The 57,671-nt window shown below is 57.2% G+C and carries 52 protein-coding genes (1 of these 52 running past the window's edge); 15 read left to right on the forward strand and 37 right to left on the reverse strand.

Annotated features, from left to right (window positions below; genetic code table 11):
• Nucleotides 1-386: 386 nt before the first annotated feature.
• The 4 genes from ccoG to glmU form a co-directional block, all read right to left on the reverse strand.
• Complete coding sequence (gene ccoG, locus KUV52_RS18160; RefSeq protein ID WP_222527362.1) at nt 387-1,811, reverse strand: cytochrome c oxidase accessory protein CcoG; 1,425 nt, start codon at nt 1,809-1,811, stop codon at nt 387-389.
• Between the two features lie 167 nt (nt 1,812-1,978).
• A complete protein-coding gene (glmS, locus tag KUV52_RS18165; RefSeq protein ID WP_222527363.1) occupies nt 1,979-3,811 on the reverse strand; it encodes a glutamine--fructose-6-phosphate transaminase (isomerizing) in 1,833 nt (610 codons plus the stop codon).
• 10 nt (nt 3,812-3,821) lie between these two features.
• Nucleotides 3,822-4,595 (reverse strand): DeoR/GlpR family DNA-binding transcription regulator, encoded by a 774-nt coding sequence (locus tag KUV52_RS18170; RefSeq protein WP_222527364.1) that lies wholly within the window; start codon nt 4,593-4,595, stop codon nt 3,822-3,824.
• A gap of 110 nt (nt 4,596-4,705) precedes the next feature.
• Nucleotides 4,706-6,058 carry a bifunctional UDP-N-acetylglucosamine diphosphorylase/glucosamine-1-phosphate N-acetyltransferase GlmU gene (gene glmU, locus KUV52_RS18175; RefSeq protein ID WP_222527365.1) on the reverse strand — a complete coding sequence of 451 codons (1,353 nt, stop codon included), beginning with the start codon at nt 6,056-6,058 and terminating at the stop codon, nt 4,706-4,708.
• Between the two features lie 77 nt (nt 6,059-6,135).
• Between glmU and KUV52_RS18180 the strand changes: the two genes are divergently transcribed.
• On the forward strand, nt 6,136-7,041 hold the full coding sequence (locus KUV52_RS18180; protein ID WP_222527366.1) for a DMT family transporter: 906 nt from the start codon (nt 6,136-6,138) through the stop codon (nt 7,039-7,041).
• Between the two features lie 40 nt (nt 7,042-7,081).
• Here the strand turns inward: KUV52_RS18180 and KUV52_RS18185 are convergent, their stop codons facing one another.
• From KUV52_RS18185 to rpmH, 19 genes are all read right to left on the reverse strand, one after another.
• Complete coding sequence (locus KUV52_RS18185; RefSeq protein ID WP_222527367.1) at nt 7,082-7,507, reverse strand: F0F1 ATP synthase subunit epsilon; 426 nt, start codon at nt 7,505-7,507, stop codon at nt 7,082-7,084.
• An 18-nt stretch (nt 7,508-7,525) separates the two neighbouring features.
• On the reverse strand, nt 7,526-8,908 hold the full coding sequence (gene atpD / locus KUV52_RS18190) for a F0F1 ATP synthase subunit beta (protein WP_222527368.1): 1,383 nt from the start codon (nt 8,906-8,908) through the stop codon (nt 7,526-7,528).
• Nucleotides 8,909-8,941: 33 nt separating this feature from the next.
• Entirely contained in the window at nt 8,942-9,805 is an 864-nt protein-coding gene (gene atpG, locus KUV52_RS18195) for a F0F1 ATP synthase subunit gamma (RefSeq protein WP_222527369.1), read from the reverse strand.
• A gap of 20 nt (nt 9,806-9,825) precedes the next feature.
• A complete protein-coding gene (atpA, locus tag KUV52_RS18200) occupies nt 9,826-11,367 on the reverse strand; it encodes a F0F1 ATP synthase subunit alpha (protein ID WP_222527370.1) in 1,542 nt (513 codons plus the stop codon).
• 14 nt (nt 11,368-11,381) lie between these two features.
• Nucleotides 11,382-11,915 (reverse strand): F0F1 ATP synthase subunit delta, encoded by a 534-nt coding sequence (gene atpH, locus KUV52_RS18205; protein ID WP_222527371.1) that lies wholly within the window; start codon nt 11,913-11,915, stop codon nt 11,382-11,384.
• Nucleotides 11,916-11,933: 18 nt separating this feature from the next.
• Nucleotides 11,934-12,404, reverse strand: coding sequence for a F0F1 ATP synthase subunit B (atpF, locus tag KUV52_RS18210; protein ID WP_222527372.1), 471 nt, complete (start codon nt 12,402-12,404; stop codon nt 11,934-11,936).
• Nucleotides 12,405-12,481: 77 nt separating this feature from the next.
• Entirely contained in the window at nt 12,482-12,712 is a 231-nt protein-coding gene (gene atpE, locus KUV52_RS18215; RefSeq protein ID WP_083771263.1) for a F0F1 ATP synthase subunit C, read from the reverse strand.
• 42 nt (nt 12,713-12,754) lie between these two features.
• Nucleotides 12,755-13,576 (reverse strand): F0F1 ATP synthase subunit A, encoded by an 822-nt coding sequence (gene atpB, locus KUV52_RS18220; protein WP_222527373.1) that lies wholly within the window; start codon nt 13,574-13,576, stop codon nt 12,755-12,757.
• Nucleotides 13,577-13,594: 18 nt separating this feature from the next.
• Nucleotides 13,595-14,017: an ATP synthase subunit I gene (locus KUV52_RS18225; protein ID WP_222527374.1), complete on the reverse strand. Its 423-nt coding sequence runs from the start codon at nt 14,015-14,017 to the stop codon at nt 13,595-13,597.
• Between the two features lie 242 nt (nt 14,018-14,259).
• Complete coding sequence (locus tag KUV52_RS18230; protein ID WP_222527375.1) at nt 14,260-15,162, reverse strand: ParB/RepB/Spo0J family partition protein; 903 nt, start codon at nt 15,160-15,162, stop codon at nt 14,260-14,262.
• Nucleotides 15,163-15,172: 10 nt separating this feature from the next.
• A complete protein-coding gene (locus KUV52_RS18235) occupies nt 15,173-15,967 on the reverse strand; it encodes a ParA family protein (RefSeq protein WP_222527376.1) in 795 nt (264 codons plus the stop codon).
• Between the two features lie 10 nt (nt 15,968-15,977).
• Nucleotides 15,978-16,601, reverse strand: a complete 624-nt coding sequence (rsmG, locus tag KUV52_RS18240; RefSeq protein ID WP_222527377.1) for a 16S rRNA (guanine(527)-N(7))-methyltransferase RsmG — start codon at nt 16,599-16,601, stop codon at nt 15,978-15,980.
• A gap of 92 nt (nt 16,602-16,693) precedes the next feature.
• Nucleotides 16,694-18,583, reverse strand: a complete 1,890-nt coding sequence (gene mnmG, locus KUV52_RS18245) for a tRNA uridine-5-carboxymethylaminomethyl(34) synthesis enzyme MnmG (RefSeq protein ID WP_222527378.1) — start codon at nt 18,581-18,583, stop codon at nt 16,694-16,696.
• 426 nt (nt 18,584-19,009) lie between these two features.
• On the reverse strand, nt 19,010-19,450 hold the full coding sequence (mioC, locus tag KUV52_RS18250; protein ID WP_222527379.1) for an FMN-binding protein MioC: 441 nt from the start codon (nt 19,448-19,450) through the stop codon (nt 19,010-19,012).
• A 126-nt stretch (nt 19,451-19,576) separates the two neighbouring features.
• On the reverse strand, nt 19,577-20,944 hold the full coding sequence (gene mnmE / locus KUV52_RS18255) for a tRNA uridine-5-carboxymethylaminomethyl(34) synthesis GTPase MnmE (RefSeq protein ID WP_222527380.1): 1,368 nt from the start codon (nt 20,942-20,944) through the stop codon (nt 19,577-19,579).
• A gap of 70 nt (nt 20,945-21,014) precedes the next feature.
• A complete protein-coding gene (yidC, locus tag KUV52_RS18260; RefSeq protein WP_222527381.1) occupies nt 21,015-22,634 on the reverse strand; it encodes a membrane protein insertase YidC in 1,620 nt (539 codons plus the stop codon).
• A gap of 3 nt (nt 22,635-22,637) precedes the next feature.
• Nucleotides 22,638-22,892, reverse strand: a complete 255-nt coding sequence (gene yidD, locus KUV52_RS18265) for a membrane protein insertion efficiency factor YidD (RefSeq protein ID WP_222527382.1) — start codon at nt 22,890-22,892, stop codon at nt 22,638-22,640.
• On the reverse strand, nt 22,856-23,215 hold the full coding sequence (gene rnpA, locus KUV52_RS18270) for a ribonuclease P protein component (RefSeq protein ID WP_222527383.1): 360 nt from the start codon (nt 23,213-23,215) through the stop codon (nt 22,856-22,858). The genes yidD and rnpA overlap by 37 nt, the downstream gene beginning before the upstream one ends.
• A gap of 22 nt (nt 23,216-23,237) precedes the next feature.
• Nucleotides 23,238-23,372 carry a 50S ribosomal protein L34 gene (gene rpmH, locus KUV52_RS18275; RefSeq protein ID WP_222210176.1) on the reverse strand — a complete coding sequence of 45 codons (135 nt, stop codon included), beginning with the start codon at nt 23,370-23,372 and terminating at the stop codon, nt 23,238-23,240.
• Nucleotides 23,373-23,799: 427 nt separating this feature from the next.
• Here rpmH and dnaA point away from each other — a divergent pair, with 427 nt between their 5' ends.
• Genes dnaA through gyrB form a run of 4 tightly spaced genes read left to right on the forward strand, consistent with a single transcriptional unit; the run spans nt 23,800 to nt 29,782 of the window.
• Nucleotides 23,800-25,167, forward strand: a complete 1,368-nt coding sequence (gene dnaA, locus KUV52_RS18280) for a chromosomal replication initiator protein DnaA (protein WP_222527384.1) — start codon at nt 23,800-23,802, stop codon at nt 25,165-25,167.
• A 13-nt stretch (nt 25,168-25,180) separates the two neighbouring features.
• Nucleotides 25,181-26,281: a DNA polymerase III subunit beta gene (gene dnaN / locus KUV52_RS18285; protein WP_222527385.1), complete on the forward strand. Its 1,101-nt coding sequence runs from the start codon at nt 25,181-25,183 to the stop codon at nt 26,279-26,281.
• Complete coding sequence (recF, locus tag KUV52_RS18290; RefSeq protein ID WP_222527386.1) at nt 26,281-27,348, forward strand: DNA replication/repair protein RecF; 1,068 nt, start codon at nt 26,281-26,283, stop codon at nt 27,346-27,348. The genes dnaN and recF overlap by 1 nt, the downstream gene beginning before the upstream one ends.
• Before the next feature lie 16 nt (nt 27,349-27,364).
• A complete protein-coding gene (gene gyrB / locus KUV52_RS18295; protein ID WP_222527387.1) occupies nt 27,365-29,782 on the forward strand; it encodes a DNA topoisomerase (ATP-hydrolyzing) subunit B in 2,418 nt (805 codons plus the stop codon).
• Between the two features lie 169 nt (nt 29,783-29,951).
• Here gyrB and KUV52_RS18300 read toward each other — a convergent pair whose 3' ends face one another.
• The 3 genes from KUV52_RS18300 to glyQ all read right to left on the reverse strand — a co-directional run bounded on the left by KUV52_RS18300 (nt 29,952) and on the right by glyQ (nt 34,234).
• Nucleotides 29,952-30,989, reverse strand: coding sequence for a GMP reductase (locus KUV52_RS18300; protein WP_222527388.1), 1,038 nt, complete (start codon nt 30,987-30,989; stop codon nt 29,952-29,954).
• A 232-nt stretch (nt 30,990-31,221) separates the two neighbouring features.
• A complete protein-coding gene (gene glyS, locus KUV52_RS18305; RefSeq protein ID WP_222527389.1) occupies nt 31,222-33,315 on the reverse strand; it encodes a glycine--tRNA ligase subunit beta in 2,094 nt (697 codons plus the stop codon).
• 7 nt (nt 33,316-33,322) lie between these two features.
• Nucleotides 33,323-34,234, reverse strand: coding sequence for a glycine--tRNA ligase subunit alpha (glyQ, locus tag KUV52_RS18310; RefSeq protein WP_222527390.1), 912 nt, complete (start codon nt 34,232-34,234; stop codon nt 33,323-33,325).
• Between the two features lie 117 nt (nt 34,235-34,351).
• On the opposite strand from glyQ, the gene KUV52_RS18315 reads away from it, so the two are divergent.
• Entirely contained in the window at nt 34,352-34,942 is a 591-nt protein-coding gene (locus KUV52_RS18315) for a DNA-3-methyladenine glycosylase I (protein WP_222527391.1), read from the forward strand.
• Nucleotides 34,943-34,983: 41 nt separating this feature from the next.
• On the opposite strand, the gene KUV52_RS18320 is transcribed toward KUV52_RS18315, so the two are convergent.
• From KUV52_RS18320 to fadB, 4 genes are all read right to left on the reverse strand, one after another.
• Complete coding sequence (locus KUV52_RS18320; protein ID WP_222527392.1) at nt 34,984-38,178, reverse strand: amidohydrolase family protein; 3,195 nt, start codon at nt 38,176-38,178, stop codon at nt 34,984-34,986.
• A gap of 117 nt (nt 38,179-38,295) precedes the next feature.
• Nucleotides 38,296-38,541 (reverse strand): sulfurtransferase TusA, encoded by a 246-nt coding sequence (gene tusA, locus KUV52_RS18325; protein WP_222527393.1) that lies wholly within the window; start codon nt 38,539-38,541, stop codon nt 38,296-38,298.
• Nucleotides 38,542-38,687: 146 nt separating this feature from the next.
• Nucleotides 38,688-39,851, reverse strand: coding sequence for an acetyl-CoA C-acyltransferase FadA (gene fadA, locus KUV52_RS18330; protein WP_222527394.1), 1,164 nt, complete (start codon nt 39,849-39,851; stop codon nt 38,688-38,690).
• An 11-nt stretch (nt 39,852-39,862) separates the two neighbouring features.
• Nucleotides 39,863-42,016, reverse strand: a complete 2,154-nt coding sequence (gene fadB, locus KUV52_RS18335) for a fatty acid oxidation complex subunit alpha FadB (protein WP_222527395.1) — start codon at nt 42,014-42,016, stop codon at nt 39,863-39,865.
• 174 nt (nt 42,017-42,190) lie between these two features.
• On the opposite strand from fadB, the gene pepQ reads away from it, so the two are divergent.
• Genes pepQ through hemG (KUV52_RS18355) form a run of 4 tightly spaced genes read left to right on the forward strand, consistent with a single transcriptional unit; the run spans nt 42,191 to nt 46,179 of the window.
• A complete protein-coding gene (gene pepQ, locus KUV52_RS18340) occupies nt 42,191-43,510 on the forward strand; it encodes a Xaa-Pro dipeptidase (RefSeq protein WP_222527396.1) in 1,320 nt (439 codons plus the stop codon).
• Nucleotides 43,510-44,130, forward strand: a complete 621-nt coding sequence (locus KUV52_RS18345; RefSeq protein WP_222527397.1) for a YigZ family protein — start codon at nt 43,510-43,512, stop codon at nt 44,128-44,130. The genes pepQ and KUV52_RS18345 overlap by 1 nt, the downstream gene beginning before the upstream one ends.
• A gap of 53 nt (nt 44,131-44,183) precedes the next feature.
• Nucleotides 44,184-45,641, forward strand: a complete 1,458-nt coding sequence (locus KUV52_RS18350) for a TrkH family potassium uptake protein (RefSeq protein WP_222527398.1) — start codon at nt 44,184-44,186, stop codon at nt 45,639-45,641.
• Between the two features lie 13 nt (nt 45,642-45,654).
• Nucleotides 45,655-46,179, forward strand: coding sequence for a menaquinone-dependent protoporphyrinogen IX dehydrogenase (gene hemG, locus KUV52_RS18355; RefSeq protein ID WP_222527399.1), 525 nt, complete (start codon nt 45,655-45,657; stop codon nt 46,177-46,179).
• On the opposite strand, the gene KUV52_RS18360 is transcribed toward hemG (KUV52_RS18355), so the two are convergent.
• Entirely contained in the window at nt 46,174-46,491 is a 318-nt protein-coding gene (locus KUV52_RS18360) for an ArsR/SmtB family transcription factor (protein WP_222527400.1), read from the reverse strand. The genes hemG (KUV52_RS18355) and KUV52_RS18360 overlap by 6 nt on opposite strands.
• A 192-nt stretch (nt 46,492-46,683) precedes the next feature.
• Between KUV52_RS18360 and hemG (KUV52_RS18365) the strand changes: the two genes are divergently transcribed.
• Complete coding sequence (gene hemG / locus KUV52_RS18365; RefSeq protein WP_222527401.1) at nt 46,684-47,220, forward strand: menaquinone-dependent protoporphyrinogen IX dehydrogenase; 537 nt, start codon at nt 46,684-46,686, stop codon at nt 47,218-47,220.
• A 1-nt stretch (nt 47,221) separates the two neighbouring features.
• Here the strand turns inward: hemG (KUV52_RS18365) and KUV52_RS18370 are convergent, their stop codons facing one another.
• From KUV52_RS18370 to def, 5 genes are read right to left on the reverse strand one after another with little or no spacing between them, the layout of a single operon-like run.
• Nucleotides 47,222-48,664: a TrkH family potassium uptake protein gene (locus KUV52_RS18370; RefSeq protein ID WP_222527402.1), complete on the reverse strand. Its 1,443-nt coding sequence runs from the start codon at nt 48,662-48,664 to the stop codon at nt 47,222-47,224.
• A 27-nt stretch (nt 48,665-48,691) separates the two neighbouring features.
• A complete protein-coding gene (trkA, locus tag KUV52_RS18375) occupies nt 48,692-50,092 on the reverse strand; it encodes a Trk system potassium transporter TrkA (RefSeq protein ID WP_222527403.1) in 1,401 nt (466 codons plus the stop codon).
• Complete coding sequence (rsmB, locus tag KUV52_RS18380) at nt 50,089-51,414, reverse strand: 16S rRNA (cytosine(967)-C(5))-methyltransferase RsmB (RefSeq protein WP_222527404.1); 1,326 nt, start codon at nt 51,412-51,414, stop codon at nt 50,089-50,091. The genes trkA and rsmB overlap by 4 nt, the downstream gene beginning before the upstream one ends.
• The gene (fmt, locus tag KUV52_RS18385) at nt 51,411-52,355 is read right to left on the reverse strand and encodes a methionyl-tRNA formyltransferase (protein ID WP_222527405.1); all 945 of its coding nucleotides are present in this window, start codon (nt 52,353-52,355) and stop codon (nt 51,411-51,413) included. Before fmt ends, rsmB begins: the two co-directional genes overlap by 4 nt.
• 9 nt (nt 52,356-52,364) lie before the next feature.
• Nucleotides 52,365-52,880 carry a peptide deformylase gene (def, locus tag KUV52_RS18390; RefSeq protein ID WP_222527406.1) on the reverse strand — a complete coding sequence of 172 codons (516 nt, stop codon included), beginning with the start codon at nt 52,878-52,880 and terminating at the stop codon, nt 52,365-52,367.
• Between the two features lie 137 nt (nt 52,881-53,017).
• On the opposite strand from def, the gene KUV52_RS18395 reads away from it, so the two are divergent.
• Genes KUV52_RS18395 through KUV52_RS18405 form a run of 3 tightly spaced genes read left to right on the forward strand, consistent with a single transcriptional unit; the run spans nt 53,018 to nt 55,675 of the window.
• Nucleotides 53,018-54,115: a LysM peptidoglycan-binding domain-containing protein gene (locus KUV52_RS18395; protein WP_222527407.1), complete on the forward strand. Its 1,098-nt coding sequence runs from the start codon at nt 53,018-53,020 to the stop codon at nt 54,113-54,115.
• Nucleotides 54,102-55,199, forward strand: a complete 1,098-nt coding sequence (gene dprA / locus KUV52_RS18400; RefSeq protein ID WP_222527408.1) for a DNA-processing protein DprA — start codon at nt 54,102-54,104, stop codon at nt 55,197-55,199. Before KUV52_RS18395 ends, dprA begins: the two co-directional genes overlap by 14 nt.
• A 2-nt stretch (nt 55,200-55,201) precedes the next feature.
• Nucleotides 55,202-55,675: a DUF494 family protein gene (locus KUV52_RS18405; protein ID WP_222527409.1), complete on the forward strand. Its 474-nt coding sequence runs from the start codon at nt 55,202-55,204 to the stop codon at nt 55,673-55,675.
• Between the two features lie 36 nt (nt 55,676-55,711).
• Here the strand turns inward: KUV52_RS18405 and KUV52_RS18410 are convergent, their stop codons facing one another.
• A complete protein-coding gene (locus tag KUV52_RS18410) occupies nt 55,712-57,400 on the reverse strand; it encodes a collagenase (protein ID WP_222527410.1) in 1,689 nt (562 codons plus the stop codon).
• Nucleotides 57,401-57,513: 113 nt separating this feature from the next.
• Between KUV52_RS18410 and KUV52_RS18415 the strand changes: the two genes are divergently transcribed.
• Nucleotides 57,514-57,671 carry the 5' end (the start) of a type I DNA topoisomerase gene (locus KUV52_RS18415; RefSeq protein WP_222527411.1) on the forward strand. 409 nt of this gene lie beyond the right edge of the window, so only the first 158 of its 567 coding nucleotides appear in the window; the start codon lies at nt 57,514-57,516; its stop codon lies off the right edge, out of view.

A 57,671-nucleotide genomic window follows, 5' to 3' on the forward strand; every position in this document is an offset into this window, starting at 1 on the left:
GCTACTCAATGAATACTGAATTAACTTGGTGTCACTCAGTAGCATCGAGAAAATGATGATTTCTCAACACTGCGTGAGTGCCCACACAGATTGTCTGACTAATTGTTAAAGAGCGTTGCCTCATCAAGGCAGGAGGCGCATTCTACGCTTTCCTCCGTCATCGTCAAGGGTGTTTTTCAACTTTCCTTTCCGACCATCGAAGTTTTAACCAAGCCCTCTTGGAGGCCTTGGTGGCTCAGCGCTTTCTGTTTCGCTTTGCCCCGTCGACAAGGAGCGCATTATAGGGCCGGGATTTTTACTCGCAATAGTTTTTTTATAAAAAAGACGCGTTAGGGTGTTTTTTGCCCTCAACGCGTCTTTTTTCCACATGTTGTCTATTTAAGGGGCTACATACTGCTTATAAATCGTGATTCCGTCTGACTTTGCAGTTGGCCATCGACACTATTTAATTCGAAGATGATCTCCGTCATCGGCTTTTTCAGATGGAAAGGGTCCACCGCCACACTGATAGGCAGGGTATAAACCTCACCCGCTGCCACACGCACGGTTTGATCACCACTCCAACGATATTCAGGAAGTCCGGTTACCGACAGGTTGAACTGCTGATCCTGATCCGTCTTGTTCAGCAACCTCAGGGTATAGACGTTCTCCACCAATCCGTCCCGGGTCTCACGGTACAGTTGGTTCCGGTCACGCAGTACATCGATCTGTACTGGCGCCAATGTCAGCAAGGTGTAGATAAAGCCCAACACCATCACGCCCAGCACAACGCCGTAACCCAAAAGCTTGGGACGGGCCACTTTGGACTCCCCTCCCGCCAGCTGTCGTTCAGTGGTGTAACTGATCAGCCCTTTGTCGTACCCCATCTTGGCCATCACGTCGTCACAGGTATCAATGCAGGCGCCACAGTTGATGCACTCATATTGAAGACCGTTGCGAATATCGATGCCCGTTGGGCACACCTGGACGCAGAGGCTGCAATCGATGCAGTCACCCAGTCCCATCGCTTTCGGATCCTGTTTGCGTCCCCGTGGGCCCCGAGTTTCGCCGCGCTTGGTGTCATAACCCACGATAAAGGTATCGCTATCAAACATGGCCGACTGGAAGCGGGCATAGGGGCACATATGGAGACACATGATCTCCCGCATCCAGCCCGCATTCCCGTAGGTACAGAAGGTGAAGAACAGTGCCCAGAAGTAGATGACGCCCGGCGCCTGCCCGGTAAAGAAGTCCAGGTACAGCTCGCGACTGGGATAGAAGTAGGAGAGGAAGGTGAGGGCGGTCACCAAGGCTATCAGTATCCAGGCACTGTGTTTGGCGGTTTTTCGCCACAGCTTGTTCCAGTCCCAGGGGGCCTGATCAAGCTTCATCCGTTTGTTTCGGGGCCCCTCTATCTTCTCTTCAAACCAGATGTAGATAAAGGTCCAGACGGACTGGGGACACATGTAGCCACACCAGACCCTGCCAAGAAAGGTAGTAAAGAAGAACAGGGCAAAAGCCGCAATCATGAACAGCAACGCCAGCAGGATCAGATCCTGAGGCCAGATGGTCAGTCCGAACACGTAGAATTTGCGCTGGGCCAGATCGAACAGTACCGCCTGCCGGTCACCCCAGGGAAGCCAGGGTAAAAGCAGGAAAAGTCCCATCATCACCCAGCCCATTCGGCGGCGCAGCTGGGACCAGACCCCGTCGGTTTTCCGAACGTAGATCCTATTGCGTGGATTGCCCCGTGTGGCCGCGCCTTGCCTGGCTGGCTGTACAGTAATGGGTTGACCCTCGCGGCCGAGGGACTTTTTGGACTGCTGATCCATAGGACTGCCTGACTCCTCACGTCTTTGGGGCACACCCTAACAAGATCGCAACACCGCAAGGGTGACCCTGATCACGGATGATACTAAAAAGTCGATCAAGAAGGGTATGGCTATCGATTAAGCACAAAAAAGGACGCCCGAAGGCGCCCTTTCTCTGGTGCTGTGACTTACTCCACCGTGACGGATTTGGCCAGGTTTCTCGGCTGGTCCACGTCGGTACCCTTAATCAGTGCCACATAGTAGGAGAGCAACTGCAGCGGCAGGGTGTAGATAATGGGTGCGATGAACTCGTCGCAATGAGGCACCGGGATCACCTTCATTGTCTCGTCGCTCTCAAAGCGGGCATCCACATCCGCAAAGACGTACATCAGACCACCGCGAGCACGCACCTCTTCGACGTTGGACTTCAGCTTTTCCAGCAGTTCGTTATTAGGTGCGACAACAATCACTGGCATATCCGCATCGATCAGGGCCAGCGGACCATGCTTTAGTTCACCGGAGGCGTACGCTTCGGCGTGAATGTAGGAGATCTCTTTCAGCTTGAGCGCCCCCTCCATCGCGATGGGGTACTGCTCACCACGCCCCAGGAACAGAGCATGGTGTTTATCCGCGAAATCTTCCGCCAGCGCTTCGATGGCATCATTCAGGCTAAGTGCCTGCTCCACCTTACTCGGCAGAGCCTGCAGCGCAGACACCAGGTGACCAACCGTTTCCTCATTCATGCCGTTGTGGATGCCAATGGCACCAGTCAGCATCAGCAAGGCCGCCAGTTGCACGGTAAACGCTTTGGTGGAGGCCACGCCAATCTCTGCGCCAGCCTTCATCATGTACGCCATGTCGGACTCGCGTACCAGGGAGGAGCCGGGCACGTTGCAGATGGTCAGACTGGCCATGTAACCCATCTCCTTGGCCAGACGCAGGGCAGCCAGGGTATCGGCTGTTTCACCGGACTGGGAGATGGTCACCAGCAAGCTGTTGGGGAACACATGAGATTTGCGATAGCGGAACTCAGAAGCGATCTCTACGTTACAGGAGACCCCGGCATGCTGCTCCAGCCAGTAACGTGCCACCATGCCCGCATGATAGCTGGTGCCACAAGCGATGATCTGGACATGCTTCACCTGAGCCAGTAGCTCCGCAGAATTGTCACCAAAGGCATCCAGGGCCACCTTACCCGCACTTAGACGCCCTTCCAGGGTACGCTGCAGAGCCGTCGGCTGCTCGTAGATCTCCTTCATCATGTAGTGACGGTAGGGACCTTTATCACCGGCATCATGGCTGACTTCAGATTCCTTGATTTCACGCTCAACCTGCTCGCCATTGATGTCGTAGATCGCCACTTCACGACGGGTGATTTCGGCCACGTCCCCCTCTTCAAGGAAGGCAAAACGACGGGTTACCGGCAGCAGAGCCAACTGGTCTGAAGCGATAAAGTGTTCACCCAGGCCATAACCCACCACCAGCGGGCTGCCAGAGCGGGCGACAACCAGACGCTCCGGGTCACGGCAATCCATCACAACGGTGCCATAAGCCCCTTCCAGTTGCTTAACGGTGGCCTGTACCGCCGCCAGCAGAGAGTCGGTGCGCTTACGCTCATGATGCACCAGGTGGGCGATTACCTCAGTGTCAGTATCGGAGCTGAACACGTAGCCCAGCCCCTGCAACATGGTCCGCAGGTCAACATGGTTCTCGATGATGCCGTTATGCACTACGGCGATCTCGTCACTGGAGACATGGGGGTGCGCATTCCGCTCGGACGGTTCACCGTGGGTGGCCCAACGGGTATGCGCAATACCGGTGCCGCCCGCCAGCGGTGTCTCGTCCAGGGCAGAGGCCAGCTCCTGCACTTTACCCAGACGACGCAAACGGCCCAGATCGCCGGCACCATTCAGTACGGCAACACCGGCGGAGTCGTAACCGCGGTACTCCAGACGTTTCAGGCCTTCGACCAGAATCTCAGCCACATCACGTTGTGCTACTGCACCAACAATCCCACACATAGGGTGTCTCCTAATTTTCCAAGGAGGCGCAGATCACCAGCACCCCCTGCGATTCAATCTGTTGTCGGGCCTCGTTATCGAGGCGCTCATCGGTGATCAAACGAGTCACCTTGTCCCAGGGCAGTTCGAGGTTGGGGATGCGACGGCCTATCTTGTCCGACTCCACCATCACATTGACCTCCCGCGCTACCTCGGCCATCACCCGGGACAGGCCAATCAGCTCGTTAAAGGTGGTGGTGCCGCGGGCAATGTCGATGCCATCGGCACCGATAAACAGCTGATCAAAGTCGTACGCCCGCAATACCTGTTCGGCCACCTGGCCCTGGAATGACTCGGAGTGAGGGTCCCAGGTGCCCCCGGTCATCAGAAGGGTAGGTTCGTTCTCCAACTCTCGCAGCGCATTGGCACTGTTGAGGGAGTTGGTCATCACCACCAGGCCCCGCTTCTCTCCAAGCTCCCCAATCAGTGCCGCTGTAGTGCGGCCACTGTCGATGACGATTCGTTGATGGTCCCGGATCTGCGCCGCCGCCATCCGGCCAATAGCCGCCTTGTAGCGTGAAGGGCTGTGGATGGGGTCGTCCTGAAGGATTTCGGAGGGCATGGCGATGGCACCACCATAGCGACGCAGCAGCAACCCACTGGACTCCAGAGTGGCCAGGTCCTTACGGATGGTGACCTCGGAGGTTTCCAGTTCACGCGCCAGTTCATCAACGCTGACCTCACCCTGTTCGCTGAGCTTGGCCATGATTTTGTGGCGCCGTTGTTGGGTATTGCGTTTCGACATGCTCTCAATAAGTTTCGTTTCGAAAGTTCGTAAGTATAAAAACAAAACAAAACAGATCAAGTCGAGATAAAAAAAGCGGCCATACAGGCCGCCTTTTTCGGTGATGCTGTTCAGCGCTTTTTCTGCGGACGCTGCCAGTTGCTGATGTGTTTCTGCTTGGTTCGGGTCAGTACCAATTCCCCTTCGCCCACATCTTTGGTGATGGTGGAGCCCGCCGCAATGGTGGCGCCTCTGGCGATGCGCACCGGCGCAACCAGTTGGCTGTCAGAACCCACAAACACCTCATCTTCGATGACGGTCAGGTGTTTGTTGGCGCCATCGTAGTTGCAGGTGATGGTGCCTGCACCGATGTTCACCTTATCCCCCACCTCGGCATCGCCGATGTAGGCCAGGTGATTCGCTTTGGAGCCTTTACCCAAACGGGCCTTTTTCATCTCCACAAAGTTACCGATGTGGCTGTCCTGAACCAGTTCAGCACCGGGGCGCAGGCGGGCAAATGGGCCCGCGGTGCACACTTCGCCGACGGTGGCCCCTTCAACAATGGTGTAGGGCTTAATCACACTGCCCTTACCGATATGGCAATCCTTCAACAGACAGCCAGCGCCGATCACCACGTCATCCTCAATGGTGACATTGCCTTCAATCACCACGTTAATGTCGATGGTGATGTCCGAGCCGTTGGTCAGTGTGCCGCGCAGGTCGAAGCGGGCAGGGTCGATCAGTGTGACGCCGGACAGCATCAGTTGCTCTGCTGCTCGAGCCTGGTAAGCGCGCTCAAGTGCCGCCAGTTGAAGGCGGTTATTGGCCCCCTCAACCTCAATGGCACTGTCGGGCTGGGCGGTTTCGACTCCCCCTTCGGCAGCCGCCATGGCGATCACATCCGTCAGGTAATATTCACCCTGAGCATTGTTGTTGGAAAGATTGGCCAGCCAACCTTTCAGCGCTTTACCCGGTGCCACCAGAATGCCGGTGTTCACCTCGGTAATGGCCAGTTGCGCCTCATTGGCGTCCTTCTGTTCCACGATGGCGGTAACAACCCCGTTATCGCGAACAATGCGACCATAACCCGTGGGATTGTCCAAAATGACCGTCAGCAAACCGATGCCGTTCTTCGGCTGAACCGCCAGCAGTCGCTCCAGTGTCTGAGTCTGGATAAGCGGCACATCGCCGTAGAGCACGAGAACCGTACTGTCGTCATCCCAGTCCGCCATGTTCACCGCATGACCTGTGCCCAGCTGTTCCGCCTGCAGCGCCCATTCAACCTGGTTGTGTCCCAGTGCCGCCTTGAGCTGGTCAGCACCGTGGCCATACACCAGGTGAGTCCGGTGGGGGTTAAGGGGGGCAACGGCATCAATGGCATGCTGAACCATGGGTTTGCCAGCCACCGGGTGAAGCACCTTTGGCAGCTTGGACTTCATCCGGGTGCCCATCCCTGCGGCGAGGATGACAACTTCCAACTTCATTTTCCGGGTCTCGATGATTTGATCTAGGGGCATATTATACGCAGAGTGATGAGTAAAATAAGGGTCTCCTTAGCGCCATGCCGATGCTGTCTTCCGTCTCCAAAGCGCATATCCAGCTGCTGATCTACGCCTTACTGATCAGCACCTCTTTCCCACTGGCTAACTTTCTTGGCAGCCAGTACTCGCCGCTGCTGACAACCTGGCTGCGTTTCGCTCTCGCGGCGCTGGGGTTTGTATGCCTGCTCAGGTGGCAAGGGCTGCTTCAGTGGCCAGGCTGGCAGGCGATTGGCCGTTACAGCTTGATAAGCCTGCCCCTGACAGGCTTTTTCCTGCTGATGTTTATCGCCGGTAAGAGCGCTTCAGCCCTGGCGATGGGCAGCCTGGCCACCCTGGTGCCGCTGTTCAGTGCACTGTTAGCCTGGATGTTCTGGCGGCAATCACCTCAGCCATCACGGTTACTGGCTCTGGTAGCCGGAGCACTTGGTGCACTATGGGTTCTGACCGGTGGAAAACTGAGTCAACTGGGGCAGGGGGGCTGGCCACCGGGCAATACCCATTTTCTGATGGCCTGTCTGCTGATGGGGATCTACCCCCTGGTACTCAAAGTACTGCACCGGGGCGAATCGATGCTGAAGGTGACGGGCTGGTCGCTGATCACCGGAACCGGCTGGCTGACTCTGGCAGCACTGCTGTGGCAGCCACCGTTGGCGCTACCCAATTCCGCGCAATGGATGGCCATCATCTGGTTGGCCGTCGCCACCACCATGGTGACTTTCTTCCTATTTCAAAGCGCAGCACTGGTGGTCGGAGGCAGCAGTGCCAATGCCTACAGTCTGTTGACTCCCGCATTCGTACTGTTGCTGAACTTAGCGATGGGCGGGCATTCTCCCGGCTGGGGTGTTTTACCGGGACTGGTGCTGACCGTCCTGGCACTGATTTGGCTATTGCTGCAGGACCGCGCGATCAGGGAAGAACAGGCATAAAAAAAGCGCCGCGATTGCGGCGCTTTTTCTCATGGGAATGTTACTTACCCAGGTTCTTACGGATGGTTTCCACCACTCGCAGCTGAGCCAGGGCTTTCGCCAGCTCAATCTGGGCCGCGTCGTAATCGAAGTCCACACCGGCGTTAGCGATGCGCTCTTCCGCGTTGCGCTTGGCTTCGCGGGCCGCTTCCACGTCGATGTCTTCGGCCCGTACGGCCACATCAGCCAATACGGTCACGTAATCCGGTTGAACCTCGAGGATACCACCAGACAGGTAGATAACCTCGACTTCACCGTATTGCTTAACGATGCGAACCATACCGGGCTTGATGGCAGTCAGCAGCGGCACGTGACCGGGCAGGATCCCCAGTTCACCCTCAGTACCGGTGACTTGCAGAGTTTCTACAAGACCGGAGAAGAGGCGCTTTTCAGCGCTGACGACATCCAAGTGAACAGTCATTGCCATCTCATCCTCCCGGATAGATTAAACGTTCTTGCCTTTCTCAATGGCTTCGTCGATAGAACCAACCATGTAGAAGGCCTGCTCCGGCAGGTGATCGAACTCACCGTCCAGAATCCCTTTAAAACCACGGATGGTTTCTTTCAGCGGGACGTACTTACCCGGAGAACCGGTGAATACTTCCGCTACGAAGAAGGGCTGAGACAGGAAACGCTCGATCTTACGGGCGCGGGCTACGGTCTGCTTGTCCTCTTCGGACAGTTCGTCCATACCCAGGATGGCAATGATGTCTTTCAGCTCTTTGTAGCGCTGCAGTACAGACTGCACACCACGAGCCACATCATAGTGCTCCTGACCGATGACCAGCGGATCCAGCTGACGAGAGGTGGAATCCAGCGGGTCGATCGCCGGGTAGATACCGCGAGCGGCGATATCACGGCTCAGTACCACGGTCGCATCCAAGTGGGCGAAGGTGGTAGCCGGAGACGGGTCAGTCAAGTCATCCGCAGGTACGTAAACGGCCTGTACGGAGGTAATGGAGCCAGTTCGGGTAGAAGCAATACGCTCCTGCAGAACGCCCATCTCTTCCGCCAGAGTCGGCTGGTAACCTACTGCAGAGGGCATACGACCCAGCAGTGCGGATACTTCAGTACCGGCCAGGGTGTAACGGTAGATGTTGTCAACGAACAACAGTACGTCACGACCTTCGTCACGGAACTTCTCAGCCATGGTCAGACCGGTCAGTGCAACGCGCAGACGGTTACCCGGCGGCTCGTTCATCTGGCCATATACCAGAGATACTTTGTCCAGTACGTTGGACTCTTTCATCTCGTGGTAGAAGTCGTTACCTTCACGGGTCCGCTCACCTACACCGGCGAATACGGAGTAACCGGAGTGCTCGATGGCGATGTTACGGATAAGCTCCATCATGTTAACGGTCTTACCCACACCCGCGCCGCCGAACAGACCTACTTTACCGCCCTTAGCGAACGGACATACCAGGTCGATTACCTTTACGCCGGTTTCCAGCAGCTCGGTGGCGCTGGATTGGTCTTCGTAGCTGGGGGCTTCGCGGTGGATGGACCAACGCTCTTCTTCGCCGATCGGGCCCGCTTCATCGATGGGCTCGCCCAGTACGTTCATGATACGACCCAGGGTCGCAGTACCAACCGGCACCTGGATGGTGTTACCGGTGTTGGTTGCTTTCAGGCCGCGACGCAGACCTTCGGACGCACCCATTGCGATGGTACGGACTACGCCGCCGCCCAGCTGCTGCTGAACTTCCAGCACCAGGCTGGCACCATCATTGGATACGGTCAGGGCGTCATAGACCTGAGGTACGGCGTCTTGTGGAAACTCCACGTCGACTACCGCACCGATCACCTGAACAACAGTACCTGTGCTCATGATAAATCCTCTGATTCTGTCTAAACCGTTGCCTTAAACCGCTGCGGCACCGGCACAAATCTCGCTAAGCTCCTGAGTAATAGCAGCCTGACGAGCCTTGTTGTACACCAGTTGCAGATCGTCGATCAGGTTGCCAGCATTGTCGGTTGCGGCTTTCATCGCAACCATACGGGCAGCCTGCTCTGACGCGGCATTTTCCACCACACCCTGATACACGACGGACTCAACGTAGCGAACCAGAAGCTTATCCAGCATCGGTTTCGGCTCGTCGGGCTCGTACAGGTAATCCCAGGCGTGGGGTTTTTCAGTCGCGTCCATCTTGGGCAACGGCAGCAGTTGATCGATCACCGGATCCTGTTTCATGGTGTTCACGAATTGGTTGAACACCAGGTACAGACGATCCAGCTTGCCCTCATCGAAGGCATCCAGCATCACTTTCACGGAGCCGATCAGGTCGGTCAGACTCGGCTCATCACCGAGACCGCTAACCTGGGCGACCACATCACCGCCAAAGGTTTGGAAGAACTGGGCGCCTTTGGAGCCCACTGCAGCGAACTGCACTTGGGCCCCTTGGGCTTGCCAGTCTTTGGCGGACTTCAGCACCTGCTTGAACAGGTTGACGTTCAGACCACCGCAGAGGCCACGATCAGTGGAAACTACGATGTAGCCCACGTTCTTGACCTCGCGTTCTTCCAGGTAAGGATGCTTGTACTCGAGAGAGCCTTGCGCGATGTGACCGATAACCTTACGCATGCTTTCTGCGTAGGGACGGCTGGAGTTCATGCGCTCTTGCGCACGACGCATCTTGGATGCGGCCACCATCTCCATCGCAGAAGTGATCTTCTGAGTGTTTTTAACACTCGCGATCTTGGTTCGGATCTCTTTAGCGCCGGACATCTCTTACTCTCCTTGACCTGTTACCAGGTTTGAGTGGCAACGAACTTGTCCAGAGCTGCCTGCAGCTGACCTTCGATGTCACCGTTGTAATCACCGGTGTCGTTGATCAGTTTCATCAGCTCAGCGTGTTCGCTGTTCATGTAGGAAAGCAGAGCGGCTTCGAAGGCACCGATCTTGGCAACTTCGATGGACTTCAGGAAGCCCTTCTCAGCGGAGAAGATCACCACAGCCTGGTCTGCCACGCTCATCGGAGCGTACTGCTTCTGCTTCATCAGCTCGGTAACGCGCTCACCATGCTCCAGCTGGGCACGGGTGGCGTCATCCAAGTCAGAGGAGAACTGAGCAAAGGCCGCCAGTTCGCGGTACTGAGCCAGAGCGGTACGGATACCACCGGACAGCTTCTTGATGATCTTGGTCTGGGCAGCACCACCTACACGGGATACAGAGATACCCGGGTTCACAGCAGGACGCAGGCCGGCGTTGAACAGGTTGGTTTCCAGGAAGATCTGACCATCGGTAATGGAGATTACGTTGGTCGGTACGAATGCAGATACGTCACCAGCTTGGGTTTCGATGATCGGCAGAGCGGTCAGAGAACCGGTCTGGCCTTTCACTTCACCGTTGGTGAAACGCTCAACGTACTCCGCGTTTACACGGGAAGCACGCTCCAGCAGACGGGAGTGGAGGTAGAATACGTCACCCGGGAACGCTTCACGGCCCGGCGGACGACGCAGCAGCAGAGAGATCTGACGGTAAGCAACGGCCTGCTTGGACAGGTCATCGTACACGATCAGAGAATCTTCACCGCGGTCACGGAAGTATTCACCCATGGTACAACCGGAGTACGGAGCCAGGTACTGCAGAGCAGCCGCTTCAGAAGCGGAAGCCACAACAACGATGGTGTTCTGCAGAGCGCCGTGCTCTTCCAGCTTGCGTACTACGTTGGCGATGGTGGAGGCCTTCTGGCCAATCGCTACGTAAACACACTTAATGCCGGAATTACGCTGGTTGATGATGGCGTCGATGGCCATCGCAGTCTTACCAGTCTGACGGTCACCGATGATCAGCTCACGCTGACCGCGACCGATCGGAATCATGGAGTCGACGGACTTATAACCAGTCTGTACCGGCTGGGATACGCCTTCACGGTCAATTACGCCCGGAGCGATCACTTCAACAGGGGCAAAACCATCGTTGTCGATGGGGCCCTTGCCGTCGATCGGCTCACCCAGGGTATTCACCACGCGGCCCAGCAGGCCACGGCCAACCGGAACTTCCAGAATACGGCCAGTGGATTTAACTTTTACGCCCTCAGCCAGGTCGGCGTAGGGGCCCATTACTACCGCACCAACGGAGTCACGCTCCAGGTTCAATGCGATGGCGTAACGGTTGCCAGGCAGCTCGATCATCTCGCCCTGCATCACATCGGCCAGGCCGTGGATGCGGACAATACCGTCGCTTACAGAAACGATGGTACCTTCGTTGCGAGCTTCGCTGACAACATTGAACTGCTCAATACGGCTCTTGATCAGTTCGCTGATTTCAGTGGAATTCAGTTGCATGCTCACATCCCCAATTAGGATTGCAGCGTATCGGACAAGCGGCTGAGTTTGCCGCGTACCGATCCGTCGATAACCAGGTCACCAGCAGTGATAATCACGCCAGCAATCAGGTCCGGATTGACGCTGCAGTTCAGCTTCACTTTGCGTGCCAAACGTTGTTCCAGTGACGCTGCGATATTGGCCTGTTGCTCTTCGCTCAGCTCGACAGCGGATTGCACCTCAGCGGTGATCTCCTTCTGCCACGCTTCACGCAGTTCAACGAACTGTTGAGCAACCGCCGGCAGCGCTACCAGGCGTCCATTTTCTGCCAGAACCCTGATCAGGTTCTGACCATGCTCGTCGACTTGCTCGCCGCCGATCTGGATAAAGATCTCGGCGAGCTGCTCGGCGTTGACCTGACCGGACAGCAGATCAGCTACGGTCTCATTGACCGCAACTTCGGCCAAAAAGGCCAGCATCTGTGCCCAGTGGTCCACCGCCTGCTTTTCGACAGCAAATTCGAAAGCGGCTTTGGCGTAAGGGCGAGCAACGGTGGTCAGTTCAGACATTTAGCCCTCTCCCTTTGCTTACAGCTCCGCAGCCAGCTTTTCGACAATGTCACTGTGCGCGTCGGCATCAATGGAACGCTGAAGGATCTTCTCGGCGCCCACGACAGCCAGAGTGGCTACCTGAGCACGCAGTTGATCCCGAGCGCGGTTACGTTCGGCGTCAATTTCCGCATGGCCTTGGGCGATGATCTTGGCGCGGACAGCTTCGGCTTCTGCCTTCGCTTCTTCCACGATCTGAGCACCACGTTTGTTGGCCTGTTCGATGATCTCAGCCGCTTGTTGCTTGCCTTCCTTGATCTGATCAGTTGCTTTCTGCTGAGCCAGATCCAAGTCTTTGCTTGCGCGTTCGGCGTTGGCCAGACCGTCAGCAATCTTCTTCTGGCGCTCTTCGATGGCAGCCAGCAGCGGCGGCCATACGAACTTCATGCAGAACCAAACAAAGATGATGAAGGCGATGGCCTGACCGATAAGGGTCGCGTTGATACTCACAACGGCATCTCCTCTCTAATCCAAAGCAAGTTTCGCCAACTGGCGAAACCCTTAATTGCTATTGCGGATAGGGGGCCTTACGCGAACAGCATGTACATGGCGATACCAACACCGATCATCGGTACGGCATCCAACAGACCAGCTACGATGAACATTTTGGTCTGCAGAGCAGGGGCCATTTCAGGCTGACGAGCAGTTGCTTCCAGGAATTTGCCACCCAGGATAGCGAAACCAATGGCAGTACCCAGGGCACAAACACCAATCAGTACAGCAACAGCGATGTAGGTCAGTTCCATGATTGTCTCCAAATAAGCTTTGAACTAACGAAAAAATTATTATTTGCCAGATTCTTAGTGGTCTTCACTTGCCATGCTGAGATACACAATCGTCAGCATCATGAAGATGAAGGCCTGCAACACGATCACCAGGATGTGGAAGATCGCCCACAGAATGTGGAGAACCACACCCATGGAGCCAATCACCATGCCGCTGGTGTAAAGAATGGCAATAAGAATGAAGATCAATTCGCCGGCATACAGGTTACCGAACAGACGAAGCGACAGAGAGATAGGCTTCGCCAGCAGGGTGACTGTTTCCAGTACGAAGTTGAACGGGATCATTACCGGATGGTTGAACGGGTGGAGTGTCAGCTCCTTAACAAACCCAGATACCCCTTTCACCTTGATGCTGTATCCGATCATCAGAACGAATACGCCCAGAGCCATCGCCAGGGTGATGTTCAAGTCGGTCGTAGGAACGATCTTGAAGTACTCAACTCCGGAGAGATAGGCGGCGTGGGGAATAAAGTCCACCGGGACCAGATCCATCAGGTTCATCAGGAATACCCAGACGAAGATGGTCAGAGCCAGGGGGGCGATGAGTTTGCTGCGGCCGTGGAACGTATCCTTCACCGTACCGTCAACCCACTCCACCATCATCTCGACAAAGCATTGCAGCTTGCCAGGGACGCCAGTGGTCGCGCGTTTACCGACACGGTGGAACAGCCATAGGAAGAGGACACCGAGACCAACCGAGAACAGTAATGAATCAAAATGCCAGGTCCAGAAACCCGCATCGTCACAAGCTTTAAAGAATGAAAGACCGTCATCGGTCATACACACTTTACCGTTTGTGAGATGGTGGCGGATATATTCCTGCGGAGTGTCTGCCATCGTTCATCCCAATTGTTTTTATTTGAAAAACAAAGGTGCTGCCCAATGTGCCATCAACGCCCCGATGTAGCCGACGAACAGGGCGCCTGGGTATGCCAGATCTGTCGTGGACAACACGTAGGTGAACAGCACCATGGTTAGCATCAGTTTGATCGTCACGCCGACGTAGAACAGACCAAGCACGGAAACCGCGTCCCTTGCCCGGACCTTGTAAAACGCCAGTGTGGCGAACACGAAACTGGGAATGGTGGCGATTGAGCCGCCTTTAGCCGTCAGCATGGCCGCCTCCATTCCCCATATCAGGTAACCTGACCCACTCATCAACAACGTCATCCCCAGCTGTGCGAGTACTACTTGGTAGGCCGCACTCCGTCGCTGGCGAGCCAGTTGGCTAATCAATGAATCAAGCTCCGCTGAGTTTTTATGGAAAAAAATCGGCAATAGCCGATTTCCACCTTAAAAGCCTGCGAAAGTATACCGGGTTGGAGGTCGGATGCAACTTAGCCGATGGTGGGCAAGTGTGATCCATGGCACGGGAGAAAGACATAATTCGACCTGCGTATCACACAAAAACACAAGCGAATGAGTGGTAAGGGATTTTTAGCGATATTTTTTCGGAATCAAAGGAAATTTGACCGGAAAAGAGGAAAATTTCAGTTCCATCCCCTCCGGTCTGCGAACAATTAACGCTCAACCAACTCCGGAGCCAGTTTGACCAGGATCCCATCCAGCTGATCCAGGTCCGTGTAATTGATCACAAGTTTGCCTTTGCCCTTGTTGCCGTGATTGATGGCAACCTGCGCGCCCAGGCGCTCGGTCAGCTGCTCAGCCAACCGGACAATGTCCGGATCCGGCTGTTTAGGGGTCGCGACGGGGGCGGGCTCCAATAACTTCTGAACCAGCTTCTCCGTTTCGCGAACCGTCAGTTCTTTGCCAGCAACCTGACGGGCAGCCAGAGTTTGGGCATCACCATTCAGAGCCAGCAGAGCCCGGGCATGGCCCATATCAATATCGCCATGCTCCAGCAGGGTTTTGACCTCTTCGTTGAGGCTGTTGAGGCGCATCAGGTTGGTGACTGTCGCGCGGGATTTACCCACCGCTTCCGCCACCTGAGCATGAGTTAACTCAAACTCATCAGCCAGACGCTTCAGGGCAATCGCCTCTTCCATGGCGTTGAGGTCTTCACGCTGAATGTTTTCAATCAGGGCGATGGCGACGGCCGCGTTGTCCTCGACCTGCTTGATCAGACAGGGAACCGTATCCAGACCAGCCATCTGGGCGGCACGCCAGCGGCGCTCACCCGCGATGATCTCGTAGCGGTCGCCCGCCAGTTGCCGAACAATGATGGGCTGAATCACGCCCTGGGCTTTGATGGAGCTGGCCAGCTCCTCCAGCGCCTCGTCGGACATATCGCGGCGGGGCTGGTATACCCCGCGGCGCAGCGCCTCAACCGGCAACTGAGACAAGCCATCACGACTCTGAGGCGCCGCTGGCGCCTCAGGACCGGGTTGACGCTGGGCTACCGCCTGGCTGCCACCGAGCAGGGCATCCAGCCCTTTTCCTAATCCACGTTTTTTCGGGGACATCTGATTCCTCTTAAGCCTGTTCGGTCTCGGTCACCCGGGCAGATTCTGCCCGGCGCAGCATCTCACCGGCCAACGCCAGATAGGCCTTGGCCCCCGCGCTGCTCTTGTCGTAGTACATCGCCGGAGCGCCAAAACTTGGGGCTTCAGCCAGACGGACATTGCGCGGGATGACGGTCCGGTACACCTTGTCGCCAAAGTGCTGCTTGAGCTGGTCAGATACGTCGTTGGCCAGTCGGTTGCGAGGGTCGTACATGGTGCGCAGGATCCCCTCGATGGTGAGTCTGGGGTTCACTACCTGAGCCAGTTTGCCAATGGTGTCCATCAGCGCCGTCAGCCCTTCCAGGGCGTAATACTCGCACTGCATCGGGATCACTACGGAGTCCGCAGCACCCATCGCGTTGACGGTCAGCATGTTCAGCGAAGGTGGGCAGTCGATGAAAATGTAATCGTACTTATCCAGTATCGGTGCCAGGGCGTTGCGCAGACGAACTTCCCGGGCAAAGAACTCCATCAGTTTGATCTCTGCGGCGGTCACGTCAGCGTTGGCGGCAATCAGGTCATACTTGCCGCTGGTGTCACGAACGATCACCTCATCAGCAGGTTTGTCGTCCACCAGCAGTTCATAGGCGGTGTTCTCCACCTCGTATTTGTCCACGCCGCTGCCCATGGTGGCATTGCCCTGGGGATCCAGATCGATCAACAGCACCTTACGCCGGGTCGCGGCCATGGATGCCGCCAGGTTGATGCTGGTGGTGGTTTTACCCACGCCACCTTTCTGGTTTGCAATCGCGATCACTTTTGCCACTGCAGTTCCCTCAATCCACTTTTTTGACTTGTACCAGGTGACGCTGAGCGTCCAGCCCGGGCACCTTCAACACCACGGTATTTTGCACCTGGAACTGGGCGGGGATCGCCTTCAGTTCCTCTTCATCCAGTTGCCCCTTGAGGGCCAGGAAATGACCCTGCTCTGCCGGCAGATGGGCGCACCAGGTCAGCATATCCTGAAGCGAAGCAAACGCCCGGCTCAGAACAGCATCAAACTTCTGCTCCGGCTGATAGGCTTCCACCCGGCTTTCTACGGCAGTCACATTGGTCAGTCCCAGGGAATGGATCACCTGGCGGATAAACCGAATCCGTTTGCCCAGGCTATCAAGCAAAACGAACTCTTTGTCAGGGTTGCAGATCGCCAGAGGCAATCCGGGCAATCCTGGACCGGTTCCCACATCGATAAAACGACGGCCCTGCAGATGGGGGCCGACGACAATGCTGTCCAGAATATGCTTCTCAAGCATATCCATGGGATCCCGAACCGAGGTGAGGTTGTACGCCTTATTCCACTTGTCCAGCATCTGCACCAGCTCAACCAGCTGGGCCTGTTGCTCGGCACTGACAGTAAGACCACTTTGGTTAATCAGGGTCGACAGGCGTTTCGCCAACACGGAAGGGTTCCCCTAAGAAAAGAGTTTAAAGAGTCATTATGAAGGCCGCGGCAGAGCATGGGAAGCCCTGCCGCGAGCCTGAGACAGCGCGATTAAGCGCTCTTGCGAAGCAGACCGTGTTTTTTCAGGTAAACCAGCAGCAGAGAGATCGCCGCCGGAGTCACGCCGGAGATGCGGGAAGCACTGCCCAGGGTTTCCGGCTTGTGCTCCATCAGTTTGGCCACCACCTCGTTGGACAGGCCTTTCACCTGACGGTAATCCAGATCCAGAGGCAGAGCCGTTTGCTCATGACGGCGGGCTTTTTCGATCTCGTCTTTCTGACGCTCGATGTAGCCAGCGTACTTCACCTGGATCTCCACCTGCTCAGCAGCCTGCTCATTGTCCAGTGTCGGGCCGAGCTCCTCAACCGCCATGATCTGGCCATAGCTGAGTTCAGGACGACGCAACAGCTCTTCAAGATTGGCTTCCCGGGCCAGGGGCGACTTCAGCAGAGGGTTAAGCGCTTCAGCCGCAGCGCTGTCTTTCTGTACCCAGGTACTGCGCAGGCGTTGACGCTCCAGCTCGATCGCTTCCACCTTGGCGTTAAACTTGGCCCAACGCTCATCGTCCACCAGCCCCATCTCCCGACCGATCTCAGTCAGACGCAGATCCGCATTGTCTTCACGCAGCAGCAAACGGTGCTCAGCGCGGGAGGTGAACATGCGGTAAGGCTCCTGGGTACCGAGGGTGGAAAGATCATCCACCAGTACACCCAGATAGGCCTGGTCACGACGTGGGGCCCAGCCTGCTTCACCACGGACGCGGCGAGCGGCGTTAAGGCCAGCCAGCAGACCTTGTGCACCGGCTTCTTCATAGCCGGTAGTGCCGTTGATCTGGCCGGCAAAGAACAGCCCTTCAAGGAACTTGCTCTCCAGCGAGGCTTTCAGATCACGCGGATCAAAGAAATCGTACTCGATGGCATAACCGGGACGCAGGATCCGGGCTTGCTCAAACCCTTTGATGGAGTGCACCAGCTCCATCTGCACGTCGAAGGGCAGGGAGGTGGAGATCCCATTGGGGTAAATCTCAATGCTGTTCAGGCCTTCCGGCTCGACAAAGATCTGGTGAGAGGTTTTGTCGGCAAAACGCATCACCTTGTCTTCAACGGAGGGGCAGTAGCGAGGACCGATCCCTTCGATCACCCCGGTGTACATCGGACTGCGATCCAGACCGGCACGAATGATCTCGTGGGTACGCTCATTGGTGTGAGTGATGTAACAGGAGATCTGTCTAGGCTGTTCAGACCGGTCACCAATATAGGAAAACACCGGAGTCGGGTTATCGCCGGGTTGTTCCTGCATCACGGAGAAGTCCAGGGAGCGTGCATCAAGACGCGCTGGGGTACCGGTCTTCAGTCGATCGATTCGCAGTGGCAGTTCGCGCAGACGATGAGCCAGTCGAACCGCATTGGTGTCACCGATACGGCCACCGGCATAGTTGTCCATACCGATGTGGATCTTGCCATCCAGGAAGGTACCCACCGTGAGTACCACCGCTTCAGCGCCAAAGTGGATGCCAGCATCGGTGATAACACCAGTGACCTTATCACCATCAAGGATCAGATCGTTCACCCCCTGCTGGAAGATCTGCAGGTTGGGCTGATTAAACAGGATCTGTTGGATCGCCTGACGATAAAGGGCCCGATCCGCCTGTGCACGAGTGGCACGAACGGCAGGACCTTTAGAGGCGTTCAAAGTGCGGAACTGGATACCGGCACGATCGGTAGCGCGTGCCATAGCACCGCCAAGTGCGTCGATCTCTTTAACCAGATGGCCTTTACCAATACCCCCGATGGCGGGGTTGCAGGACATCTGGCCAAGGGTATCCAGGTTATGGGTCAGCAAAAGGGTGCGGGCCCCGGTCCGGGCACTGGCTAACGCCGCCTCGGTTCCGGCATGGCCGCCGCCGACCACGATCACATCATAATGTTCCAGCACTCGCATGCGTTGCTACCCTATCGGTTCTAAAAAAGCGCTGCATTCTATCACCGGTTCTGGCTCTAGAGAAGGTTACTTCTTAACCATTCCGAACTCCCTCGATCCCTAATATTTAAAAGATCTATTTAAAGATCCTTTATTGATCTTTCTATTAGGGATCCCGATCTCTGTGGACAACCCTCTGAAGCCTAGATATACCAAGGGATCCAGAAGGATCGTATGCTGTGATCTATAGGCGATCTAATGGGATCAAAACCTGAGGATAGATCGGCTACTTATGCACAGGGGGGGATCGCATCCATTTAGGGGTGGGAATAAAACCCAGGTTGATCACCGATTGATCCAAATCTATGCACAGATCCCTGTGGTTAGATCCTTGATCTGTGTATAAGGAGGATAGGCTTGTGGAAAGATCCGGATCGGAGAGGGGAGTTAGAGCTGTTCCTGCCAATGGCTTAACCAGCTTAGTGCTTGATCTTCAGGGATTTCTGGCGATTGGACATCGATCTTGATTTCATCCACAAGGGGGATCGCACCCAAGGATCGCAATAGGGGATCAAGCAGATCAAGTGCGCCACAAAAGGTGTCATAGCTGGAATCACCGATCCCACATAGGGCAATCCTGATCGGACTCAGATCCGGCTGTTGGGTCATGAGAGCCTCATGGAAAGCGTGCAGATTGTCCGGTAATTCGCCCGCGCCATGGGTCGAGGTCACCACCAACCAGGACGGAATCGCCTGCAGTTCCTTCAGCTCCGGCTCCTGCGTGGCGGTAACCTGATGCCCGGCTTGTTCCAACTGCGCCTGCAGTTCATCTGCCACAGCTTCTGCGCCACCCATGGTGGTGCCGATAATAAGGGCGATATGGGCCATTTAAATCTCCTTGGTGGATAGAGAGGCCTCTTGGCCTGTGGTCATTATTGTCCTGAGAGAGACGGGGAAATGCCAGGAAAGAAAAAGCCCGCCAAGGTGGCGGGCTGATAGCGCAGAGAGGTGGGCTTACTTGCCGATACAGAAGGAGGAGAAGATCCGCCCCAGCAGATCATCGGAGCTGAACTCCCCGGTGATCTCAGCAAGCGCCTGTTGAGCCAGACGCAACTCTTCGGCCAGCAGTTCACCCGCCATAAACACCTCCAGCTGCTCTTTGCCCTGCTCAAGATGCGTTGCTGCCAGCTCGAGAGCCTCCAGGTGACGCTGACGCGCCATAAAGCCCCCTTCGGTGGTGCCCTGGTAGCCCATACAGGCTTTGAGATGCTGTTTCAGTGCTTCCACCCCTTCGCCGGTTTTGGCGCTCAGGCGGAACATCGGGTGGCCAGCGGACTGCCCGTGGTCCACGTTTTCACCGGTAAGATCGGCCTTGTTGCGGATCAGCGTCAGGCCCATCTCTTTGGGCAGGCGATCCATCAACTCCGGCCAGATCGCTTGCGGATCGGTGGCATCCGTTTCAGTGCCATCCACCATCAGTAGAACGCGGTCGGCCTGGGCAATCTCGCTCCAGGCGCGCTCAATGCCGATCCGCTCGACTTCGTCTGAGGCATCACGCAAACCCGCAGTATCGATGATGTGCAGGGGCATGCCATCGATATGGATATGCTCCCGCAGAACATCGCGGGTTGTGCCCGCAATGTCGGTAACGATCGCCGATTCCCGACCCGCCAGAGCATTGAGAAGACTGGATTTGCCCGCGTTGGGGCGGCCGGCAATCACCACCTTCATCCCTTCCCGCATCAACGCGCCCTGACGGGCGCTACGGCGCACTTCAGCCAGTCGGGTTTCAATGGCGGAGAGGTCGCCGGCGATGCGTCCGTCAGAGAGGAAGTCCACCTCTTCATCCGGGAAGTCGATGGCCGCTTCTACGTAGATACGCAGATGAGTCAGCTGTTCCACCAACTGATGGATCTGGCCCGAGAACTCCCCCTGAAGGGACTGCATGGCGCTGCGAACCGCCTGCTCGGAGCTGGCTTCAATCAGGTCGGCAATCGCTTCCGCCTGGGCCAGATCCAGTTTGTCATTCAGGAAAGCGCGCTCTGAGAACTCGCCGGGTCGGGCGGTACGCAGACCGGGTACTGCAAGAATGCGGCGGATCAGCATATCCAGAACCACCGGGCCACCGTGGCCCTGGAGTTCCAGAACGTCTTCGCCAGTAAAGGAGTTTGGCCCTTTGAACATCAGGGCGATGCCCTGATCCAGAATCTGGCCGTGCTCATCTTTGAATGGCAGGTATTCGGCGTAGCGGGTTTTGGGGATTTTTCCCAGTACCTGCATTGCTACGGTTTCCGCCAATGGGCCGGAGACCCGGACAATCCCAACCCCGCCCTGACCGGGCGCGGTGGCCTGGGCCACGATGGTGTCCTGATGATCAGTCATACAATTACGTTCGGATGGTTTGTGGCAAGTGTACTAAAAAAGAAGGCGGCGCAAGCGCCGCCTCTCAGGGTTATTTCAGACCCTGTTTCTCCAGGGACCGGTAGATGAACAACTGCTGGGCAATCGCCACCAGGTTACCGACCAACCAGTACAGTACCAGACCGGACGGGAACCACAGGAAGAACACGGTGAACATGACCGGCATGTACTGCATGATCTTCTGCTGCATCGGATCCATGGTGGCCATGGTCGGCTGCATCTTCTGCATCGCGAACATGGAGATACCCATCAGGATAGGCAGTACGTAGTAGGGATCCTTCACGGAAAGGTCAGTGATCCAGCCAAAGAAGGGCGCGTGGCGCAGTTCCACACTCTCCAGCAGTACCCAGTAGAAGGCGATGAAGATCGGGAACTGAAGCAGCAGCGGCAGACAGCCGCCCATAGGGTTCACCTTCTCCTTCTGGTACAGCTCCATCATGGCCTGACTCATGCGCTGGCGATCGTCACCAAAGCGCTCTTTCAGGTCAGCCAGTTTCGGCTGCAGCTTGCGCATCTTCGCCATGGAGGTGTACTGCGCTTTGGTCAGCGGGTACATGAAACCACGGATAATCAGAGTCATCAGGATGATGGCCACACCCCAGTTGCTCACCAGGCTCTGCAGGAACATCAGCAGGCTGTGCAGCGGCTGGGCAATGAACCAGAGCCAACCGTAATCCACCACCAGGTTCAGGGTGGGGGAGAGGGCAGACAGGGCTTCCTGGTTCTTCGGACCTACGTACAGGGTTGCGCCCATGGTTTGTTCAGCACCCGCAGCGATCTGTACTGCCGGTTGCTTCACGCCGATGATGGCATCGCCACCAACCACGTTGGAGTAGATGTCGTTGCTGCTGTCAGCAGAAGGAACCCAGGCAGAAACGAAGTAGTGCTGCAGCATGGCGATCCAGCCGCCCTGAGTGCGCTCAGCCAGGTTGTTCTTCTCCATCTTGTCGAAGGCGTACTTCTCATAGCGGGTATCCGCTGTGGAGTAGGCGCCACCGCGATAGGTCGGCATCATCATGCTGCCTTCGCTCTGACCGATGGTTTGTTTCAGTTGGCTGTACATCTGCACCTGGATCGGCGCACCGCTGTCGTTCTTAACAACGTAATCCACACGGACGTCGTAATGACCGCGAGTAAAGGTGTAACGCTTCTCAAACTGAACGCCATTGGCGTCAGTGTAGATCAGCGGTACCACCAGGGTGTCCTGGCCTTCCTTCATTTGGAAATCGTTGCCCTGCACCTGGTAAACCGGGCGCTGGCCGCTGGCGTGCGGGCCATTGAGACCAATCAGACCGCTCTGGGCGATGTAGGAGAAACCGCTTTCGTTCTCCAGAATGGTCAGCGCTTCTTCGCCACCCTGCTCAACCTTGTACTCAGGCAGAGACGCAAACACCACATCGCCGCCGGTGGCGTCGATGGTCACATTCAGAGTGTCGGTTTTTACCTGGATCAGTCGATCAGAAACCGTTTCACCGGAAGGTGCCTGGGAGTTGGTCGCGGATTGCGGAACATCATTAGCCTTATCTGCGGTAGCCACGGTCTGGCTGGCCGGAGTTTCAGCTTGCGGGGCTTGATCCAGCGTCCACTGTTGCCACAGCAGGAAGCTGACAAACAGCAGTCCGATAAGGATTAAATTACGTTGAGAATCCATAGGTTATTGATCTCGGCCTCGTTTGGCGGGTGGTACCGGGTCAATGCCGCCCGGATGCAAAGGGTGACATTTTAGTATGCGGCGGATGGCTAACCAACTCCCATAAAGCACGCCATGGTGAGAAATTGCACCAATGGCGTAATGAGAGCAGCTGGGAGAGAAGCGGCAACTGGGACCCAGAAGGGGACTTATCCCTTTCTGGTAACCCTTGACCAGTAGGATCAGGACTCGTTGCAGCGGCGAGAGAGCTTGCGCCATAACTTATCCACCAGCTTGTGCAGGGCGGCGTTATCCAGTAGCTCAACCCCCTTTTTACCAATCACAACGATGTCCACGGCGGGAATGTCGTGTTGATGGAGGCGAAAACTGTCTCTGACGATCCGCTTGATGCGGTTGCGTTGACACGCTTTTTTGACCTGTTTCTTAGCGATGGTCAATCCAATACGGGGATGACCCAGCTCGTTAGGAACGGCCAAAAGTGTCAGTTGGGGGGAAGCTGCCCGGACCGGGTTAGCAAAGACGGGTTTGAAGTCGCCGGGAGTCAGCAGACGCTGCTCCCGGCTATAGGTGTATCGCACCATTGAGGCGCTCCGAGTAATGAACTTACGCGGACAGGCGAGCACGGCCTTTGGCACGACGACGGGCCAGTACCTGACGACCTTTTTTAGTGGCCATACGGGCACGGAAACCGTGGTTACGCTTGCGCTTCAGTACGCTCGGTTGAAAAGTACGTTTCATGGCTTTTACCGTTCAGTTAACTGTACAGATTAACTTTCGACGCCAGAGCTAAGCGCCTTGGCGGGTCAAAAAAGAGGCCGAATTCTAATAAAAGACAGCCCATGCCGTCAATGCTGATTACAACATCGGCGACAATTAGGTGTGAAGTACTAGTTATTGTGGATAACCTTGTGTATTCACCCCAAGATATAGACAGGCCGATCCAGATCAGATCGGCGCTGGTGGAATTATAGGGATCATTGCGATCCCTTTCCAGCCCTTTAAGATCGCGGATTTACAGGGATCTTACTTGCGATCCCTGGATCGGATCTCTGACGAAAGATCAAGGATCTTTTCTGGGGATAACCTTTGTTAAGGCTATAGCGATCGGTCGTTAAGGTGGGTAAAATTGATCCTCTTTTGGACTGATTACCTTGGGGCTTTCGCGGTGAGTTTACCGGTATGGCAGCAGTGCGTTGAGCGACTTCGTGATGAGTTGCCCGCACAGCAATTCAGCATGTGGATCCGGCCGTTACAGGCGGAACTCATGGGCGACACTCTGGTCCTCTATGCACCGAATCGTTTTGTGCTGGACTGGGTGCGGGACAAGTACCTGAACTCCATCACTGCGTTCCTGGCTGAAACTCTGGGCGACCAGGCTCCAGCCCTTCAGTTTGATATTGGCAGCAAGCCTGAAGCCCGCCCCAAGGTGGACATCGGCATGCCTCGTCCCGCCGCTGTCGCGCCTGCCAGCCCGGCCCGACCGGAACCGCCGGCCAGCAGTAATCAGGCGGTGCGTAGCAATATCAATCCCAACTATCAGTTCGACAACTTCGTTGAGGGTAAGTCCAACCAGTTGGCCCGTGCTGCGGCCAGCCAGGTCGCGGATAACCCTGGTGGCGCCTATAACCCGCTCTTCCTGTATGGCGGAACCGGTTTGGGTAAGACTCACCTTCTGCACGCAGTAGGCAATGGGATCATGAAAAGGAAGCCCAATGCCAAGGTGGTGTACATGCACTCAGAGCGCTTTGTTCAGGACATGGTGAAAGCCCTGCAGAACAACGCGATTGCTGAGTTCAAGCGCTACTATCGCAGCGTTGATGCCCTGCTGATCGATGATATCCAGTTCTTCGCGAACAAGGACCGATCTCAGGAGGAGTTCTTCCACACTTTTAACGCCCTGCTTGAGGGCAATCACCAGATCATTCTCACCTCTGATCGCTATCCCAAGGAGATCGATGGGGTAGAGGATCGACTGAAGTCACGATTTGGCTGGGGCCTGACGGTGGCGATCGAGCCGCCGGAACTGGAAACCCGTGTGGCGATTCTGATGCGCAAGGCGGAGGAGAGTAATATCCATCTGCCAGACGAAGTGGCTTTCTTTATTGCCAAGCGTCTGCGCTCCAACGTCCGTGAACTGGAAGGGGCGTTGAACCGGGTGATCGCCAACGCCAACTTTACCGGGCGCCCCATTACCATCGATTTCGTTCGTGAAGCACTGCGTGACCTGCTGGCTTTGCAGGAAAAGCTTGTTACGATTGACAATATTCAGAAGACGGTTGCCGAGTACTACAAGATCAAGGTGGCCGACTTGTTGTCAAAACGTCGTTCGCGTTCCGTTGCACGGCCTCGTCAGGTTGCCATGGCTCTGGCCAAGGAACTGACCAACCATAGCCTTCCCGAAATAGGGGACGCTTTTGGGGGTCGTGACCACACTACGGTGCTTCATGCCTGCCGCAAGATTGAGCAGTTGCGGGAGGAGAGTCATGACATCAAAGAAGACTACGCGAACCTGATCCGAACCTTGTCCTCCTGATGGGTGAGTGAACATGCAATTTGTCATCAACAGGGAAACCCTGCTGAAGCCCCTTCAACTGGTATCTGGTGCCGTTGAGCGTCGCCATAATCTGCCTATTCTGGCCAACGTCTTACTGGAAGTGAGTGGTAACTTACTTAAGGTGACCGGTACGGACCTTGAGGTGGAACTGATCGGCCAGGTTGAGATAGAGGGGGAGATCCAGCCCGGGCGCACTACGGTGCCAGCCCGTAAGTTTCTGGACATCTGCAAAAGCCTGCCGGATCAGGCAGAGCTGAAGATCGAGCAGCAGGACAACCGTCTGCTGATCAAGTCCGGTCGCAGCCGTTTCTCGCTCTCCACCTTGCCGGCTGAAGAGTTTCCCGAGATTGGCGACTGGAAGGGCGATCTGCAATTTACTCTGCCCCAGGGAGTCCTGAAATCGCTGATTGAAGCCACTCAGTTTTCCATGGCGCACCAGGATGTTCGTTACTACCTCAACGGCATGCTGTTTGAAACCGAAGGCAATGTGCTGCGAACCGTGGCGACCGACGGTCACCGCCTTGCGGTCAGCCATCGGGTTATCGAAGCGTCCCTGCCAGAAAAGCAGGTGATTGTGCCTCGTAAAGGCGTAGTGGAACTGAGCCGACTGTTTGAAGACGAGCAGGCTGAGATTACGCTGTGCATTGGTGAATCAAGCATTCGTGCTGTCACCAAGGATGCCATCTTCACCTCCAAGCTGGTGGATGGACGCTTCCCCGACTATCGCCGGGTATTACCCAAAGACGGTGACAAGGTGGTGGTGGCAGAACGTGATGCTCTGCGTCAGGCGTTTGCCCGTGCTTCAATTCTCTCCAACGAAAAGTTCCGCGGCGTGCGTTTGCTGCTGGAGAACGATCGTTTGACCATCACCGCCAACAACCCGGAACAGGAGGAGGCGGAAGAGGTGCTGGATCTGGCCTATCCCTATTCCTCTCTGGAGATCGGCTTTAACGTCTCCTATGTCCTGGATGTGCTCAATGCACTGAAACAGGAGAACGTGAAGATGGTGCTGGGAGAGGCGAACAGCAGTGCGTTGTTTGAGAACGCGGACAACGATGAGTCACTCTACGTGGTGATGCCGATGCGACTCTGATGGCGATCGACCGTCTTCATATCCAAAATCTCCGAAACATTCAGGCCGCCACGCTGGAACCAGCCGGTGGCCTGAACCTTATCTACGGGGATAACGGCAGCGGAAAAACCAGTGTACTGGAGGCGATCTGGTTTCTCAGTGTAGGCCGCTCCTTCCGCACTCATCTGGCGCCACGTGCCATTCGTCACGACCAACCCAACCTGGTGCTGTTCGCTCGCACGACGGCCGGGGAAAAGTTGGGTCTGCGACGTGGCCGGGATGGGGACAGTGAGGTTCGGATCAACGGTGAGCGTCCCGAACGTCTTGCAGAGTTGGCCGCCTGTCTTCCGCTCCAGTTGATCAGCCCGGAGAGCTTCGCGTTGTTGCTGGAAGGGCCGCAGGCACGACGGGAATTTATTGATTGGGGCGCGTTTCACAGTGACCCACAGTTTATCGGGATCTGGTCCCGCTACCGACGCTTGCTGAAACAGCGTAACCAGCTGTTGCGGCAACAGGCGCCCGATCATCACTTCGCTATTTGGGACAAGCAGTTAAGTGAGTATGGTGAAGCGCTGACCGATATACGGAAACGGTGGGTAAGCTCGTTAAATGACACTTTGACGGGTATAATAAATCAGTTTTTGCCCGACCTACCGATCCGGGTCAGTTTTAGCCAGGGCTGGGACAGTAAAACCCCACTCTCGGCGCAGATCCAGGGTCAGCTAGAGCGCGACAAGCAGCTTGGGTACACGGTGTCCGGCCCGCATAAAGCGGACCTGCGCCTGCGGGTGGGCAACCTGCCGGTTCAGGATGGGTTGTCCCGAGGCCAACTTAAGCTGTTGGTCTGCGCGCTCAAAATTGCCCAAGGCAAGATTCTTGGGCAGAAAGACAGCAGCCGTGGTTGCATCTATCTGGTGGACGATCTGGCCTCTGAGCTGGATGAGAGCCACCGCACGCTGTTGCTTGAACAACTTATCTCCACAGGTGAGCAGGTGTTCGTCACCGCCATTGAACCGGACCAGTTGGCAATGATCCCCTGGAATAAACGGTTTCACGTGGAACAGGGTCGGGTAACCGAACAGAATTAATCAACGAGACAGGCGTATGGCAGAAAATAGCTACGATTCCTCGAGTATTAAGGTACTCAAAGGCCTGGACGCAGTGCGTAAGCGCCCGGGGATGTACATCGGTGATACCGACGACGGTACCGGTCTGCACCACATGGTGTTTGAGGTCGTGGACAACTCCATCGACGAAGCCTTGGCAGGTCACTGCAGCGATATCGTGGTCACCATCCATGCCGACGGTTCTGTTTCCGTACAAGATGATGGCCGTGGTATCCCGGTAGATCTTCACCCCGAAGAGGGGGTTTCTGCCGCACAGGTGATCATGACCGTGCTGCACGCCGGCGGTAAGTTCGATGACAACTCCTACAAGGTATCCGGTGGTCTGCACGGGGTAGGTGTTTCCGTAGTAAACGCCCTCTCTGACAAGCTGGAACTGACCGTTCGTCGTCAGGGCCATATCCATGAGCAGACTTATAACCTGGGTGATCCTCTGGCGCCCCTGAAAGCGGTTGGCGATACCGATAAGACCGGTACCACCATTCGTTTCTGGCCCAGTTCTCAGATCTTCTCGGATACCACTTTCCATTACGAGATTCTGGCCAAGCGTCTCCGTGAGCTCTCCTTCCTGAACTCCGGCGTTTCCATCCGCCTGCAGGATGAGCGTGATGGTAAAGAGGATCACTACTGCTACCAAGGCGGTATCCAGGCGTTCGTTGAGTTCCTTAACCAGAACAAGACCCCGGTGCACCAGCAGGTGTTCCACTTCACCGTCGAGCGCGAAGATGGCATCGGCGTAGAAGTGGCCTTGCAGTGGAACGATGGCTTCCAGGAAAACATCTACTGCTTCACCAACAACATTCCGCAGCGCGATGGTGGTACTCACCTGGCCGGTTTCCGCGCCGCGCTGACCCGTACCTTGAACAACTACATGGACAAGGAAGGGTACAGCAAGAAAGCCAAGACCAGTGCTTCCGGCGACGATGCCCGTGAAGGTCTGACTGCGGTTATCTCCGTTAAGGTGCCGGATCCGAAGTTCTCCTCTCAGACCAAAGACAAGCTGGTCTCCTCTGAGGTGAAGACGGCGGTAGAGCAAACCATGGGTGAGCAGCTGCAGGACTTCCTGCTGGAGAACCCGGGTGATGCGAAGACCGTGGTCAGCAAGATCATCGATGCGGCCCGCGCTCGTGAAGCTGCGCGTAAAGCCCGTGAGATGACTCGCCGTAAAGGCGCCCTGGATCTGGCTGGCCTGCCCGGCAAGCTGGCGGACTGCCAGGAGAAAGACCCGGCACTGTCCGAACTCTACATTGTGGAGGGTGACTCTGCGGGCGGTTCTGCGAAGCAGGGCCGTAACCGCAAGTACCAGGCGATTCTGCCGCTGAAGGGTAAGATCCTGAACGTGGAGAAGGCCCGCTTCGACAAGATGCTCTCCTCTCAGGAGGTGGCGACACTGATCACCGCCATGGGTTGCGGTATCGGTCGCGACGAGTACAACCCGGACAAGACCCGCTACCACAACATCATCATCATGACCGATGCTGACGTGGACGGTTCCCACATCCGGACTCTGCTGCTGACCTTCTTCTACCGTCAGATGCCTGAGCTGATTGAGCGTGGATACATCTACATCGCTCAGCCGCCTCTCTACAAGGTGAAGAAAGGTAAGCAGGAGCGCTACATCAAAGATGAGCCTGCCCTGACGGAATACCTGACCACTCTGGCTCTGGATAACGCCGCGTTGCATGTGAATCCCGATGCCCCGGGCATCAGTGGTGAGCATCTGGAGCGTCTGGTGAACCAGTTCCGTGAGGTTCAGGATGTGGTTGAGCGTCAAAGCCGCCGTTTCCCCAAGAGCCTGCTGAACCAATTGGTTTATGCTCCGGCCCTGACCGAAGGTGAGCTGAAAGATAAAGCGCAAATTACCGAGTGGACTGAGCGTCTGGTTGAAGCGCTGGGTGAATTGGATCTGGAAGGCGCGACCTACCGCTACGAGTTGGAGGAAGAGAGTGAGCGTGGCCTGTGGTTGCCGAAGCTTATCCTTCGTCAGCACGGTGTCGAGAGCAACTATCTGCTGACCTTCGACTTCCTGCACTCCACCGACTATGGCCGCATTGTTGCCCTGGGCAACGCTATTGGCGACTTGGTGGAAGAGGGCGCTTACATCCGTCGTGGCGAGCGTACCCTGCCGGTAGAGAGCTTTGAGAATGCACTGACCTGGCTGATGAACGAATCCAAGCGTGGCCTCTACATCCAGCGCTATAAGGGGCTGGGTGAGATGAACCCGGATCAGCTGTGGGAAACCACCATGGATCCCGAAACTCGTCGTATGCTGCGCGTGACCATTGAAGACGCCATCGGTGCTGACCAGCTGTTCACCACCTTGATGGGTGATCAGGTTGAACCACGCCGCGACTTCATCGAGAAGAACGCTCTGCTGGTGGCTAACCTGGACGTATAATTCCGGTCCTACCACCTAATGAAAAGGCAGCCATCAGGCTGCCTTTTTTGTGCGTTTCGTTCGGTTACCCATTATGGGCTTCTGAGAGTAGAGAGGATGTTTCACGTGGAACATCCATAAAAAAACGCTGCCCGTTGGCAGCGTTTTTGGAAATCACCTGGCGTGACGATTAGCCGAACACGCGGTTTTCCTGCTCCTGAACACGGATAAAGGTAGTGCGCTTGGTCAACTCTTTGAGTTTGGCCGCACCGACGTAGGTGCAGGTGGAGCGCACGCCGCCCAGTACATCCTGTACGGTATTTTCTACCGGACCACGGAAGGGCACCATTACGGTTTTGCCTTCTGAGGCACGGTAGGTGGCAACCCCACCAGAGTGCTTGTTCATGGCAGTGTCAGAACTCATGCCATAGAACTGCATCATCTTCTTACCGTCCTTCTCGATCACTTCGCCACCAGCCTCTTCGTGGCCCGCGAACATGCCGCCGATCATCACGAAGTCAGAGCCGCCGCCGAAGGCCTTGGCCACGTCACCTGGGCAGGTACAGCCACCGTCGGAGACGATCTGACCACCCAGACCGTGAGCGGCATCAGCACACTCGATAACGGCAGACAGCTGCGGATAGCCTACACCGGTCTTTACTCGGGTGGTGCAAACAGAGCCCGGGCCAATACCCACTTTCACGATGTCAGCGCCGCTGATGATCAGCTCTTCTACCATCTCACCGGTCACCACATTACCCGCCACGATAACGCGGGTGGGCTGGGCTTCACGCACTTTGCGAACAAAGTCGACAAAGCTCTGCTGGTAACCATTGGCCACGTCGATGCAGATGAAGCGCAGTTTCGGGTTGCACTCCAGGATGGTATTGAGCTTCTCGAAGTCGGCCTGGGAGGTGCCGGTGGAGACCATCACGTGGTCAAAGATGGTTTCCGGTTGAGTGGCCAGCCAGGCGTTCCACTGCTCAACGCTGTAGTGCTTATGCACGGCAGTCAGCATCAGGTGCTGCGCCAGGGCTTCGGCCATTTCGAACGTACCCACCGTATCCATATTGGCGGCGATGACCGGAATGCCGGTCCAGCTGCCTTCGGCATGCTTGAACTGGAAGGTACGGCGGATGTCCACCTGAGAACGGCTGGACAGAGTGGAGCGTTTAGGACGGAACAGAACGTCTTTAAAGCCCAGTTTCAGATCCGCTTCGATATGCATGGAGTTACCCTACTTCAAAAATAAACTTCTATGAAATTAGGGCAGATGACGGGAATAGAGAGAGGCTATTCAACCGGTACATCTGGCCTAATGAATTAGCACGCGCACCGGTTTTCGGCATTCTAACGAGTGATTGTTCCAAGGCAATATATTCAATCAGAACACTGTGTTTTGCAGAAAGGAAAAAGGCCACCCTGAGGTGGCCTTTTGCTTTTGTTTCAACGTCTTGGTGTTACTGCTGAAGCAGTGAGATATCACCAACCTGCATAAACAAATGACGAAGTTGTTTGAGCAGTGCCTGACGGTTAGCACGCAGGGCCGGATCTTCAGCATTCACCATGACGGCTTCGAAGAAGGCATCAACAGGCTCACGGAGGTCGGCCAGGGCCAGCAGCGCGTCCTGGTAATCACCAGCGGCAAACAGGGGCTCAACACGGGCAGACACCTGAGCCACTTTGTCGGCCAGTACCTTTTCGGCGTCATCCTGCAGCAGTGCTGCATCCACCTGGTCGGCAATCGGGCCTTCAACCTTGGCGAGGATGTTGCCCACGCGCTTATTGGCCGCTGCCAACGCTTCTGCGGCATCCAGAGTACGGAAGTGCTGTACCGCCTTAACACGACGGTCAAAGTCCACAGGGCGGGTCGGACGCACTGCCAGTACGGCTTGGATAACGTCGGCCGGGAAGCCCTCTTCCTGATACCAGGCGCGGAAACGACCCAGCATAAAGTCCACGACCTGGTTGCAGATCTCGGCGCCTTTCTTGCCATCGGCGTCCAGCTTCTCCTGTTCGGCGAACAGGCTGTAGCTGAAGGCAGCCAGATCAAATAGGTCCAGCGGCAGGGCTTTCTCTACAGCGATACGCAGTACACCAATGGCGGCACGGCGAAGTGCAAAGGGGTCTTTATCCGCTTTGGGCGGCTGACCAATACCAAAGATGCCCACCAGGGAGTCCATCTTATCCGCGATGGCCAGGGCTTGAGCCACACCTGAGGAGGGCAGTTCGTCACCGGCGAAGCGCGGTTGGTACTGCTCATTCAGTGCAATGGCGACCGCCTCATGTTCGCCGTCGTGACGGGCGTAGTGCATCCCCATGATGCCCTGGGTGTCGGTGAACTCGAACACCATGTTGGTCATCAAGTCGCACTTGGACAACTGGCCTGCACGAGCCGCGTGGGCAGTATCGGCACCGATCAGACCGGCGATGTGTTCCGCCAGGGCCTGAATGCGATCGGTCTTATCCTTCAGGCTGCCCAGTTGCTTCTGGAACAGTACGGTCTCCAGACGCGGCAGCAGGGCTTCCAACGGCTGCTTCTTGTCGGTCTCGAAGAAGAACTCGGCATCCGCCAGACGCGGGCGCACCACCTTCTCGTTACCGGCAATGACCACCGACGGGTCTTTGGACTCGATGTTGGAAACGAAGATGAACTTCGGCAGCAGCTTGCCTTCTGCGTCATAGACCGGGAAGTACTTCTGGTCACCCTTCATGGTGTACACCAGAGCTTCGGCCGGAACCGCCAGGAATTTCTCTTCGAAGGAGGCGGTCAGCACAACCGGCCACTCCACCAGAGAGGTCACTTCTTCCAGCAGGTCTTCATCCAGATCCGCCTGACCACCGATGGCGGCGGCAGCCGTCTGAATGTCGGCGCTGATCTTGGCTTTACGCGCCTCGTAATCAGCGATCACTTTACCCTGTTGCTCCAGCAGCGCGGGGTACTGATCGGCGTGTTCGATGGTCAGCGCCTGCTCGCCCATAAAGCGGTGGCCCAGCAGCGTGTTGCCGCTGGCCTTACCCAGAATGGTGGCCGGTAACAGGTGGTTATCCAGCAGCAGAGTGACGGTATGAACCGGACGGATAAACTGGGTGTCGTAAGCGCCCCAGCGCATCGGTTTCGGGATCGGCAGCTTGGCCAGGGCGTCGGCCACCATCTGGGGCAGAAGTTCCGCAGCGGACTGGCCCTTCACTTCGGCCTTGTGCAGCAGCCATTCACCCTTATCGGTGGCGATACGGCCCGCTTCAGCAACGGTGATGCCGTTGGAGCGTGCCCAACCCTCGGCAGCCTTGGTGGGGTTACCATCAGCATCAAAGGCCGCTTGAACGGCGGGGCCACGCTTCTCTACCACCTTGTCTGCCTGCTGGCTGGCCAGTTCAGTGATCTTGATGGCCAAGCGGCGAGGCGCGGCGAACCAGCTCAGTTCACCGTAGCTCAGTTCAGCCGCACTCAGGCTGTCGGTCATGTTAGCGGCAAAGGATTCGGCCAGGGTACGCAGTGCCTTCGGCGGCAGCTCTTCAGTACCGATCTCTACCAGAAAAGTCTGTTGTTCCATCACTGCCTCATTTCGCCGGTTTGCACATGGGGAAGCCGAGTGCTTCCCGGGACGCGTAGTAGGCCTCTGCCACGGCCTTAGTCAGGGTACGGATCCGCAGGATGTAACGCTGACGCTCGGTGACGGAGATTGCCTTACGGGCATCCAGGAGGTTGAAGGCGTGAGCCGCGTCCAGGATCCGCTCGTAGGCAGGCAGGGGCAGGGGAGTTTCCAGTGCCAGCAGCTTCTGGCACTCCTTCTCACACTGGTCAAAGTAGGTGAACAGGAAGTCCACATCCGCGTGCTCGAAGTTGTAGGTGGACTGCTCCACTTCGTTTTGCAGGAACACATCGCCATAGGTGATGGTGCCAAACGGGCCATCACACCAGACCAGGTCATAGACGTTGTCTACGCCTTGGATGTACATTGCCAGACGCTCAATGCCGTAAGTGATCTCACCGGTTACCGGCTTACACTCCAGACCACCCACTTGCTGGAAGTAGGTGAACTGAGTCACTTCCATACCATCCAGCCATACTTCCCAGCCCAGGCCCCAGGCGCCCAGAGTCGGGTTTTCCCAGTTATCTTCCACGAAACGGATATCGTGAACGCTGGTGTCGACGCCCAAGGCGCGCAGTGAACCCAGGTACAGGTCCTGGATGTTGTCCGGGCTGGGCTTGAGCATCACCTGGAACTGGTAGTAGTGCTGCAGACGGTTGGGGTTTTCACCGTAGCGACCGTCGGTCGGACGGCGGGAGGGCTGCACATATGCGGCGGCAAAAGGCTCCGGACCCAGTGCGCGCAGGCAGGTGAGAGGGTGTGAGGTTCCAGCCCCCACTTCCTTGTCCAGAGGCTGGACAACGGCACAGCCTTGCTGGGCCCAATAGTCCTGCAGGGCAAGGATCATGCCCTGGAAGGTCTTGGTATCATACTTCTGCATGGGATCGACCTGAATGCGGTAGAAAATGATGGTAAATGGGGGAGATTATACCCTGTGCCACAGGTCGAATGTAGGTTAAATTTTATGCCCGGAGCCGTTGAGGGATAAGGAAAAGCGATGAGCGAAGGACGTTGCAGCTGGTGTGGGGATGATCGCCAGTACGTGGCCTATCACGACAATCAATGGGGTCGGCCGGTTCGTGACAAATACGAACTGTTCGAAAAGCTTTGCCTTGATGGGCAGCAGGCGGGACTTTCCTGGCTGATCATTCTGCGCAAAACCGAAAGCTACCGCGCGGCCTTTGATGGTTTTGACCCGGCTAAGATCGCCCTCTACGACGACGCCAGGGTGGAGCTGCTGCTGCAGAATCCCGGCATTGTCCGTAATCGACTGAAGGTGAATTCCATCATTAAGAATGCCCGGGCCTTTCTGGCGATGGAAGCTGAGGGGATCGATTTTGCGGATTTCCTTTGGGGCTTTGTGGGCCACCAGACCATCGTCAATCGGTGGGAGAGCACGGGTGAGTTGCCCGCCACATCGGTCGAATCCGATGCCATGAGCAAGGCGCTGAAAAAGGCCGGTTTTAACTTTGTCGGTTCCACCATCTGCTACGCCTTTATGCAGGCGGTTGGGATGGTGAATGACCATATGGTGACCTGCCCGCAATACCGGATTTGCCAACAGGAAAGTGACGGGCGCCGCGAATAAAGAAGGGGGAGCAGAAGCTCCCCCTTCTTCTTCACTACCTATCAGAGGCGGGTGCTCTCAAAGAAGAACGCTTGCCGCTCCTCTCCTTTTCCATCAATGCGATCCATCGATTGGGCGTCATAGAGACGACCATTCACCATGGTGTAGCTCACCTTGTCGGTGTCCCGGATGTTCTCCAGTGGGTTGCCATCGATCACGATGAGATCTGCCAGTTTGCCCGGTGTGACAGAGCCCAACTGATGGTCCATGCCAAAGTGGATGGCCGGGTTGATGGTGGCGGTTTTCAGTGCTTCCAGGTTGCTCATGCCGCCCTGGGCAAACATCCAGATCTCCCAGTGTGCACCGAGCCCTTCACGCTGCCCGTGGGCACCGATGTTGCTGTGTACCCCCAGGTCACCGACCTCCTTGGCACCACGGGCCACATTAAAGTGGTTGTAGTGCTCATCCGGTGCGGTGGGACGACGCATCGCACGGCTGCGCAAAATGTCGCTGGGCACATAGGCGGAGAGGCGAGGGTGGTTCCACACCTCGGTTTTATCGTACCAGTAGTTCTCACCCCAGATACCGCCATAGGCTACGACCAGAGTCGGGGTGTACCCCACCTCGGTTTGAGACCAGAACTGCTTGATGTCGTCATACAGGTTGGCGGCAGGCAGAGAGTGCTCAATGCCGGTGTGGCCATCGGCGATCATGCTCAGGTTGTGCTGAAGCAGTGAGCCACCCTCCGGCACCACCATCATCTCCAGTTCACGGGCAGCAGCGACCACCTGCTGACGCTGATTTCGGCGAGGCTGGTTGTAGCTCTTCACACTGAAGGCTCCCACCGCCTTAAGGCGCTCAAGGTGGAATTTCGCATCCTCGTAGCTGTCGATGTGCGCGGTGTATCCCGGGCCATTGGCGCCATACAGAATGGTGCCGGTTGAGAAGATACGAGGGCCGGCAATGATGCCCGCCTTCTGCATCTCACTGGCCGCAAACACCTCGGTGGTGTCGTTGGAGGGATCGTGGATGCTGGTAACCCCCAACGCCAGACCGGCATAGTTGATCCAGTTCTGTTGAGGGATGATCTCGTCCTGACCCTGAGAGCCGTGAGCGTGCGCGTCAAAGATGCCGGGCATCAACGTCTTGCCCTTGATGTCGATCACTTGTGCACCTTTGGGTAGTGCTACTTCGTCGCGGCTACCTACAGCAGCAATCTTGTTGTTTTCAACGACAACCACCGCATCCTCAATCACCTTGTCACCGTCCATAGTGATCACCTGGCCGCCGACAAAAGCGATGGTTCCACGTGGAACATCCGCGTCGGCCTCAAACCCAATCTCGGTGATCTGGGGCTCCGCTTTCAGCTCGCTACCCGGTGTCAGCAGCCCTTCCAAAGAGACCTGGTAGAGGCTTGGACCCAGGCTCCAGTGCAGGGTTTTGCCATCCAGGCGCCAGCTGATGTTTTCCCCGGCGCGGTGGGAGAGTTGCTTAACCGGCAGGCTGCCACCGTCGGGCCCGATATGCAGGGTTTCACCGTGCTGAGCAAACGGAGTCAGGAACACCTTAAAGCGTTCAGCGAATGCCAGGTGCTTGCCATCGGGAGAGATATGCCATTCGCTGGCGTGGTCGGAAGTGAAGTGAACACGCTCTTCAAAGCCATGAGTTCCGACACTGGCCAGCGCGGTTTTCTTACCCTCCATAGTTGAGAAGAACACGCGGTCGCTGCTGCCGCCGAAGTGAGGCGTGTGGCCGCGCTTGCTGATGCGTTGTGGTTCCGCGCCCTTCTCAGTGAGGTCTACCCAGTAGATTCCCGGTTCACGGTTCCAGCTGCGGGGAGTGATGTAGTAACCCTTGGACTTTCGGAATACCAGAGCATCGCCTTCAGGAGAGAAGGCCGGCTCCACATACTTGCCCGGCTCAATGGTGACAATGGTATCGCGCTTACGACGCAGGTCGCGCACGACCACTTTACCCTGCTCTTTATCATCCCAGATGACGTAGGCCAGCTTCTTGCCATCTCGGGACCAGGCGGGGAACAGTTCAAACCGTTCATCCTGTTTGGTCAGGCGTTGTGGCTTGCCATCGGGCAGCGTACGCAGCCAGATCTTGCCCAGGGCTTCAAAGGCCACCTGTTTGCCATCGGGGCTGATCTGCACCTGGCGCAGCATCTTCAGGTCAAAGCGGTCCTGATCCAGATCCTGCTGGAAGCGAAGGGCAGGCTGAACCTGCTTGTCGATAGTGACCTGGAAAGGGATGGCGTCAACGTCACCGGAATCCAGCTCAAGGCGTCGGATTTCACCACCGGCCCAGAAGAGAATTGAGTCGCTGTCCGGAGTCCATGCCATGGTGGGGTAAACCCCGTGAATGGCCCAGGTCTCCTGCATGTCGCGCTCGAGCTTGTCGTAGACTTTGCGCTTCTCTCCGGAAACCAGGTCATACAGGTACAGCGCGCTCTGGAAGCCATCGCGGGAGATAAAGGCAAGGTAACGGCCATCCGGGCTCGGAGTGGGGCGGATGGCGCCACCAGTCCCTTCCAACAGCACCTCAATCTCACCGGTTTCACGGTCATAGCGCTTGATCTTGTAGATCCCTTTTACGGAATCCTTGGAGTAGTGGAAGGTTTTGCCCGGAGTGGCGTCCTGGGAGAAGTAGAGGTAACGGCCATCGGGAGAGAATGCGGGCTCACCCAGGTCTTTCTGGTCATTGGGACGCTCGGTCAGCTGGATCCCTTTGCCGCCGCTGATGTGGTACATCCACACCTCACCCGCCCCCAGGCTGCGCTGAGCAGTAAAGTGCTTACGGCCAACCAGGTACTGACCATCGGGGCTCCAGGCGGGGCTGTTGAGCAGGCGGAAGGTTTCCTTGGTGACCGGCTGCATGTCGCTGCCATCCAGCTTCATGGTCCAGATGTTGTCGCCGCCATCCTGATCAGAAGTGAAGGCGATGCGAGTGCCATCGGGGCTGAACCGTGGCTGCATATGCCAGGCGATGCCTTTAACCAATGGGGTCGCTTCTCCGCCGTCAATCGGCATGGTGTAGATGTCGCCCAGCAGATCGAACACCAGGGTTTTGCCGTCGGGGCTGATATCCAGGTTCATCCAGGTGCCCTGGGAGACATTAATCTGGATGGTTTCCAACGGCCCTTCGGGGGCGTTTACGTCCCAACTGGGTTTGTCGTCGTTGGCACTGAGGGGAGCACTGATAAGCAGGCCGGCACTGAGCAGCGCAGCGGCAATGGGAGAGGTTCGAAACATGACACGTCCTGTAGTCTTGTTGTTATGCCTATGTATACAAAATCCATAGTATCAAGATCACAGGGAAAACGAAGAGGGCGGCTAGTGCCGCCCTCCGGGAATTTGTTTTTGAATGTGTCAGAGACCCTTTCGGATCAGGTATCGATAGGGGGCCTGTGCGGTATCGCTGGCGACCAGGGTGTGATCCATAAACTGACAGAAACTGGGGATGTCCCGGGTGGTGGAGGGATCATCAGCCGTCACCAGCAGGGTTTCACCGTCGGCCATTTTTCGAACGGTTTTGCGCACCATCATCACCGGCTCCGGGCAACGCAGCCCGATGGCGTCGAGGGTGTGTTGGGCGCTAACAAAAAGTTCTGACATTGGGGATCTACCGAAGACTTAACGATGAGGCGGCTATGATACGCCGACGCCAAAGACGATCAATACCTGGTCATTTTTTGAGCCTAGCAGAGTGATCCGGGTATCAAAAAGGGCGGCTTGCGCCGCCCTTTTGGAAAAGCCAGAACTCAGACCCGTTCGAATACGGTCGCAATACCCTGACCCAAACCGATACACATGGTGGCCAGACCCAAAGTGGCGTCCTTATGCTCCATCAGGTTGATCAGGGTGGTGGAGATGCGCGCACCGGAGCAACCCAGCGGGTGACCCAGGGCGATGGCACCGCCGTTCAGGTTCACCTTATCCTCCACCTGGTCCATCAGACCCAGGTCCTTCACGCAGGGCAGGGACTGGGCGGCAAACGCTTCGTTCAGCTCCACCAGGTCGATGTCACTCATGGTGAGGCCGGCACGCTTCAGCGCCTTTTGGGTGGCCGGTACCGGGCCGTAACCCATGATGGAGGGATCGCAGCCGGCAATCGCCATTGACTTGATGCGGGCGCGGATCGGCAGCCCAAGTGCCTTGGCTTTGGCTTCACTCATTACCAGCATACCGGCGGCGCCATCAGAGAGGGCAGAGGAAGTGCCTGCGGTGACGGTGCCGTTTACCGGGTCGAACACCGGGCGCAGTGCTGCCAGGCTTTCAACGGTGGTTTCCGGACGGATAACCTCATCGTGGCGCACCTGGATCAGACTGCCGTCGGCATCGTGACCCTCAATGGCAACGATCTCCTTATCGAAGCGCCCCTCCAGCGTTGCAGCGTGGGCACGTTGGTGAGAGCGGGCGCCAAAAGCGTCCTGTTGCTCACGGGTGATGCCATGCATCTTACCCAGCATCTCTGCCGTCAGACCCATCATGCCAGCGGCTTTGGCCACTGAGTTGGCCAGGCCCGGATGGAAATCAACGCCGTGGTTCATGGGAACGTGGCCCATATGCTCGACGCCACCAATGATAAAGGCATCACCATCACCCACGGCGATGGCGCGGGTGGCATCGTGCAGCGCCTGCATGGAGGAGCCACAGAGACGGTTGACCGTCACCGCGCCCACCTGCTTCGGCAGTCCCGCCAACAGGGCGGCGTTGCGGGCTACGTTGAAGCCCTGCTCCAGAGTCTGCTGAACACAGCCCCAGATCACGTCTTCCAGTTCGTTGGGGTCCAGTGCCGGGTTGCGGACCAGCAGCTGGCTCATCAGGTGCGCGGACAGGGTTTCGGCCCGCACATTACGGAACACCCCACCCTTGGAACGACCCATAGGGGTACGGATGCAATCGACAATAACAGCCTGGTTCATCTTCTCGCTCCTTACTGTCCTTGATAGAAACGCGCGCCCTGGGCGGCCATTTCACGGAGTTTATCGGTCACCTGATACAGCGGGCCCAGGTGGGCATACTGGTCGGCCATGGCGACAAAGCGGTCCAGGCCGATGGTATCCAGGTAGCGGAAGATGCCGCCGCGGAAGGCGGGGAAACCGATGCCGTACAGCAGCGCCATATCGGCTTCGGCCGGGGAGGCGACAATGCCTTCCTCCAGGCAACGCACGGTTTCGTTGATCATCGGCACCATGGTGCGGGCGATGATCTCTTCGGCGTCAAAGGCTTTCGGCGTGCCGTAGGCGTCCGCCAGCATCGCCAGCGCCGCCTCATCGACCGTCTTCTTCGGCTTGCCTTTGCGATCCGGAGCGTATTGGAAGAAGCCCTTGCTGTTCTTCTGGCCGTAGCGGTCAGCACGGAACATCAGGTCTACCGGGTCATTCTCCATTTTGCCCATGCGCTCAGGGAAACCGGCTGCCATCACATCGAGGCAGTGGTGGGCGGTATCGATGCCGACAACGTCCAGCAGGTAAGCGGGACCCATGGGCCAGCCAAACTGCTTGCTCATCACCTTGTCGATCTGCTGGAAGTCAGCGCCCTCTTTCAGCAGCAGGCTGAAGCCAGCGAAGTAGGGGAAGAGCACGCGGTTAACGAAGAAGCCGGGGCAGTCGTTCACGACGATGGGGGTCTTGCCCATCTTGGCGGCGTAGGCCACCACTTTGGCTACGGTCTCTTCGGAGGTTTTCTCGCCGCGGATCACCTCAACCAGGGGCATGCGGTGCACCGGGTTGAAGAAGTGCATGCCACAGAAGTTTTCCGGACGCTTGAGGCTCTTGGCCAACAGGTCGATGGATATGGTCGAGGTGTTGGAGGCGAGTACCGCATCTTCGGACACAACCCCTTCCACTTCCGCCAATACGATCCCTTTGACCTTGGGGTTTTCCACGACCGCTTCAACGATGATGTCGGCGTGGGAAACCGGAGCGTAATCCAGGCTGGGAACGATGTTGTTAAGCACCTTAGCCATGCCATCCGGCTTAAGACGACCACGCTCAACCTGCTTACCCAGCAACTTGGCCGCTTCATTCAGGCCCAGGTCCAGGGCGGGCTGGGCGATGTCCTTCATCACCACCGGGGTGCCTTTCACTGCAGATTGGTAGGCGATGCCGCCCCCCATGATGCCAGCACCCAGAACCGCGGCTTGCTCAACCGGCTTGGCCAGCTTGGTGGCTTTCTTGGCCTTGCCCTTAACGTACTGGTCGTTCATGAACAGGCCAACCAGAGCGGTGGCAACATCACTCTTGGCCAGTTTGATAAAGGCCTGATGCTCCGCCTGCAGCGCTTCGGCGCGGCCCTGACGGGAAGCCTGCTCAACCACAGCGACCGCAGCGTGCGGGGCGGGGTAGTGCGGGCCTGCCTTCATGGCCACCATCCCTTTGGCGGTGGTGAAGGACATGGTGGCTTCGATCTTGGACAGAGCCAGCGGTGCCTGCTTACGGGCACGGCGGCCTTGCCAGTCCAGTTCACCGGCGATGGCGCGCTTAAGCATGGCAATCGCCGCGTCTTTCAGTGCCTCCGGGGCAACGACGGCGTCAATGGCGCCCACCTGCAGGGCAGCATCGGGGCGATGCTCCTTACCGGTAGTGATCCATTCCAGCGCATTGTCAGCGCCGATCACCCGCGGCAGACGTACGGTGCCACCAAAGCCGGGGATCAGGCCCAGCTTGGTTTCCGGCAGGCCGATGCGAGCGCTGCTGTCCGCTACCCGCAGGTCACAGGCCAGAATCGCTTCACAGCCGCCACCAAGGGCAAAACCGTTGACTGCGGCAATGGTCGGGACCGGCAGATCTTCCAGCTTGTTGAAGATGGCATTGGTCTCCTCCAGCCAGTGCTGCAGCACAGACTCGGGCTCGGCGAACAGGGTCAGAAATTCGGTGATGTCCGCGCCTACGATAAAGGCGCCTTTGGCGGAGGCCAGCACCAGACCTTTGAGATCGGACTGCTCAGCGAGACGGTCCAGGGCCTGATTGAATTGGGACAGGGTGTTGCGGTCGAATTTGTTGACGGAGCCTTCGGCATCGAAGGTCATCTGGGCGATGCCGGGTTCCAGCCAATCGACGCTGAGGGCATTACTCTCAAAGATCATGGTTGGGTTCCTTTTTTACCACATCTGAGTGATGGCATTGTGAGCAAGTGTGAGGCGGGTCACGGTAAATTGCAACACCTATTTAAAACGGGTGTTTAAACTCCGTGGCATGAATTGCCCCATGCCCGGTGATACACTCCGGGCTATTCAAGCTGAACGATTGCCGAGTACACGATGGAACGACTAGCCCACACCTATCCGGAACACATCCAGACCCTACGCCAGCGTGCAGATACCATTCTGGCCAAACAGGGACTGGAGGGGATCATCATCCATGCCGGTGAGCCTCACCGGATCTTCCTGGATGACATGGACTACCCCTTCAAGGTGAACCCGCATTTCAAGCATTGGGTTCCAGTAGTAGATAACCCTCACTGTTACCTGGTAGTGAAGGTAGGCGAAAAACCGACTCTGCTGTTTTATCGTCCCATCGATTTTTGGCATAAAGTGCCGCCGCTGCCCACTGAGTACTGGGTAGAGCAGGTCAATCTGGTGCCGTTTGAGCGCCTGGATCAGGTGGCCGAACTGCTGCCGGCGGACCGCAGCCAGATGGCTTATCTGGGTGAACACCCGCAGCGAGCTGCCGAGTTGGGCCTGAACCAGGTAAACCCCCAGCCACTGTTGGACTTCCTGCACTTCCATCGCAGCATCAAAACCGATTACGAGATCGCCTGTATGGATGAGGCAAACCGCATTGCGGTTGCCGGTCACCAGGCGGCTCGCGATGCCTTCCTGGCAGGGGCTTCCGAGTTTGGCATTCAGCAGGCTTACCTGGCGGCCACACAGCACGGCGAGAACGATGTGCCCTACGGCAACATCATTGCACTCAATGAGCACAGCGCCATTCTTCACTACACCAAGCTGGAGCGCGAAGCGCCGTCCGAGAGCCGCAGTTTCCTGATCGATGCCGGTGCGTCGGTTAACGGTTACGCGGCGGACATCACCCGGACTTACGCCAAGGATCCGAACAGTCGCTTTGGCCAGCTGATTGAGGCAATGGATGAAGCGCAACTGGCGATCATTGATGCGATTCGACCGGGACTGCGCTACACCGAACTGCACGAGATGATGCACCGCAAGGTGGCGCAACTGATGGTGCGCTTTGAACTGGTCAACGCCACCGCCGAGCAGACGTTTGAGCTTGGCATTACCCGTGCCTTTTTTCCTCATGGTCTGGGCCACCAGATCGGCTTGCAGGTGCATGACGTTGCGGGCTTTATGCAGGATGAGCAGGGCACCCATCTGGCGGCTCCCGAGGCTTACCCGGCGCTGCGTTGCACCCGAATCCTGGAGTCAGGCATGGTGCTCACCATTGAGCCGGGCCTCTACATCATCGACAGCCTGATTGCAGATCTGTCCGAGGAAGCCAAGGCGAAGCTGAACACCGCAGTGATCGATGAACTTCGTCCCTTTGGTGGCATCCGCATCGAGGATGATGTGGTGGTGACCGACGACGGTGTGATTAACCTGACTCGGAAGCACGGTCTGGCCTGATGAGCCACAGCTTCGTCGTACCGGCCGAGCCGGTTGAGGTTGAAGAGATCATCAAGCGCAGCCGTTTTCTGACGGTGATTGAGCGGGTCCAGAATGGCGCGGAAGCCCGTGCTCTTCAGGCCCGCCTGAAAGCGGTACACCCGGAAGCCAGTCACCACTGTCTGGCTTTCGTGGCGGGGCCGCCGGGATGCACCCGTGATATCGGTGCCTCAGACGATGGAGAGCCCGCCGGTTCTGCCGGGCGTCCCATGCTCAATGTTCTGTTGGGGTGTGAGGTGGGCCAGCTGGCCGCTGTGTGCGTGCGCTATTACGGCGGCACCAAGCTGGGTGTGGGTGGCCTGGTTCGCGCTTACGCCGGAGGCGTCAAACTGGCGCTGGAATCCTTGAAATCCATCCCGTTTGTGCCAATGGTTTCTGTCGAAGTGCGTGGGGATTACGGTGATCTGCCTTTAGTTGAGTACCTGGTGGCGCAGCACCGTGGTGAGGTTCTGGCACAGCACTTTGATGCGGGTGTACGGCTGGAGTTGGCGCTGCCTCAGTCCGCGTTGAGTGCCTTCGAAGGAGACCTTCGACAGCGCAGTGCGGGTCGGTTAGAGGTTGATAAACCGTCTCAGGGGTGAATGCACCGCCGCTCTCAAGTATCCTAGCGACAAACCAATTCTTATCTTACTCAATGGAATACCGGACCATAACCCGGATCATCGGCCTGTTGGTGGCGCTGTTCAGCATCACCATGTTGCCTCCGGCCCTGATCGCTGTGATCTACAAAGACGGTGGAGGCACCACCTTCGTTCAGGCCTTTGTGCTCTCCCTGGTGCTTGGGCTGCTGCTCTGGTATCCCAATCGTCATGCCAAGCAGGAGCTGCGTGCCCGAGAGGGCTTCCTGATCGTGGTCCTGTTCTGGACGGTTCTGGGCTCCATCGGGGCCATTCCGCTGGTGCTGGCGGCGCAACCTGATCTCAGCTTTACCGACGCCATGTTTGAGGCGTTCTCCGCCCTGACCACAACGGGCGCGACGGTGATCACCGGTCTCGATGAACTGCCGAAGGCGATTCTGTTCTACCGCCACCTGCTGCAGTGGCTTGGCGGCATGGGGATCATTGTATTGGCGGTTGCCGTGCTGCCCATGCTCGGCGTTGGTGGGATGCAGCTGTATCGTTGTGAAACACCGGGTCCGGTGAAGGACAACAAGATGACACCCCGCATCGCCGAAACGGCGAAAGCTCTGTGGTACATCTACCTGGCGCTGACCATCGCCTGTGCCCTGGCATACTGGCTGGCCGGCATGAACCTTTTCGATGCCATCGGACACGCATTCTCGACCGTTTCCATTGGTGGCTTCTCCAGCTACGACGCCAGCATGGGGCAGTTTGACAGCCGCCTGATCAACGCCATCTGCGTGGTTTTCCTGTTGATCGCCGGGGTGAACTTCACCCTCCACTTCACCGCCTTTGGGCGTCGTGGGGTGAACCTGAAAACCTACTTTCGCGATACCGAGGTTAAGGTGTTCCTCGGATTCCAGCTGGTGCTGACTGCCATCTGTTTCCTGGTGCTGCTGAACAGCGGCATCTACGACTCTCCGGAGTCCACCCTGGACCACGCCATGTTCCAGGCGGTATCCATCTCCACTACCGCGGGCTTTGCCACCCAGAGCTTCTCTGAGTGGCCGCTGTTCCTGCCCATTCTGTTGATCCTGGCCAGTTTTGTCGGCGGTTGTGCGGGCTCTACCGGGGGGGGGATGAAAGTGGTGCGGATCGTTCTGCTGCTCAAGCAGGGCGGGCGTGAAGTGAAGCGCCTTATCCACCCTCGCGCCATGTACTCCATCCGACTGAACAACAAAGCGGTAGGGGACCGGGTTATCGATGCGGTATGGGGCTTTTTCGCCGCGTACGCTGGTCTGTTTGCCCTCTTTATGGTGGCGCTAATTGCCACCGGCATGGACGACATCACCGCCTTCAGTGCCACCGTGGCCTGCCTCAACAACCTGGGCCCGGGCCTGGGGGCCGTTGCCAACCATTTTGGGGACATCACCGATACCGCCAAGTGGTTGCTGGTGTTGGCAATGCTGTTTGGGCGCCTCGAGATCTTTACCTTGCTGGTGCTGTTCTCACCGGCATTCTGGAAGAGCTGACAAGGAGTCCGCCATGTCGCGAGTGCTGATCCTTTATTCCACCGTTGATGGTCAAACCCGGCGCATCGCTGAGCGACTTCAGGCCCGGTTGGAAGCTCAGGGTCAGTGGGTGACGGTGGCGGAACTGTCCAAAGGAGCGACGCTGCTGGCGGAGTCGGATAAGGTGATCATCGGCGCGTCGATTCGGTACGGCAAATTCCGTCCCGAGTTGATGGCGTTTATCACTGCCAACCGGGCGGCGCTCAGTCGTCTGCCCAGCGCCTTTTTTTGCGTCAATCTGGTGGCCAGAAAGGCCAACAAAAACACCCCGGAAACCAACCCTTATATGGTGAAGTTTGTCAGGCAGAGCCCCTGGCAGCCTCAGTTACTTGGTGTCTTTGCCGGAAAGCTGAACTATCCCATCTACTCGTTCTGGGATCGCCAAATCATCCGCTTCATCATGTGGATGACCAAGGGGCCAACCCAGCCGGATAGCGTGGTGGAATACACCGACTGGGGAGAGGTGGAGCGCTTTGCGGATCAGTGCGTGGCGTTATGACTCCGCCGGCGCACAATAGATTTTGTGCAGGGTAGAGAGAATCGCTTCCACTTCCGGGCTGGCCAATTGGTACCACACCATCTGCGCCTCTTTGCGGGTGGTCACCAAACCCTCTTTGCGCAATACCGCCAGATGCTGGGACAGCGCAGACTGGCTCAGGGGAACCTGGTCATTCAATTCGCCTACCGTCAGCTCTTTATCCAGCAGCAGACAGAGGATCATCAAGCGGTGCCCGTTGGCGATGGACTTCAGCAAGCGTGAAGCGGCTTCGGCGTTGTCTGCCATGTCAGCAATGTCGAATTCGGACGTCATCGCAACCTCGTAGAAAAATTAGCCAGAACTAATATTAATTCTATCTTCTGACTTTGTTAATACTTAGAGCTGGATCTCGTTTTTTCGTTAATCCTTGGCTCAGGTAGGGGCTTTGTGATCATTGGCTCGGCAAAGCCAGTGGGTGGACGCCACACTGAGACTCAAATCCCGTATCGATACCCAGGAGAGCAGATGACACGGACACTGGTGTTGTACATGAGTCGCGGTGGCCACACAGCCCGCGTAGCTCGCACCATCATGGAGACCCTTCAGGATGAGGGGCAGGCTTGCGACATGATGGATCTTCTGGAAGCGGAGCGGGAAGGGATCGACTGGACCCGTTATCAACGCGTCGTGATGGGTGCCCCGGTGCTCTATGGCACTTACGATAAGAGCGTTTTCGCCTTTATCGAGGACAACCGGGCGGAATTGGAAGCCCGCCCCAGCAGCTTCTTTAATGTGTCCGTTGTGGCCCGTACCCCCGAGAAGTCGACGGTGGAGGGCAATCGCTACATGCAGAAATTCCTGGAGCTTTCCCCCTGGCGTCCTACCGATCTGAAGGTGATTGCCGGCAAGGTGGATTATCCGAACTGGGGCTTTTTGGACAGCCTGGCCATCCGTCTCATCATGAAGATGACCAATGGCCCGACCGATCCCAAGACGGTGATCGACTACACCGACTGGGAAGATGTGCGGGACTACGCCCGCCACCTGGCGACTCTGTCCTGAATCAGTAACCCCAGAAGGTTCTCAGGAACAGCACGGCGACGGTGACGATCTCCAGTCGCCCTAACAGCATCCCCACACTCAGGGCCCACTTGGCGGAATCCGGCAAAGAGGAAAAGTTGCCAGCGGGCCCAATCACTTCACCCAATCCAGGACCAACATTCGTTACGGCAGTGACGGCGCCCGTCAGGCTCGAAATGGGGTCCACACCCACCAGCACCAGAAACAGCGACAGCGCCGCAATGGTCACCATAAAGAGCATGGTAAAGGCCACTAGCGAGCGCAGAATATCCTCGTTGATCGGTCGTCGGTTATAGCGCTGTGGCACCACCGCATTGGGGTGGATATGTTGCCGCAACGCTTTCATCACGATGGCGCGCGCCAGTTGGAAGCGGAATATCTTGATGGCGCCCGAAGTGGAGCCGGAGCAGGCCCCCACAAACATCAGCAGGAAAAAGATGATGTTGGCGGCCGGGCCCCAAAGACTGTAATCCGTTGAGGCGAAGCCGGTGGTGGTGACCACGGAAACCAGGTTAAACGCGGCCAGCGTGAGGGCGGGAAAGAAATCCATATCCTGGGCCCGAGCCAGCCAGATAGCCAGAGCCAGGGATGCCGCGATTACGAAGCGGGTATAGCCCCGAACCTGCTGATCATTCCAGGGGGCCATCGAGCGGCGGTAGATGCTCTGCACATACAGAAGCATTGGCAGGCCGCTGAGAAACATAAACAGGGTGCCGTTCCAGTGTGCCGCCACGCTGAAATGGGTCATGGAGCTGTCGGTCGTGGAGTAGCCACCGGTGGAGACCGTGGTCATCGCGTGGTTGATCGCCTCAAACACCGTCATGCCCGAGAGGTAATAGCCGACCCCACAAAGCAGGGTCAGGACCACGTACACCTTCACCAGTGCCCGGCCAATCAGCTTGGTTCGGGGCAATGATTTATCAGACCAGTCGGAGGACTCGGTACGGAACAGCCGCATCCCCCCGACGTTGATCATTGGCAGAATCGCCACGCCCACTGCGATAAATCCGATGCCACCCAGCCACTGCAGCAGAGAGCGCCAAATCAGGATCGACCAGGGCGCCGTATCCAACCCGGACATCACCGTGGATCCGGTGGTGGTGATTCCGGACATGGTCTCAAAGAAGGCGTCGGTATAGCTGATGGCGTGGAAGAAGGTAAAGGGCAGAGCGGCAAACAGAGCCACCACAAACCAGGTTAGGGTGGTGAAGAGATAAAAGTCTCGGGTGTGAAGGGTGACTTTGCAGCCCCAACTGCTGCCAAGTGCCACAAAAGCCACGCCGCCGGTAAGCGCCGCAGACAGCAGGAAGTCCTGAACCAGGCCTTCATTGTGGTAGAGGGAAAACCCCACTGGCACCAGCATCAGCCCTGCCAATACCGCCAGGAACAAACCAAGCAGTAGCAGCAGGGGTCTGACGTTGATCATCCCGGTCTCCTTTTTGAGCCTCGAAGATCAGATAAACAGCGCGCTTGGCTGGAACAGCTTCTCCACTTCCCGGATGTGTTTCTTGTCCACTAGGAACAGGATGACGTGGTCATCCTGTTCAATGACCGTACGGTCGTGGGCCATCATCACTTCGTCCCGACGAACGATGGCGCCAATGGTTGTGCCCGGCGGCAGTTTGATCTCCTGCACCTGACGGCCCACCACTTTGGAGGTGGTGGGGTCGCCATGAGCCACCGCTTCGATCGCCTCGGCGGCGCCACGGCGCAGGGAGTAAACATTATTGATGTCACCCTGACGAACGTGAGTCAGCAGGGCAGAGATGGTTGCCTGTTGGGGCGAGATGGCGATGTCGATATTGGCGTCTTGCACCAGATCCACATAAGCCTCGCGCTGGATCAGCACCATCACTTTCTTCGCGCCCATCCGTTTGGCCAACAGGGCAGACATGATGTTGGCTTCGTCGTCGTTGGTGACGGCGATAAACACATCCACCTGGCTGATCTGCTCGTCGTTAAGCAGCTCCTGATCGGAGGCATCCCCGTGGAACACCGTGGTGTCCTCCAGGTACTCCGACAGCTGACTGGCCCGTTCGGCGTTGCGCTCAATCAGTTTCACTTCGTGGAACGGTTCCAGCGCCTTGGCCAGGCCGAAACCGATGTTGCCCCCACCGGCGATCATGATGTTGCGGTAGCTGGACTCCAGCTTCTGCATCTCACTCATTACCGCACGGATGTGTTTGGAGTCGGCGACGAAGAACACCTCATCGTCCGCTTCAATCACCGTGGTTCCCCGAGGCATGATGGGGCGTCCCTGACGGAAAATCGCCGCCACCCGGGTATCGATATTGGGCATGTGTTCTTTCAGTGCAGCAAGCGCGCTGCCCACCAGAGACCCGCCGTAGTAGGCCTTAACAGCCACCAGGCTGGCTTTGCCATCAGCGAACTCAAGAACCTGCAAAGCCCCCGGATATTCAACTAACCGGCGTATGTAATTGGTCACTAACTGCTCAGGAGCGATCAGTTCGTCAATAAAGAACCGACCCCGGCTGTCCGGATCCGAACCGCCGCTCTGGAACAGCTCATCCCGTTTGGAAAGGTAGGCCGGACTGCGGATACGAGCGATCTTGGTGGGTGTGCCATACAGGGTGTAGGCCAGATGGCACGCCACCATGTTGGTGTCATCGGAGTTGGTTACCGCGATGAGCATGTCGGCATCCTCGGCACCCGCATCCCTCAACACGTGAGGAAAACCGGCATGGCCGTGCACCACGCGCAGATCCAACTTGTCCTGCAGCGCTCTCAGCGCAGTGATGTTGTTGTCGACGATGGTGATGTCGTTGTTTTCCCCGACCAGGTTTTCAGCCAGGGTACCGCCGACCTGGCCGGCGCCGAGAATGATGATTTTCATGCTGTCTGGGAGGTCCCGTCCTGCCGTTTGATCAAGCGGGCATAGTAGAACCCGTCTCCACCCTCGGGCGTCGGCAACAGTTGCCAGCCGGGTTGGGTCGCGTCTTCATCCGCCACAATGGGATCGAGCATAGCATCGGGGGTATTTTGAAGAAACGCTTGGATCTGCTGCACATTTTCATCAGGAAGTACGGAGCAGGTGGCGTAAACCAGGGTGCCGCCCGGCTTCAGCATCTCCCAGCAGGCATTCAGAATGCGCTTCTGCAGCTCAGCCAGTTGGGCAATGTCTTCATCTCGGCGCAGCCACTTGCTGTCCGGGTTCCGGCGCATAACACCGGTCGCAGAGCAGGGCGCGTCCAGAAGAATGCGGTCAAAGGGCTGACCGTCCCACCAGCTTTCCGGGTCGGTGCCGTCGCCACATTTGAGCGTGGCAGTCAGCCCCAGACGATCCAGGTTTTGCTGCACCCGGGTCAGACGCCAGGGGTCCACATCCAGGGCGACCAGCTCCGCCAGTTTGGGTTGCTGCTCGAGGATGTGACAGCTTTTGCCGCCCGGCGCTGCACAGGCATCCAGTACCCGCTCCTGAGGTTGAGCGCCCAGCAGGCGGCCACTGATCTGAGCAGAGTGGTCCTGTACCGATACCGCACCTTTGGTAAAACCGGGCAGGGCAGTGACATCACAGGGCTTGGGCAGCCGAATGGATTCCGGCTCCTCGCCGGGCAGCGCGTCAACGCCAGCCTCCGCCAGTTGCTTGAGGTAATCCTCACGGGACTGCTGCAGCACATTGTTGCGAAGCCAAAGCGGTGGCGCCTCGTTGTTGGCATCCAGAATCGCCTGCCAACGCTCCGGATAGGCTTGCTCCAGGCGCTTGATAAACCAGCCAGGATGGCGGTAGTGCAGGGCGGGGGCATCGAACTGCTCCGCCTTAAGCGCTTCCAGATCCCGCGACAGTGAGCGCAGTATCCCGTTTACCAGACCGGTCATACCGGGGGCGCCAATCTCACGGCAAGCGTTAACGGATTCCGCAACAACCGCATGGGGGGCAACCCGGGTGTGCTTCAGCTGGTACAGGCCAGAGAGAAGCAGACCATGGATGATCCGCTTTTTGCCGCTCAACGGCTTCTGCAGGCAGCGGCGCAGCTGGGTGTCCAGCTGGGGCAACTGACGCATTACACCGTAGGCGATTTCAGCCAGCAGCGCTTTATCGCGGGGGTCGCGAAGTTTGCTCTGGGCTTTGGGAAGGGCCTGAGACAGGGAGTGTCCCTGGTCGATAACCTGAATTACGACGGACGCGGCCAGGGCGCGCAGGTTGGGTTGGCTCATCTCAGTTGGGTTCCTACCTCAAACCACTCTTTACGGGCGTTGAGGATATCCGCAACCGCCATCGCTTTCTTGCCGGGCAGTTGCAGGCTGATCAGATTCAGTACGCCTTCGCCAGTGGCGATCCGGATACCGTTCTTGTCGGCCGCGAGGACGGTGCCAGGTGCCGCATCGTGGTGTTGGTCCAGGGGTTCGCAATCCCAGAGTTTGATGGTCTGCTCCGCGACCTGGAAGTGGCTTACCGGCCAGGGGTTAAAGGCACGGCATTCACGCCACAGCGCCAGAGCAGACTTGCTCCAGTCCACCGCCGCTTCCTCTTTGGAGAGCTTCTCGGCGTAGTTGGCCAGGGCATCATCCTGCACTTCCGCGACCGCCGTACCCTCTGACAGAGGAACGAGAGCATCCAGCAGGGCTTTGGGGCCCAGTTCCGCCAATTTGGTGTAGAGGGTGGCGGAGGTGTCACTGTCCTCAATCGGCAGAGAGGCCTTGTGCAGCATGGCGCCGGTATCGAGGCCTTCATCCATCTGCATGATGGTAACGCCGGTTTCGCTGTCACCGGCCCAGATGGAACGCTGGATCGGCGCCGCTCCGCGCCAACGCGGCAACAGACTGCCGTGGACGTTGATGCAGCCCAGTTTGGGCATGTCTAGCACCGCCTTGGGCAGGATCAGGCCATAGGCCACCACCACCATCAGGTCGAAGTCGATGGCGGCAAGCTCCTGCTGCGCGTCCTCTTTGCGAAGGGATTGCGGCTGGTAAACCGGCAGATTGTGCTCCAGCGCCAGCGCTTTTACCGGGCTGGCGGTCAGCTTCTTACCTCGTCCCGCCGGACGATCTGGCTGAGTGTAGACCGCCACCACCTGATGATGGGAGTCGAGCAGTGCCGCCAGATGCTGAGCGGCAAAATCCGGTGTACCGGCAAAAACGATTTTGAGTGCAGTCAAAGTGGGTTCCTAGGAAGCGTGTTTGGCTTCAACGCGGGCCTGTTTCTCCAGCTTCTGCTTGATGCGCTGGCGCTTCAGGGGAGAGAGGTAATCCACAAACAGCTTACCTTTCAGGTGGTCCATCTCATGCTGGATGCAGATGGAGAGCAGCTCATCCGCTTCAACGGTGAAGGTTTTACCTTCCCGATCCTGAGCTTCGAACACCACATGCTCCGCCCGCTCCACTTTGGCGTAAACACCCGGTACGGACAGACAGCCCTCTTCATTGGTGAAGTGGCCCTTCTCCTCAACGATGCGTGGGTTGATAAACACCTTGGGTTCGCTGCGGTCTTCGGAGTGATCCATCACGATCACCTGAACGTGTTCGTTGATTTGGGTCGCCGCCAAACCGATGCCGCGCTCTTCGTACATGGTGTCGAACATATCGTCCACCAACTGCTGAAGAGCCGGGCCAAAGTCGATTACCGGTTCTGCGATGGTGCGCAGGCGCTCATCAGGAAAACGCAGGACTTCTCTTACAGCCATGACTAATCTCATTCATATATCGAAAAAATTTGACAACAACCTACCCATAATTAGGTTGTTTTGGGGTAATTTTAACCCTTTGCTACTTCCTTTTACAGGTAAGGGAGGTGGCGGGACTTACGTAACAAGGATGTCAGATGAGAATTGTAATTATGATGCTGGTAGCGCTGCTTAGCCTACCACTGGCTGCGGACACCCTGACTCTCAAACCCGGGCATCCGCAAACTTACGTGGTCAAGAAGGGGGATACCCTGTGGGATATCTCCGCACTCTTCCTGGATGACCCCTGGCGTTGGCCTACGCTGTGGGGCGCAAATCCGCAGATCGCCAACCCCCACCTTATCTATCCCGGAGACCGGCTCAACCTGGTTTATCTGGATGGACAGCCTCGCCTGGTTCGCAAGCCGGTGAAGCGACTTTCCCCTGAGATGGGAATCCAGCAAAAGGGTGGCGCCATTCCGGCTCTGCCGCTTTCCATCATCGAACCCTACCTGAGTTTCCAGCAGATCCTTGGTGAGAAGGCCCTGGAGGACACCCCGCAGGTTATTGGCGGTGAGCGTGATGCCACCCGCTACACCATGGGGGACGTGGTGTTTGTAAATGAACGCCTCGAGCTGGGTGAAAAGTACGCCGTCTACCAACTGTCCCGTCGCTTTATGGATCCGGACACCAATGAGTTCCTGGGGCAGGAAGCCCTGATGACGGCCACCGGTCGGGTGATTGAAAGCGGTGATGTTTCCCGTTTGGAGCTGTTGAGTATGCGTCAGGAGGTTAAGCCGGGTCAGAAGGTGATGCCCATTCAGGATGACCTGCTGCTGCCTGCCTACATGATGCCGACTGCTGCTCCGGAAGGGGCGGATGGCCGGGTTATCGCTTCCGATGCCATGGTCCGCGAGATTGGTCCGTTGGAAGTGGCCATCATCAACCGCGGTGAAGCGGATGGGGCGGCGGCCGGTCAGGTCTATGCCATCTACAAAGAGGGCACCGAAGTGGTGAGGAACCGCGATGGCGAGTTTGTTGAGCCGGAGGGGCGTCGCGCCTATGACGAGATGGTGGCGAAGATCTCCGATGGACGCACCATCAAACAGCCAGAGGTTTACCGTGGTGAGCTGATGCTGTTCAAAACCTATGACCGGGTCAGTCTGGGCCTGATCGTTAATGGTCGTCGTCCGGTGCGCATTCTGGATCTGCTGGCGCGCCCTGAGCCCATGGTGTTTGGCAGTGGCAAAGAGTGATCTGCTGACCCGCTGGCTCGCTCTGGATGCGTTATCCGGAGTGGGCCTGGTCCGCAAACTGGCTCTGGTGGAGGCGATACCCTGGAGCCAGTTCTGGGAGCGGGCCAAGCGGGGAAGGCTCCCTGGCCTTTCGGAAGCCCAGCACCGGGCCCTGCTGGAACCGGACCAGGCAGCGATACAGCGTACTCTCAGTTGGCTCAACTCAAACCCTCAACACCACATCATCCCGCTCACCGATTCTCGTTATCCCCCCTCCCTTAGAAACATTGCTGACCCTCCTCTTCTGCTGTTTGTGGCGGGTGATCCCGATCTTTTGCACCGGCCTGCTCTGGCGATGGTGGGAAGTCGCAACGCTTCACTAGCGGGGCGCCAATTGGCTCAGCAGTGGGCCAGGACCCTGACAGAGTTGGGATGGACCATAGTGTCCGGGCTGGCGGAGGGGATTGATGGCGCGGCTCACCAGGGGGCGTTGGAGCAGGGGCAAACGGTTTCGGTCGAGGGCTGCGGACTGGGCTCCGTGTATCCCGCCCGGCATCGGGCTTTGGCTCAGAGCATCACCCAAAACGGCGCCCGGGTTTCTGAATTCTGGCCGGGTGTCGGGGCCCGTCGCTCCCACTTTCCGCGGCGAAACCGGATCGTCAGTGGGCTCAGCCAGGGAGTTATCGTGGTGGAGGCAGGGCTGCGGAGCGGCTCATTGATCACCGCGAGACTGGCGGCTGAGCAGGGGCGGGAGGTGTTTGCGGTGCCGGGCAGCGTTCTGGATCCAAACCGTATCGGTTGTCACCAATTGATCCAGCAGGGTGCCAAATTGGCTTCTGATCCGGTCGATATCATTGAGGAACTGCTGCTCCAACTCTCGACGGATGCTTTAAACGCATTGATCAGGCCGACCACCATGGACGTAGAAAGTTTGCCTGTCCCGGCGTTGTTAGATAGTGTGGATTACGACGCAACACCGGTAGATGATGTAGTGGCTCGTAGCCAGTTGCCGGTAGATGTTGTGCTTGAGCAACTAACCGAGATGGAACTGGACGGGTGGGTTGCAGCGGTGCCCGGTGGCTATGTTCGGCTGAGGGGGAAATAATGATGTTCGACATTTTAATGTACCTGTTTGAGACCTATGTACAGAGCGATGTTGAACTTTTGTTCGACCGCGAAGAGCTGACAGACGAGTTGAGTCGCGCTGGGTTTCGCTCTGATGAGATTGGCAAAGCCCTGATCTGGATTGAAAAGCTGGCGGCGTTGCAAGACTCCGATCGCCATCCCTATTTGGGAGGGGTAGAACCCGGCAGCTTCCGGATCTACACCGCCGAGGAAACCGCCCGGCTCGATACTGAGAGCCGCGGATTCCTGATGTTTCTGGAGCAGATCCAGGTGTTGTCCGCCACCACTCGGGAGATGGTGATTGACCGGGTGATGGAGCTCGATGGCGAACCGTTGTCTCTGGACGACCTGAAGTGGGTGGTGTTGATGGTGCTGTTCAATGCACCAGGCAATGAACAGGCCTACAGTCAGATGGAAGATCTGATATTTGAAGAACCGGAAGGGTATCTTCACTGAGAAAGAGCAGGGCGCCTTACGGCGCCCTGTCAGTTTTCAGAAGTGCAGATGACCTTCGGTGTTGGCCAGTTGAGGGGGACGCAGGTAATCCCGGTACCCGTATCGGTTCAGCTTGCGGGGGTAGGGTGAGGCGTTCTCCTCTTCCGCCAGAGGCTCGGCGGCCCATTGGGTAAGCCACTGCTCAAAGCCAGCCTGATGCGCTCCGGCCGTCTCTGCTAGGGCATTGGCATAGCCCTCGGCGTAGTCACCCTTCAATGGCTGAGTGATGGACCGCAGCCGCTCAGGGTCATGCTCGGAGAGGTAGCGAACGGCCATGTAGCTCCAGCGGTAGGTGCGGTCCAGCCCATCGTCATACTCGGTGGCAAAGATGGTCTCCAAGGTGGGCCACTCTGCCGGTGCGGTCTCCTGCAGCAGCTTCTGAGCCTGACGGTTGTCATTCCCTTTGGAGATGTATTCAGCCAACCCTTCTGCCCACCACACCATCTGGCCGGGGAAATGGCCAAAGCCGCCATACTTGATGTAGCGGCCATCCAGGTAGTGAACGTATTCGTGGTTCAGGTTCCAGACATTGAACTCCGGCAGCCACCAGCCCCGGAAGGCAAAGAAGCGGGCCTGATTACCCTCAGCCTGGGGGGTGCCTTCGATGTACATGCCGCCGTTATCGGTGCCGATATCGAACAGCAGCTGCCCGTATGCGTTGTACTGACTCCAGTTTTTGAATACCACCACTTCCAGGGCGGTGTTGTGGTCGTTGACGACCGGCGTCATGCCGGTGGCCAGCAGCTGGTGGAAGTGGTCCTCCTGAGAGGTGAGGCGTTCGCAGCTGACGGCCAGCTCATCGCGGCTGAGATCCTGCGTGCGGATCACCAGTCGATCGGTACAGGCATGGGTGATCGGCAACACCGCTTCCGGCTCGGGTATGGCGCAAAGATCCCCGTAGGTCTCCTTGCAGGCCTCCTGGCCAAGAAAAGCGTTCACCAGGTAGCCGAGGGTGAAGGCGGTTTTCGCGCTGTCGCCATGGTGCTGTTGATCCTGGCGGGCGATGGCGGCAACGGCCTCGTCCTGAGCAAGCGCGGCCTCCTCCTCAAGCAATAGGCGCTGATGCGCCAACACCCAGTAGGCGTTTTGCAGCGGCCAGTCCTGACTGTCATATCGGGCACCGGAGCTTGCCGCATACTGGCGTAATGCTTCGGAGATCCCCTGTGCACTCAGGGTCTGACGCAACGGGTTGGATTCGTCATCGCGTCGCACCTTATGCATCAGCAGACCTGGGGCACGCAGCAGCTCCCATAAGGCATACTCCTGGGCCAGGGAAACCGGGGGGTGTTCACTGAACAGTTCCAGCTGGCGGATCAGGCTGGGCAGCAGTGCTTCAGCCTTGTCCTGCAGCCCTTCCTGTCCGTAGTAGCGATACAGCGTAACCGCCCACTGCTCCGCCAGGCGCGGCTCAGTCAGTGCGTTCAGTCTTTTGCCCCGGGCCAGCATCGCCTCATGCAGCTGCACCTGCTGAGCTTCGGTCAGAGTGTCGGGATCACCGAAATAGGAGAAGGCGCGAAGGTAATCCAGTGCGGGTTCGGCATCACCGTGACTGAGGTTGTCCAGAGCCAGGGGAAGCTGTTCCGGATCCGGCTGCTGCCAGTTTTGAAGGGGGATTGGGGCAGGCTCGGGCAAAGAGCTGCAGGCACCCAGAAGACCGGTCAGGGCCAGGGGGAGAAGTAAACGCATTGTCATTCCCTTGTTTGTTTTTGTATACAATATTCCACTGTGAGACTCCAATGCAATCCTACCCCGATAACTGATAAAATCTGTTCAGTTCATAGCGTGGTTGGAAAGGGTTCATGTCCAAGATAGACCAACAGCTGTTCAGCACTCATGAGCATGCATTGGAGCGGGAGTATGGCGTTTGCCCCGAGTGCGGCAGCGAATTAACCGTGCGACATGGCAAACATGGGCCTTTCCTGGGATGTCAGAGTTATCCCACCTGCCAATACCACCG

The sequence above is a fragment of the Ferrimonas balearica genome (assembly GCF_019802055.1).
Taxonomy (GTDB): Bacteria; Pseudomonadota; Gammaproteobacteria; order Enterobacterales; family Shewanellaceae; genus Ferrimonas; species Ferrimonas balearica_A.

Bases quoted from the DNA above. Each gene is read 5' to 3' on its own strand.
- ccoG (WP_222527362.1), bottom strand. From the start codon at position 1,811: ATGGATCAGCAGTCCAAAAAGTCCCTCGGCCGCGAGGGTCAACCCATT.
- glmS (WP_222527363.1), bottom strand. From the start codon at position 3,811: ATGTGTGGGATTGTTGGTGCAGTAGCACAACGTGATGTGGCTGAGATT.
- KUV52_RS18170 (WP_222527364.1), bottom strand. From the start codon at position 4,595: ATGTCGAAACGCAATACCCAACAACGGCGCCACAAAATCATGGCCAAG.
- glmU (WP_222527365.1), bottom strand. From the start codon at position 6,058: ATGAAGTTGGAAGTTGTCATCCTCGCCGCAGGGATGGGCACCCGGATG.
- KUV52_RS18180 (WP_222527366.1), top strand. From the start codon at position 6,136: ATGCCGATGCTGTCTTCCGTCTCCAAAGCGCATATCCAGCTGCTGATC.
- KUV52_RS18185 (WP_222527367.1), bottom strand. From the start codon at position 7,507: ATGGCAATGACTGTTCACTTGGATGTCGTCAGCGCTGAAAAGCGCCTC.
- atpD (WP_222527368.1), bottom strand. From the start codon at position 8,908: ATGAGCACAGGTACTGTTGTTCAGGTGATCGGTGCGGTAGTCGACGTG.
- atpG (WP_222527369.1), bottom strand. From the start codon at position 9,805: ATGTCCGGCGCTAAAGAGATCCGAACCAAGATCGCGAGTGTTAAAAAC.
- atpA (WP_222527370.1), bottom strand. From the start codon at position 11,367: ATGCAACTGAATTCCACTGAAATCAGCGAACTGATCAAGAGCCGTATT.
- atpH (WP_222527371.1), bottom strand. From the start codon at position 11,915: ATGTCTGAACTGACCACCGTTGCTCGCCCTTACGCCAAAGCCGCTTTC.
- atpB (WP_222527373.1), bottom strand. From the start codon at position 13,576: ATGGCAGACACTCCGCAGGAATATATCCGCCACCATCTCACAAACGGT.
- KUV52_RS18230 (WP_222527375.1), bottom strand. From the start codon at position 15,162: ATGTCCCCGAAAAAACGTGGATTAGGAAAAGGGCTGGATGCCCTGCTC.
- mnmG (WP_222527378.1), bottom strand. From the start codon at position 18,583: ATGCGAGTGCTGGAACATTATGATGTGATCGTGGTCGGCGGCGGCCAT.
- mioC (WP_222527379.1), bottom strand. From the start codon at position 19,450: ATGGCCCATATCGCCCTTATTATCGGCACCACCATGGGTGGCGCAGAA.
- mnmE (WP_222527380.1), bottom strand. From the start codon at position 20,944: ATGACTGATCATCAGGACACCATCGTGGCCCAGGCCACCGCGCCCGGT.
- yidC (WP_222527381.1), bottom strand. From the start codon at position 22,634: ATGGATTCTCAACGTAATTTAATCCTTATCGGACTGCTGTTTGTCAGC.
- yidD (WP_222527382.1), bottom strand. From the start codon at position 22,892: ATGGCGCAAGCTCTCTCGCCGCTGCAACGAGTCCTGATCCTACTGGTC.
- rnpA (WP_222527383.1), bottom strand. From the start codon at position 23,215: ATGGTGCGATACACCTATAGCCGGGAGCAGCGTCTGCTGACTCCCGGC.
- rpmH (WP_222210176.1), bottom strand. From the start codon at position 23,372: ATGAAACGTACTTTTCAACCGAGCGTACTGAAGCGCAAGCGTAACCAC.
- dnaN (WP_222527385.1), top strand. From the start codon at position 25,181: ATGCAATTTGTCATCAACAGGGAAACCCTGCTGAAGCCCCTTCAACTG.
- recF (WP_222527386.1), top strand. From the start codon at position 26,281: ATGGCGATCGACCGTCTTCATATCCAAAATCTCCGAAACATTCAGGCC.
- gyrB (WP_222527387.1), top strand. From the start codon at position 27,365: ATGGCAGAAAATAGCTACGATTCCTCGAGTATTAAGGTACTCAAAGGC.
- KUV52_RS18300 (WP_222527388.1), bottom strand. From the start codon at position 30,989: ATGCATATCGAAGCGGATCTGAAACTGGGCTTTAAAGACGTTCTGTTC.
- glyS (WP_222527389.1), bottom strand. From the start codon at position 33,315: ATGGAACAACAGACTTTTCTGGTAGAGATCGGTACTGAAGAGCTGCCG.
- glyQ (WP_222527390.1), bottom strand. From the start codon at position 34,234: ATGCAGAAGTATGATACCAAGACCTTCCAGGGCATGATCCTTGCCCTG.
- KUV52_RS18315 (WP_222527391.1), top strand. From the start codon at position 34,352: ATGAGCGAAGGACGTTGCAGCTGGTGTGGGGATGATCGCCAGTACGTG.
- KUV52_RS18320 (WP_222527392.1), bottom strand. From the start codon at position 38,178: ATGTTTCGAACCTCTCCCATTGCCGCTGCGCTGCTCAGTGCCGGCCTG.
- tusA (WP_222527393.1), bottom strand. From the start codon at position 38,541: ATGTCAGAACTTTTTGTTAGCGCCCAACACACCCTCGACGCCATCGGG.
- fadA (WP_222527394.1), bottom strand. From the start codon at position 39,851: ATGAACCAGGCTGTTATTGTCGATTGCATCCGTACCCCTATGGGTCGT.
- fadB (WP_222527395.1), bottom strand. From the start codon at position 42,016: ATGATCTTTGAGAGTAATGCCCTCAGCGTCGATTGGCTGGAACCCGGC.
- pepQ (WP_222527396.1), top strand. From the start codon at position 42,191: ATGGAACGACTAGCCCACACCTATCCGGAACACATCCAGACCCTACGC.
- KUV52_RS18345 (WP_222527397.1), top strand. From the start codon at position 43,510: ATGAGCCACAGCTTCGTCGTACCGGCCGAGCCGGTTGAGGTTGAAGAG.
- KUV52_RS18350 (WP_222527398.1), top strand. From the start codon at position 44,184: ATGGAATACCGGACCATAACCCGGATCATCGGCCTGTTGGTGGCGCTG.
- hemG (WP_222527399.1), top strand. From the start codon at position 45,655: ATGTCGCGAGTGCTGATCCTTTATTCCACCGTTGATGGTCAAACCCGG.
- KUV52_RS18360 (WP_222527400.1), bottom strand. From the start codon at position 46,491: ATGACGTCCGAATTCGACATTGCTGACATGGCAGACAACGCCGAAGCC.
- hemG (WP_222527401.1), top strand. From the start codon at position 46,684: ATGACACGGACACTGGTGTTGTACATGAGTCGCGGTGGCCACACAGCC.
- KUV52_RS18370 (WP_222527402.1), bottom strand. From the start codon at position 48,664: ATGATCAACGTCAGACCCCTGCTGCTACTGCTTGGTTTGTTCCTGGCG.
- trkA (WP_222527403.1), bottom strand. From the start codon at position 50,092: ATGAAAATCATCATTCTCGGCGCCGGCCAGGTCGGCGGTACCCTGGCT.
- rsmB (WP_222527404.1), bottom strand. From the start codon at position 51,414: ATGAGCCAACCCAACCTGCGCGCCCTGGCCGCGTCCGTCGTAATTCAG.
- def (WP_222527406.1), bottom strand. From the start codon at position 52,880: ATGGCTGTAAGAGAAGTCCTGCGTTTTCCTGATGAGCGCCTGCGCACC.
- KUV52_RS18395 (WP_222527407.1), top strand. From the start codon at position 53,018: ATGAGAATTGTAATTATGATGCTGGTAGCGCTGCTTAGCCTACCACTG.
- KUV52_RS18405 (WP_222527409.1), top strand. From the start codon at position 55,202: ATGTTCGACATTTTAATGTACCTGTTTGAGACCTATGTACAGAGCGAT.
- KUV52_RS18410 (WP_222527410.1), bottom strand. From the start codon at position 57,400: ATGCGTTTACTTCTCCCCCTGGCCCTGACCGGTCTTCTGGGTGCCTGC.